Below are 57,671 nucleotides of genomic sequence, written 5' to 3'. Positions count from 1 at the left end.
TTAATTCTATCTGAATAAAATATTCCTTTTTTTTATCAAAAGTATAATAACTACCTGAAGCCTCCAGATCTTTTTTAAAAATTGAAATTTTCTTTGAGATAGTTTTTTCTTCATCAGAAGCCAAAACAAATTTTGATTTTGTAATTACCTTGTATTTCTTTACTCCCCAATAGTCAATCCGGGCGCCTTGAGCTAATAACTTTTTCAATAGTAAAGAATCTTTATGCTTATTGAATATAAACTGATCCATCTCTTTTCCTCTAGGTTGCTCCCTATCAATATATACTGTATTGATCTTTGGTTCTTTACCTTCTTTATTAACTATCACTATATTCCCTCCCAAGTACCCCCATTCACTATCTTGAACAAATGAAGGAGGATAAAAAATATATTTTACACCGGTATCATTATTGAGTACAAGACAGGAGTTTTTATTAGTATGATATACTGCATCACAAAAATTAAGTGTTACACCATTTTGGGTACAGCTTAAGCACATTATAAAAACTATTAGGAGCAGGATCTGTTTCATACTTTATTTTCTGAATTTTAATGGAAATCAACTGATCATCTTTTAAAGTAAATCCAGTCGCTACTTATATAGTCACAATTTTTACAAACTCTTGTTTTCAAGGAAACCTTAAAACGGTACCATTTATTTTTTTCCAGAGAATAAGTACTGTTTAGTATGCTGAATTTATATTGCTTTATCCTATTCTTTTTCAGTAAAATCCTGTAAGGAAAACATGGTTCTGTAAAACAGTCAAAATGATTCCTTGGAAAATCAGTATCATCATATACACCGGTTTCAGTATCACTTTTTTGAAACACAGTTACTACTAGAGCATTATTATCAATCTGCTCCGGAACTTTAATTGGTGTTTTATCAGTATTTCCGATTTCAAGAATAATCTCTCCCATATTGATATGATCAAGATTCAATTTATAAGTATATTCTGTTCTTTCCTGTCCTAGGCAGATCATAGGTAGTAAAATAAAAAAGGAGATAATAATTGGTTTCATAAGCTTATACAGTTTGAAAATAAATTAACCCAATATCTATTATAACACGTAAAAATAAAAGATTACGTCTATTCGACCTTAACTCAAAAGTAATTCTAAAATAGAAATAATTTTTAGATTAATCACCTTAGTTCAAATTCGTTAATAACAAATTCTACTGCCAGGCCATCCAATCTATTGGAATTATTACTTTTTATATTATTATCTACATATATCCAAACCAGAGATACTATCCTTTTATCCTGATTTTCAATTTACTATTCCACATAAAGCTATTTTACTTATTAAAAAAGCGGATACCAAAAGTATTAGTATCCGCATCATTTCTATTGACATACGTTCAATGCAAAAAATTAAGCATTCTATTTTTTTATTTCCTTTAAAAAGAAATCATTAATATTAATTAGAGTTTTGGGTATTTCAATTTCATCTAAAATTGTAAAGCCATTTTTTATAAGGTCAGCTTTAAATGCTTGTGGGAAATAATAAGTACTAAAAGATAATGTTCCCTTTAAATAATAAACTCCTTCTTCAATAACACCAGTAGGATTGGAACGCTTATGAAAAACTTTTAATACAATATCTTTTTTACTCTTAGGATCTATTAGAAAAGAAGTCTTTATATTTTGTAAAAAATAAACAGCATCATCATAAGATAAATTATATTTTTTCTGAGCTTTTTCAATTTGTTCCTTACTAAAATTGTGCTGATAATTACCCGCATCTAGATGAGCTCCGTTTGTATATCCTTCTAAAGCAATTGGACTATCATTATTAGATATCGAATATTGTGAGACCAAAAAACTATCATAAATAATGACTTTTTTATCAGTATTATTTGATATACGCACAGTTATATAAGATTCAGGACTTTGAATTTTCAAAATTTCTGTTTTTATCTGTGCGTTAAAAAAAGCAGATAGAAAAATACATACAAAATACTTCATGTTACTTTTTTATATTTTATTTTATTATAGTTAATCCTAACCAAAGAGAATATCCAGCAAAATACATTTTCAAAATAGATGGTGCTGTTGTGGTACCTGCCATAGTATTGGCTGTAGTATGAGCAATAACTTCAGAAACATCCAGAGCTAACCTATCAGCATTTTTGAATCCCAAATTAACAAAAAGTGCATAGTTTCTCGAAGTAAAACCAGAAACAGCATGAATTGAATGTATTCCTTCATGATACCAGGTATTTGTAAATTTCAAAATACCATCCCTCATACGAGAAGGGGATATTAATACTTTACCAGTAGTAAATCCATCTGTAACTCCATTAACAGTCCAACCATTTGGATCTGACATTTCACCATATTTATCCAACGTATACCCTGAAAAACCAATAATATTTGTAGCATCCGCAATGCTAAAGTCTTTGGCCGTTTGGGAATATAGTTCTGGAAAAATTTCCGCTAAATCCAGTAATGTACCTTCTGTAACCGCAAAACTTAAATAAACCTTGCCACATTTTTCTATAATTCGCTCCTTCATCTCATCCCTTACGGCTGCTATCTCAAGTGCTTCTCCTGCTAAATGTCCCAAATGATTAAGTCCACTAGTAATAATCCCTTGCCTAAAACCATCCCAAAAATTTCCCCCAGCAATAGTAGAAGAAATACCTCCACTTAATCCTCCGGAAGTAACCATAACCGCTTTCATATATTCTTTTCCAAAGTTATTATAAATAGGTTTGTTTGTTGTTTTACTTACAACAAAATTAGTACCTAAAGCCTGTATTCCACTAGACATTAGAGAAGAAATTGCTCCGCTCATAAAAGCAGCTCCCCCAAACTCACCCCCTATTGAAGCCATTACCCCACTGGTTAAAGCATGAGCACCTGCTTCAAAAAGAGCTTTACCTACACTCACAATGGTTCCAAAAGTAGAGGTAGCGGCCGATCCTATTCCAAAACTAATAGCTCCTGATATACCTCCCATCATCGCAGCTTTCCCCATTCCATACCAGAACGGTATTCCGTTGATCATGTTCATAATTGCTTTTGTCGTAATAGCAACTGCAATACCAATAATAACAGCTACACCTAAGGTTATCGCTTCATTTCCGTCTACATCCACATACAATAAAGGGTTATTATAAACATATCCAAACCTGTCATAACTCTGCGTATTGAACGGGTCCTGAACCAGATTATCTGGACTTAAAAACTTTCTGAGAACAGGATCATACAGACGAGCATTCATATTGATAAGCCCGATTTTCCACAGATGCTCATGTCCTGTATACCCTCTATCTAAAAATATATCTCCTGAAGCAAGCTGTACTGCATCTGTAATTTTTTGTCCGTTTATATCTACAAGCTCTTTAAGATTTCCCCAGGCATCAAAGAAACGTTTTTCAACAGTAGTTCCATCTGCTTTGGTGATAGCAAGAATACTTCCAAGATTATCTCTGTGTAAAAAGTAATTTTCTGATCTGTCAATTGATGCTCCTAACATGATATAATCCCTCTGTATATAATTGGCAGAATAAGGATCTCCAGTCAAATAAGTAGTTATTTCAAGTGTCCCAGTTCCTTTCTTTGAAATTTTTGTAAATTCTACTGCAAAATCAGAGGTATAAAACTTTTGTTTTCCTGAAGTAGAAAACATGGAGTAACGGGTTTTCAGAATATTATATTCAAAATTCAGATCTTCTTTACCCACAAGACTTATGGTAATTGGTGCTTTGAATGCATTATAAGCAATAGAAGCAAATCCTCTCTGAGCACTTACGTTCTGCCCTGCAGTATTAAAATCAATACTTTGTAATTTATAATCTGTTTCGTTATAATTATATTTTCCTAATTCTGTATTGGAAGTTATTCTTCCTCTTTTATCATAAGTGTACTCATTAGATAAAACTCCGTTTACCGCTTCCGTAAGAAGACGGTTAAGCTTATCATAGGTAAAGTCTTCTTTTTTTCCGAAAGTATTGTTTCTGCGCCAGTTGAGCACTCCTTTATTCACATCATAATTATAGTCTATATCCAGAACTGATGTTCCGTTGTTGGTATTCTGATGCTTTATCTGAGTAAGAGAAAAATCATTTGGATGATATTGGTTGGTAATTGTATACCCATTGCCATACTCCATCTGAGTAGTCTGTCCTTTTGCATTTACTGATGATATATGCCAGATCGCAGTATTTTTTACAGCATCATTCTGCTGGATCAGTATACCATTGCTGTCATATATATTTTTTACAGATGAAGAGGAATAATATCCTGAAAATTGAGTATTAATATCTACAGTATCCGCTCTCCCAAAGGTATCAAATGTAGTAGATGATGTATATGTAAAAGCAGGTGTTTCTTCTTTCTTCCCTTTTATTCTGAAATACTGATCATAATAAGTGGTATAGGTAAATGTATTACCATTGCTTGTTCCTGTAATGGTTTCAGGAAGTTTTGTCTGCCCATTATAGGTGTATTTTTTTTCTATATTGGTATTTTCAGCAGCTGTATTTCCGTACGTTTTTTCAGTAAGAGGTCTTCCTAAATCATCATAGGTATACAGTGTATAGCCTTTAGGGGTTGTCTCTTTGATAATACGGCTTAAATTATCATACTCATAGGTGAAAGTTCCTGCAGAAGGATCTTTAATTTTAGATTTATTTCCCCAGGCATCAATTTCAAAACTTGTTTTGATGCCTTCATAATTGGTTTCCTTTAAAGTACCGTTAGGATAGTATAAATAGGTTAAAACACCGCCATGATCCTGCTGTCTTACTACATGTCCCATTGCATCTACAGTTTTAGATGTTTTTTTGTAACCATCATCCACCGTAACCTTCAGTTTCTCATAGCATGTTGTAATTACCTTTCCAGTAAATGCAATATTTTTTACAGGGCGGTTGAGTTCATCATATTCTACCGTATTCCATTTTATTGTTTCCCCTTCAAAAAAAGGTTCAGATGATTTTATTTTTTTTCCGAAAATATCATATCCTGTTTTCTGAATAATCCACTTACCATTTACAGACTGTATCTTGGTCTGAATTTCTTTGTCAAACTTGTCAAAGGTTACAATGGTTTCAGTACCGCCTTCCTTTTTTTTATGAAGATTATATAAGCCCCCTGAAGAAGGATCTGCAACAGATTTCCATATGTTTGTTTTTTTACCCAGAAAATCTGTTATTTCCGTTATATTCCCCCAGCTGTCATATTGATAAGAAGTAGATAGGCCAAGTGGGGATAGCTCGGAAACCATTCTTCCAAGCAAATCTATCTCTGTTGTAGAAAATAGTCCATCATGAGATGTTTTTTTATTCACATAACGATTGGTTCCTTCATAGTCATACGACGTAGTTTGAGCTGCAATACCTGAGGTAGATAATGTCTGGGTTTTCAGATTACCTATACCATCATAAGTATATGAAGTAATAACAGGTGGTATATTAGCCTGGTTATTATATTTTCTGGACTCTGAAACATTTCCGTTTGGAAAATAATCAGATTCTTCTTTGGTAGAAAGTGATAACCCATCTTTAGAAACTATACTTTCAACAGATGCTATCTTTCCATAGAAATAATGATCTCCGTTAGAGAATTCCGGTTTATAGGTATATTTTGAAATAGAAAATCCAATTCCATTATAATCTGTACTTGCACTTTTTAATTTCAAATCATCAGCTTCATCATAATTATATTTTTTACTGATCATAACATCTTTAAGAATGTCTTTGGAGTTCTCTTCCACAGGCATAATAAGATACTGATGATTTCCTTTATCAAACTTTTTATTGAGTGTTGTATTTTCAATAAAAAATTTATTGATACCACCATAGGTAGATTTTACAACCGCGTTATCCATTTCCGGATCTCTTGTCTCAATATTCCAGAAAACCGCTTTTACCGGATTTTTATTAATATACTTTCCATTCTTCAGTTCAGATTCATAAGCATCACTGGCATAAGTTTTCTGAAACCCTCTGAATCCTTTTCCCTCAAGATGCTGTATTCCATTTTCATATCGGTATTCTTTTGTAAGGATTTTATCATCAAATACAGTATGAATTTTATTGACTAAGTAAAGCATTGGATTAGCTTTATGTACCAAATAAGGATATTTTAACTGTTCCTGTGGCTTATAATAATAGGCTATTTTACTCCTGTTAATATTAGCCTCAGCCCCCTCCAGATAATCCATACTTTCATAACCTATTTTTTGGAGAACATTTGAGCCATTATTTACCTCCTGAATCTGTTTTTCTAAAAAATTATCATTGCTGATTCCAATAAATTTATTCTCTCTTAAAATTGGATCAAAAATGTCAATACCTGCTCTGAATATATTCAGATAATTAAAACTGGAAGTTGATGTAATGAGTGATAAAGGAGAAATTTCATTACTTTCAATAGAAAAGGTAGATAATTGTTTAAACGTCCCTCCCTGTAAATTCTTATTTTCATAAAAATTCACTCTATTCGTAAGTGATGAATAAAATTCTTCAATTCTTAAACCAGAAGCTCTTCTTAATAAAGTATTAGATAGATTCTGTACAGGTGCTCCATATAATTTCCCATCAACATTATATTTTATTTTACCAATTTTATTAATGGTAATAATATCTGACCTTCCATCATTATTAAAATCTGTAATAATAATATTATTAGTTGCATATCGTGTAAATTCATATGAATCAGGCTGCCCGTTCCAGAACTTTTGCCAAAAAGTTGTTCTTTTTATATAGTTATTCTGAGAAGGTTTTAAATAAGCAATCTTTTGTTCTGTATAATCTTCCTGATTTTTTATAAATGTTGCTCCGTTTCCGGTATATTTCCACCATAGCAAGCCTTCTGTTTGCATTCTGAAATAAGTATCCCCCATTTTAATTCCAGAATTATCATCTTCGGGAATTTCATAAACAGTTTGTGGAGTAATAAAATCAGTTAAACCATCGCCATTGAAATCTCCAAAAAAAAGAGGCGTTTTACTTCCAAAATTAAAAAGTTGTTCGTTAGAAACTAATGTATCCAGATTATTTGTTCCAAAGTTTACTTTATAGACAGAATATTTTGCATTATATTTATCTACAACAAGCAATTCAGGAAGACCATCCCCGTCAAATTCTACCGGATAAATATCTTTACCATGTAATGCTAAAGTTTCACTTAAAATAATTGGGTTAAGATCAATTGCAGTACTGGAATTTTGTCTTCCAATTTCAACCAGATATATACGATTTCCTCTATTTAGATTTTGTGGTTCTATAATTAAAAAGTCTATGAGCCCGTCGTTATTAAAGTCAGCCTGAACATACTCTCTTCTTGTCTCATCACGTGTATAGGATGTTTCATAAGATCCCTGGCTATAAGGATCATAAGGATCTGGTGCTATATAGTTCTGTACTTCTACCAGTCCTCCTTTTACAGGAACTGTCACTTTTCTCAGATCGCCAGTCACCATATTCTTTATACCGAAGACAACCTGGTCCTTTAATTGCTGATTTACTGCAATATTTGGATTGTTATAATCTCCAGTACCTATCGGAGATTCATTCACAACAATTAATTGATCTTTTTCTGTTAATCTGTTATTAAGATCCAGAACTCTACCAGAAAATAAAGATGTACCTGAATTATTTGTTCCTACATCTATCGTTCCTGAAAAAACTCCACCATCACTGATAGAATATCCATTCGGTTCTCTAACCTGAAAAACAGGATAAGCATATTTTCCTTTTGAAAAATTACCTAAAGTAACACTTCCTAAACCAGTAGCCCAACCACTAATTCCACTCCATTTATTTGCTCCCCAAGCTATTACCCCTTGTGTGGTAGCGTTATAATTAAAGTTTAGAGGTTTAAGATTCTCCCCATTCTCATTACTTACAACCACATTTCTTAAACGTTCTACACTATTATCTTCAATATAATCATGAGAAAGAATATATTTTCTGTATAATGGCACACTGGAAGATCCTGTATTGATTTCATAAAGGACTTTATTGGTAACATAAGAAACTCCTTTTCTAAATATTTGAATATTTCTCTTTCGTGCTTTATAAAGGAAATTGACAAAGTATTTATCATCCGCAGCATTACTGCCTCCATATGATATTTTGGTTATGACCGGAACATTATTTTCTACCTGATAAGAATAATGTATTTCATTGTTAAAAGCATCAATAATTGTAGAAATATAAAATTGTTGAGAAACCAACTCCTTATATTTTGCAATTTTACCATCTGTATACTGAACAATAAATTTATATTCACCGGATGTAGGTTTTGTAATTTTAATTTTTGAAAATTTTTCTGTGGCAAAAGTAGTTTCATCAATTTTGATTAACCTTTGCCCATCCAGATAATATGGGTCCTTACCATCGTATTGTGGTCCAATAGTAATTCCATCAATCTCTTTACTTTTCCCTCCCATTGTAATGGCAGAAAGTCCTACGATGTTCCAACCCCATCCAGCCTGTCCATTACTATTCTGACTATTATAAGCCAAAGCTACATTGGGTTGAAAATTATTTAATCCTTTAAAAACTTCTATAGGTAACGTATAAGTAAGAGCACCTGTTTCGCTTGTACTCATTTCCGCCTGTACCGAAGGGGTAAGTATATTAGACCCTGTTGTTTTAGAAGCTATATCTTTCTGCATAGCATTATTCTCGGCATAACCAGCAGTGCTATATTTCAAAGGAATCTCAATAGTCTTATTCTCTTGAGCAAATATTGAGTGATATGATATAAAGAAGAATAGAAAAGAATATATCTTTAATTTTATTGTTTGTGAAATTACCATCTTAAAATGTTTTTAGATATTACCTGTCCATTAATTAAAACAAAATTGGCAACAAAAGTTCCTGGAAGCTGATTCTGCAGGCTAAAAGAAATTGTAGTGGCACCTTGAGTTGGTGTAAAATTAAAATTATGAATAAGCGAACCTGTTGAGTTAAAAATCTGTATGCTCTGGATCTTATCTAATGCCGGACCAGACCATGATATCGTCACGTTATACTGCTCCGAAGCTTTGGTAGGGTTAGGGAATATTTTAATATTATTCTTTATCTCATCCAAATCATGTGGAATTAACTCTATTGGAGGAATTAAAACATTCTTTCCACAATTTGTATTCACAAAATTTCCGGCAGCATCATATGAAAAACATTTTCTTACAGGATTATTAGGAGTTGTTGGGGCTTGAGAAACCTGTTCAATTGAAATAAGACAGGTCTTATTAACCAATTCATCAACATTATCCCCCCAATCCAAACTGGAAAAAGATTCCTGAAATATATTTTTAACCAGATCTTCATACTTTTGAATAGGAGGAACAAAATCAGCAGCCAAAGGATTAGGAGTTGCCTGATAATCAGTGATAGCATCTGGTTCAAGTTGTACATTTGGGTCCAACGTAGATGCGGGATCAGGATGATATTGTATTGATTTGACAGTATAAAACTGTGAGGGATTTCCTGCTAAATTAGCTATAAAATTAGGTTTAGGTTCACTTCTGAAATCCCATCCCGTTTTACTTACTATAGCACCAACTCCATCATTTGTAACATATCCTAAAGATAAAGTTTCTCTCTTATTTCTTAAAATAATCTTATCCTGAAGAATGATTTGATCCTCTTTTCCAGCAGTGGTAGTAAAATACTCTGAAAAAGGAGTTGTATTGTAAGGAAGAGTACTATAGGCAATTACCACAAACTGTCCGCTTTTAATAATCTTATCTGGCAACTGAAAGGAACTCTGATAATCATATAAAGTCCAATTTTTAAGATTAAGATCTCTATCGCTGTAATTATAGATCTCTACAAATTCTCCTCTATGGTGTTTTATAGCATCAATCAGCTCACCGTTAGGAACCCCATTGATTTTCTTAGTAAATTTCAGCTTTTCATTATAGGGCGTATTCCAATACACCTCTGTAATCATTATCTGAGAATAAAAAAGCTTTCCAACAAGGAGCAGAAAAAAAGAAGCAGTATATTTTATTTTCATGATTGGCTTATTAGTTTTTGTAAATTTTGATTGTAAACTCCCTTGGAGATCCTGTTCTGATTCATTAAAGCAATTGATTTAATAAGAGAATCCGAATGATCAGTATACTGTCTTGGATCAACCACAATATTCAATATTCTTTTTTTTCCCTCTGAATCTCCTTTTTTCGAATAGTACTTTGCAATCAGAACATTTATGCGGTCAATCATATGTGTATTGAAAGCCCCATACATATTTTTACATTGAAGAAGTATTTTGTCTTTAGCAGTATCAAGCTGATTTCCCATAATATCAAGCTTGATTTTACGGGTATTAACTTCAAATCGTTTATCTGGAGCATCTATGTTTTCTTCTAAAAACTTCATAAGTCCTATCGTTTCAGCAGATACAGCACTTTTTTGATGCTCTGCCTTTTTGATGTAGGCATCTAATAGCGATAAAGCAGACCAGAATGTTTTCTTTAGAGTATTATTTTGATTCTCAATCTGAATTAAAACATCATGTTTTTTTTGGAATCGCGCTAGGTCGCGAATATATTTTAAAAATAAAGGATCCTTTTTATCTACGGTATTGTAATACGTTAATGCCTTATTTAATGCTTCAGGATTTTTTTCTTTCCGCATTTTTTTAAAACTTAGATTATAAAGTTGACGGATATGTTGTGCTCTGTCTTTAGAAAAAGGCTTTGCCAATAATGTATTCAATTCATTATTTAATTCGTCTGTTGTAAGATGATCAAATCTATGTTTTTGCTTTTGATACTGCTCTTTTTTATAGGCTTTAAACTTTGTATTTTTATGAGGGCTTCCAATATCAGCGTCCCACTCTACCAGTCTGCATACTTTAGAGTATTGTTCCTGCATATTCACATTTCTGTACCCTCTTTGAGTTGGACTCTCATATTGCTTTTTAACATCAGTTAATAAACGTCCTTTGGAACCGATAAGTTTTACTATTTTTTTATTTCCAGTCGCAGCATTTACATACTCTTTGTTGAGACGCTGCTGAAGCTCAATATTATCCGGTGCTGTCAGTAAAGCTGCTTTAAACATCAGTATCACTTCCCATTCCTTATTTTTTTGCGATAATAAAGCTTTTCGCATACCATCATAGGCTCTTATTTCATTAGGAAATTGTACGATAATTTTTTGATAGATTTTTTTTGCTTCCTCAAATTTTTGCTGTTTTTTCAGGTCGGATGCAGACTTTAGTAATGCATTAACATCATCAGGCAAACAACTGTTAGAGGTAACTTTAGAATACAGATTGCTTGGAAATAGCAAATAGAATACACCTAGAGAGCCTAGTGCAAGGAAATCTTTTCTGGTCATTAGTTGTTTTTTTAATTAAAAGGGGAAGACAGGGTTTCAACGGCCTGTATCTTTATACCGCAAAGGTCATAAATATATTGTCTAACTTCCCCTTGATGCAAAAATAAAACATTTTATAAATTCTACAAACAATTATCCTTGTTTTTTCACCACTAAATGAAAAAACATACAAATCACTTATTTCCAGATAATAAATTTATCCAAAGCCATATAAAATAAATATTTTTTTAATTAATAAACCATCTTCCTACCAAGTAATTTAAAGTCAACAGTTAAATTACTTGGTAAAACATAATACTATCTTTTACATTGGTATGATTTTTAATATTACCTTTGTATAAATTTTCTATAATGAAAACAAACCAACAAACTATAAATCAAACGAATCATAAAATAAATTGGTTCCAGAAGTTCCTAATGGTATGCTCCGGTGGGAATATTCATATTTTAAGAAAGACTCCGAGTGAATGGAATAAATTTTCCGGTATTGGAGGCATTGTGCTTTTCACCGCCGTGTTTGCTACTTTATCGGCAGGTTATGCCATGTATACAGTATTTGATGATATCTGGGCAGCAATAGGATTTGGAATTTTATGGGGATTAATGATCTTTAATCTTGACCGATATATTGTGTCTTCCATTAAAAAAACCGGAACATGGTGGAATCAAATATTGATGTCTATCCCCCGTTTAATCCTTGCTACATTTTTAGGAATTATTATTTCAAAACCTTTAGAACTTAAAATATTTGAAAAGGAAGTGAATAAACAGCTGAACACCATTATTCAAAGAAATAAAAAACAACTTCAGGGTGAAATGAGTGGAAGAATTCTTCAACAAAGTGGTCCTTTTGAAACAGAGAAGAAACAAATCGCAGAAAAAGCTGCTCTATATCAACAATCATACGATTCTGCATCTGTAGAACTTGAAAAGGAAATTTTGGGGAAAGAGTCTGGCTTAACCAGTGGAAGAGAAGGATTCGGGCCGAATGCTAAGCGTAAACAACAATTGAAGGAGCAACGCAGACAGGATCTTGAAAACTATCAAAAACAGGTAGCCCCAAGACTGGAATATCTGGATCAGGAAATTTCAAAAGTATATACCAACCTCGAAACGGAAAGAAAATCTACAGAAACATTTGAAGATAAGTTTAACGGTTTTGCTGCCCGACTTCAGGCTTTGGACGAACTTGGTAAAAACTCAGCTATCATAGGACTGGCAGCCACTTTTATTATGGGTTTATTTATCTGTCTTGAAATATCACCAGTTTTGGTAAAACTGATTTCCCATGTAGGACCTTATGACTATCTTTTAGAAAAAACAGAAAACGACTTCAGATTATATTCTAAGGAGAAAATTGAAAAGGGAAATGCTCTCACTGATTTCAGGGTTGAGGATTTCAAGGATAATCTAAAAAAATAATGTATTTTTCATCCATGATTATTGATAAAGAAGAAATCCAGAAGAAAAAGAAAAAGCTGGACGATTGTAAGGCTTATCTTAAAAAAGAGTTTATTGGTATAGATAAGATCATCGATGATATCATGGAATATCTTCAGATCTGGTATCTGATGCCTGAGATCCTAACCCGCCCTGTGGTTATTAATCTATGGGGAATGACTGGAGTAGGAAAAACTGACCTGGTAAGAAAAATGGTTCGTTTTCTTGATTTTCAAAATCGTTTTGTAGAGATTGAATTAAGCAATACGGATGAAACGTCATGGAGTAAAAGTGTATCCGATATCTTACAAAGTAATGGACTAAGTGATGAGAAGCCAAGCATCGCCCTTTTCGACGAGATCCAACGTTTTAATACTATAGATCCGGATGGTATACCGGTTCCACAAACCAAGTTCACTGATTTTTGGGAGCTCTTAAGTGATGGCCGCCTAAGCAAAAGAGAACGGGAAGATCTCGAACACTATTTATTCTCTTACCTTTTCCGAAAAAAAGAAAATGACAGACGAAAGCTAAACGGAGAAACGGAACTGGATGAGAATCCATACCTGAACTTATGGGATGCCAAAGAATTAAAAAAATACCTTAGCATGGACGATGATGTGATGAGCATCATTGACATGAAAGAGGAAGATATGATTAAACTGATCCGAAAAAAGCAGAAAGAAAAGAAAATCTATGAACCGGTAGATTACAGCAAAATGCTTATCATCATCAGTGGAAACCTTGATGAAGCTTTTCAGATGTCAAAAGAAACCAGTGAAGCAGATGTGGATGCCAATATTTATCACGCATTTACTAAAAAAATAACAGTTGTTGACATTAAGAATGCTTTAGCCAGAAAATTTCGTCCTGAGCAGGTAGCCAGATTCGGGAATATTCATCTGATTTATTTTTCATTAAAAACGGAGGATTTTCATACGCTCATCCAAAGAGAGATCAATAATCTGAAGCATCAAACAAAAACCAAATTCGGAGTTTCCATAAAAATAAATAAAGCCATCAACGAACTGATCTACAGAAACGGAGTATTTCCTGTTCAAGGAGTTCGCCCTGTATTCAGCAGTGTTGTGGATATTTTGGATACCAACCTCAGCAAATTCCTATTTGAAGCCATTATCCATGATGATAAGAACATCGAGATCAATTATCTCCAGGAGAAAAAAATTATTACTGGAAAGATTGGTAACAGAATCATTGAAATTCCTTATCTGGGGAGAATTGACAGTATACGACAAGCCAATCAACAAGATGCAGTGGCTAACATCAGTGTTCATGAATGTGGACATGCAGTTTCTTACATGTTATATACAGGTTTTGCTCCGCTACAACTTAAAAGCAAAGTAGCAAGCAGCTATGCAGCCGGTTTTACTTTCCCACATCAGATTCATGATACCAAGGAAAGCCTTCTGAACAGAGTCAAAATCTATCTTGCCGGAGGAATTGCTGAAGAAATTATTTTCGGAGACCAGCATGCCAGCATTGGCAGAAGCCACGACAGGGAACAGGCAACAAGCCTGGCTATTGATTTCATCAGAAAATATGGTTTCGAAGAAGAATATCAGGCTGCTTATAATTTGGAAGCCTACCCTCACCGCATGCAGCAACACATCACAGATGAAAGAATAGAAAAACTGATGCAGGAACTTGTACAAAAAACAAGAGAAGACCTGATTCTGCATCTTGATCTGCTTAAAAATATGAGCAAAACTCTTAGTGAAAAAGGAAGTATGTCTCCCAAGGAAATCTATGATATTGCTGTTAAACACCAATTGGAAGTAAGCATTAAGGAGGAAGGCTATCTGCATATTACAAATTATCATGATTTACTGAATTCCTAGAGAAAATATCTATAGAAATCGTAAAAACCATTAATAAATTCAAACCTTTTAGTTCAATCTGAAAGGTTTTTTCTTTTTAAATTTATACTAGTAAAAATCAATTATCATGAAAAATTTACTTTTCACATGCACACTGCTTATCTGCAGTGCATTTTCCCCTACATTAAAAGCTCAGGCATCAGAACCTTTCTTAGGACAAATTGCATTTGTAGCTTTTACTTTTGTACCCCATGGCTGGGCCGAATGTAACGGACAAACTCTATCGATCTCTCAAAACCAAGCCCTATTTTCTCTTTTGGGAACTACTTATGGCGGAGATGGAGTTACGACATTCGCATTACCTGATATGAGAGCCAGAGTACTTGTTCATAACGGGCAGGCTCCCGGAGGAGGAACAACTTATACGATGGGACAAATAGGTGGTGCCGAAACGGTAACCTTAACAGTATCTCAAATGCCTACACATACTCATACAGTGAGTGCCGTAACAGCAGAAGGAAACCAAAACGTGCCAACAGGCAGCCTTCCTGCTAATACAAAAATTCTGGATAAAGAGTATTCAGACACAGCAGCAGATACTACTATGAAAAGCACAATGTTAAGTAATGCAGGAGGAAGTCAGCCTCATGAGAACAGGCCTCCATTCCTTACCTTAAAGTGTATTATTGCATTAAATGGGGTATTTCCATCACAAAATTAAGAGCTATGAAAATCCTTTACTTATTATGTCTGGCATTTGTAGGCTCTGCTTCAGCCCAGACGATTAACTTTAACGGATGTCATAACCTATTTGAAAATCAAAACTTTATTTTCAATAAAACAGGAATAGATGCTTTTAATAAAAACATTTATATGACAACTCCAATTAATGATCAGCAGCCTTGTGGTGGATTAGGAAACTGTGAATTTAAAATTCAGTGGAATAATGCGCTTACAAGATGGGAATTTCTCGGTGATGAAGGAAACGGGACTTTTACCGCTCCATATTTAATTTATTACAACTCAACAGGAAATAATTCACTTTCTATACCTCCAGGCAATACTTCTGGAACCTGGATTGAAAATACAACTGTAACAAACGGAGAATGTAATGGAAATCTTACAGTTGTCAATTCAACAATGACCGGTGATGTACAAGGTCCTGCACTTGGAATACAAGAAGTTTATAAAGGCAGAATTCAAATTTTCCCTAATCCTGTTTCGGATTATATTCAAATTTCAGGAATTAATGATGGGAAAATGATGCAGATTTACAATATTGACGGCCGTCTTATAAAATCTGAAATATTCGATTCTAAAGTTGATGTTTCACAGCTTATCCCAGGTGCTTATGTATTAAAAATTACAACCCGGGGATTCCAATCTCATGAATTCAAATTCATGAAAAAATAAAAGTTTTTTTACAACTGAATAGAAAATAGGCTGTCTTGCTTTAAGACAGCCTATTTAAATTATATATTACTCTTTTTATAAAGAATAGTTAGGAGCTTCCTGAGTGATAATCACATCATGTGGGTGTGATTCTTTCAATCCGCTTCCTGTAATCATTACCAATTTGGAATCTCTCTGTAAAGTTTCAATATCTTTAGCTCCACAATATCCCATTCCTGCTCTTAATCCTCCAACTAACTGGAAAATAACTTCTTCCAATTTACCTTTACTTGGAACTCTTCCTTCAATTCCTTCCGGAACGAATTTTTTAGCCTCACTCTGGAAATATCTTTCTTTTCCTCCTCTCTTCATAGCAGAAAGACTTCCCATTCCTTGGTATGTTTTGAATTTTCTACCTTGGAAAATGATTTCTTCACCTGGAGCTTCATCAGTTCCTGCTAGAAGTGATCCTAACATCACTGCTCCTGCTCCACTAGCAATTGCTTTTACGATATCTCCTGATAATTTAATACCTCCGTCAGCAATTACTGCGATATTTTTAGTCTGAGCATATTCGTAAACATTATAGATCGCAGATAATTGAGGTACCCCAACTCCAGCAACTACTCTAGTTGTACAAATAGAACCAGGGCCAACACCTACTTTCAGAACGTTTGCACCAGCTTCTATAAGATCTTTTGCAGCTTCAGCTGTTACGATATTACCACCAACGATATCCAAATCCGGATATACTTGTCTGATTTCTTTAATCTTATTTAAAACTCCAATAGAATGTCCGTGAGCAGAATCAATACCAATGATATCAACACCTGCTTTTACAAGAGCTTCGATTCTTTCCAATGTATCTTCACCAACTCCAACACCTGCACCAACAATTAACCTACCGTTTTGATCTTTGTTTGCATTTGGATATTCAAGCTGATTATCGATATCTTTAATGGTAATTAAACCAACCAATTTATTTTCAGCATCTACAATAGGAAGTTTTTCAACTCTGTTTTTAAGAAGAATTTCTTTTGCTTTTTCAAGATTGGTATTTTTATCAGAAGTGATCAGGTTATCTTTAGTCATGATCTCTTCAACCTTTGCACCAAGGTTTTCCTGATACTTTACGTCTCTGTTTGTGATAATTCCGATTAATACATTATTTGCATCAACCACGGGAAGGCCAGATATTTTATATTTAGCCATTAATTCTCTAGCTTCACCTAAAGTATGATCTTTTGAAAGCGTTACAGGATCAGAGATCATTCCGTTTTCAGAACGTTTTACTCTGTTTACTTGTGCAGCCTGTTCTGCGATCGTCATATTTTTATGAATGAAACCTAAACCACCAACTCTAGCCAATGCAATTGCCAAATCTGCCTCTGTAACAGTGTCCATTGCAGCGGAAACTATCGGAACATTCAGCGTGATTTTGTCGGTAAGTCTTGATTTTAATGAAACCTGGTTAGGTAAAACTTCTGAATAAGAAGGGACTAGAAGAACGTCATCGAAAGTGATGGCTGTCTCTACAATTTTGTTATGAATAGACATCTTTACTTTCTTTGCAAAATTAGGTTATTTTAATGACATATGAAAATCTATTTTAATAGTTTAAATAAAAATTAATAATCAATAAGTTAAATCGAAAAACCGCCCTTTTTAAGAACGGTTTTCCTTTACAAAATAAATTTAGTATGTCTGAAACTACTTGCGACAATTAATTTTTCTTGATGATTAAAGAATAATATGAAGTTTTAATCGTTTTTCTATTTATCTGAAACAGCATTAATCATTTTAGAAATATCATCAGGAGTAAAACTCCCTTTTACATCTACAAAGACCAATTCCTTATCTGAATTTACGGTGATCAGCATGTTTTTAATAGATTCACCCTTTTGCTTTACACGCAGATTCACATTTTCGCCGTTATGTTTAATGGTAGCCCAGTCTTCGTATTGATTATTGTTCAAAAACTTAGCATAATCATTAAGCATTTCTTTACTCCCATTTTCTACGGTAAGAACTTTTATTTTCGAAACCTTTTTAATAAGGTTAATAAGTTCTTCACTTTCTCCATCTTTCTTCAAAGCCTTTTTAATATATGGCTTAGCCAGCAATAACGGTACATTAAAACTTGTAAACTTAGCTTCCTTAAAATCATACTTAGAGTCTGAAAAGAAATCCATATTTGGTTTCTCTGAAACAATACAAGACTGAAAGGTACCTATTATCAAAAGTGATAAGAAAATAATTCTGAGCGTTTTCATGGTGATTATTTTAATCCATTGGTCTTAGTAGTCCTCCTGATGTTTTACTGATATTAGCATCTATTTCTGGTCTTCCTTTATATCTGACAGATCCACCCGAAGATGCTCTTACTTTTAATTTATCCGATACATTTACAGTAAGATTTCCTCCGGAAGTTGCTTCCGTTTCAAGGTAAGTAAATTTCAGATCGTCAGCTTTACATAATGCCCCACTGCTGATATCAATGGTTCCTGAATCTGCTTTTCCACTCAGACTGATATTGGAACCACTTGAACTTTTAATCCCAATATTTCCAGCAGTAATTCCTGCTCTGATATTTGATCCTGAGGATGCAGAAATAGCTGCAGCATTTGAGATTTTGAAATCTCCGTTAATATTGGATCCGGATGAAGCATCAATTTTCATATTTTTTTCCTGAATAGAATTTACGATGGTAAGGTTAGACCCTGATGAGGCATCAATACTTTCCATTCTTGGAGAAGATACATTAACACTTAAATTTTTAAATCTCAGATTTCTTACTCCTTTGTTATCAATATAAATTCTCAAAACTCCATTTTCCACCTTTGTAATGATATACTCTAACTTATCTGAATCGGCAATCACTTTTACACTGGTTGGTTTTTCCTGTTTAAAGATTACGTTTACACCTGTACTAACCTGAATTCCTGAAAACTCACCTACGTTTCTGGCTTCACCATTAAGGTAAGATGAATTACTATTTGAAGTCGCATTGCTTCTTGTGCTGGAAATTGAGTTCTTTTTAGTCTCACTGGAATTGATAATTTTACTTACATCATCCATAGACAGTTTTCCGTCCAGCATTACAAAAATACTTTCCCCGCTTCCACCGTCAATACTAAGTAACAAGTCATCCAGAATACCATTCTTTGCCTCTGCAGAAAGAAATTTCACTTTAGCTCCGGCATTATTTACGGACATGATTTCGTTGTAGTTCAGGTTCTTTAAATACGAAGAAATATCTTTACTCAACTGGGACATATTAGTTTGAACTTTACGCCCTTCCGCAGTATTTCCCTTTTCCGGATTTTCCGTAATCAGAATCTTAAGTCCGTTGATCTTTGACAATAACGGCTTAATCTGATCCAGCTGGGAATCATCAATATTAAGACTGCTGAGCATCCCGAACATAGGTTTTGCAATCTTAATGGAAGTTACTCCCTCTACTTCCTGATATTTATCAAAAAGCTGGTCAAATTTATCTTTTTGTCCATATACATTAAAGAAATGGGTAAAAGCAAGAGCGAATATTATGAATAGTTTTTTCATGAGTCAATTTTATTTTTTAAGTTAATGATGGCAACTGTTTTTCAGATTAATAATCGTCTTCTACCACCGTAGGCTGTGCCAATTTTTCACTAACATTATTTGCAAATATCTGGAATGAGTATTTTGTTACATTTATTGCTTCTTCTACGTTGTCAATTCTTTTACCGTTTACAATTACGTAAGAATTTTCATAGCCTGTAGAATCTTTAGCTTTATTATTTTTAAAAGAGGAGTTGTCTGCATATCTTGGCTTTCTTTCCTTTTTAAGTCTTCCTCTTTTAGGTAAGATTTCATCCATAACATCTTTTTCAGCGACATGATTATCCTGAAAGATAGAATCTTTTTTAGTTCCTGAAATAGAATCGGTATGATTCACTGCCACCTGGTCCTTGTGATTATTGTTTTCTTCAATAAAGCTGGACTTCTGCTTCAATACTTCATTTTTCACAATACTTTCCTTATCCTGAACTCCTGTTTCGGAATTATTTTTAAGGAAAAATCCGATTCCGAAAACCAGCGTTACACTGGCGGCCATCCAGAACCATTTGGGAAATGAGGGCTTTTTATTTTCTTCAAGAGGAATAATAGGCGTTGTGTTTTCTTCAGAGGTTGTGTTTTCTGCCTGCTGAAGGAAATCATCAAAGCTCCATTCCATTTTTTCTTCCTTTATATCCTGGAAGATTTCGTTGTATTTATCTTGTAATTGATCTTTTTTCATAGCTCATCAGTTGTGAGATTTGTTCTTTTACTTTTTGTCTTGCCCGCATAAGGTTTACCCTTACTGCATTTTCCTCCATTTCCAGCATTTCAGAAATTTCGGAAACATCGTACTCTTCTACATCTTTCAAGTGGATCACCAGCTTCTGTTTTTCGGGGAGTTGATTAATAAATCCTATAATATATTCTTTAAGGTTATCAACGTCCATACTGTAAAGTTCCGACCGGTGAAGCTGCATATCCGCAAAGCCTATCTTCACATCGTGATGCTTCAGGCGGTTCAGGCATTCGTTCCGGACAGACTTCAGTGCATAGGATTTTAAGTTCCCAAACTGCTCCAGTTCATCCCTCTTCTGCCAGAATTTCATCATGATATCCTGCACTACATCTTCTGCTTCATCACTACTCATGACGAATCGCTTCGCAAAACGATACATCTCGTCTTTGAGAATAAACACCGTATTCTTGAAAGTTTCTTGGGTCATGAGTTTTGTTTCTTATAGGTAAGACAACCAGTCTTTACAATCTATTACATCAAAAATAAAAAAACTTCAAATATTTTTGAAGTTTTTATTTTAACAGACTCATAATAGTTTTTATTTTTTTATAAAAGTATTAAATTTACTTAGTATTCACGGTTATTTATCTGTATTCATTTCTCACATTTGAGAAATAATATAAAAATTTTATATTTGCTCACTAAAAAGACAAAAGGAAGAAAAATTTAAAACCATACTTAATAAAACTGTTTACCTCAGTGCAATCTTTACACTTTAATAAAAACTGGTGGAGATTATCTGAAACAACGATAAAGAACGGTATCAATTGTTCTTCCAATATTTTACTGATACAAAAATCTGATTTCACAAATCAAAACATGAAAAACCAAATTAAAATCCACAACCCCTGCCCCGAGAACTGGGATGATATGCACGATTTTCCTTCAGGAAAATTCTGTGATAAATGTTCCAAATGTGTTGTAGATTTTACAAATAAAACAGATGAGCAGATCAAAGATATTTTAACAGCAGCCAACGGAAAAGAAATTTGCGGAAGGATATCAACAAGACCTTTAGCTTTGGCTGCTGCGGGAATTATCTTAGTAACCAATCTGACTTTCGCTCAGGCACAAAATAAAAATAGCTTCAATATTACTTCTGAACAAAAAGCAACAGATATTACAAAAGTGTCTGGAAGATTAATATTCAAAGAAACACAAAAAGCCATTCCAAATGCGGAAGTTTTCTTTATAACCCAGAAGAAATTTTTGAAATCTATAACTAATGAGAATGGTTATTTTCAGTTAGATATTCCCAACAATCTTATAAAAGAAGAAAACATTTTACACTTCAATTTTGATAAATTGAATGAAAAAAGAAGGATAGAGAAAAATATAAAAGACACTATAAGTGCTAGTAATTATGGAGATCAGACAATCATTTTTTCAAGCAAAGAAAAAGTTGAAAATAAAAAATTTCAAATTGATTATAAGGCATTTGAAATTGGAGCTGTTGTAGTTGTAGAGAACCCTCCACCAGATTATTACTATTTCGATGGGAAAAGCATTAGCAAGGAAAAATTTGAAAAATTAAAAAAGGAAAATCCTCAATATCAATATTTTTCTTTTGAAGGAAAAGAAGCTGATATCATTTCTCAGGATAACTTTATAGATACTTTATATCTATTATATTCAAACTAAAAAACCTCCAATCGGAGGTTTTATTTTTTATTAATATGTTTCAAAAACATGCTTCAAAATAGCTTTATCTTCTTCTGTTAAAGCTACTTTTCTTCTGGCCATTGCTCTTTCGGCCACTTCGTAGACTTTATCTAATCTGAATCTTTCATCATCTTTTAAGCCGCCCCACGAAAAGTTCTCCACAAGATTGGGTGGAAAACCTGGTTTGAAGATATTGGAGGCTACTCCAATTACAGTTCCGGTATTTAACTGTGTATTGATGGCTGTTTTAGAATGATCTCCCATAATCAGACCTGCAAACTGTAACCCTGTATCTTCAAAAGCTTTGGTTCTGTAGTTCCAGAATCTTACATTTCCGTAATTATTTTTCATATTGGAAGAATTGGTATCTGCTCCAAAGTTGCACCATTCTCCAATAACCGAGTTTCCTACAAAACCTTCATGCCCTTTACTGGAATATCCGAAAATAATAATGTTATTCACCTCTCCTCCTACTTTACAGTGTGGTCCTATGGTAGTAGCTCCATAGATTTTAGCTCCTAGATTAAATTTAGAATCATCACAAAGCGCAATAGGTCCACGAAGATGGCAACCTTCCATCACCTCTGTATTTTTACCAATATAGATTTTACCAGTCTTTGTATTGATCGTCGAAAATTCTATGGAAGCTCCTTCTTCAATAAAAAGATCTTTTTTATCTCCCAAGAAACCATTTGTGGAAGATAACTCCTGTGAAGTTCTTCCTTTTGTCAGTAAGTCAAAATCGAAATCAATCGCATGATGGTTATAGGTAAATAAGTCTTTCGGTTTTTTAAAGAAAATAAGTTCTTCTTTAATGTCTGTCATTTTTTCGATCTGATGAAGGGAAAATCCTTTCATATTGATCTTTGCAGCTACCAATTCGTCTTCATAGACCAAAGCTTCACCCTGCTTAAGGTCTTTGATCTGCTGAATAACAGATTCTGTAGGGATAAAGTTCGGAACTAAAAAAAGGCTTTCTTTTTCTTCGGGAGTTTTAAATTTATCCTGAAGATACATTTCTGTAAAATAAGAAACTTCTGTATTCTCCAGAACTCTCTGCCATCTTTCAGAGAAGGTAAGGATTCCGCATCGCATGGCTGCAATTGGTCGGGTAAAAGTAAGCGGAAGAAAGTCTTCCCAATATTGTGCGTCTGAAAATACTAATTGCATTTTTTAGAAGTTAGGGGTTAAAAGATAGAATACGGGGACCTAAAGCCAAACCTTCACTACCTAAAAACAAAAATACAAAAAGATGGGAGAGAAGACAAGAGATAATAGACGGATAGATAATAAACAAGGAATGGAAGACTAAATATTTGGCTGGAAATTTTATAAGAATAATAAATATTGAACACAAAAAAGCCTTCCAAAGATTGGAAGGCTTTTATATTGTGAGTATACAAAAATTACTTAGCGAATTTTTTGTATTTGTTCATGAACTTATCAACTCTACCTGCAGTGTCAACTAGTTTCACTTTACCAGTGTAGAAAGGGTGAGAAGTTGAAGAGATTTCCATTTTGATTAATGGGTACTCTTGTCCTTCGAACTCGATAGTATCTTTTGTTTCTGCAGTAGATTTGCAAAGAAACACCTCGTCGTTACTCATATCTTTGAAAACAACAAGTCTATAATTTTCTGGGTGGATTCCGTTTTTCATAATGCTATTTTTAAAAAATTAAAGTTTGCTTTCGAAATAGTAATGGATATTTCTCTGCTAATTTTAGGTTGCAAAAGTACAACTTTTTTTCTAATATCCAAATACTGAATTCAATATTTTTTTCTTGATAAGAAATTCAAAGTATTTTCGTTAAATTTGGAACTTACTTAAACTTTAATTTCGATGAAATTCAAATTATTACTGGCTTTTTCTTTCTGGATGCTCCTTGTAACAGTATCATGTAATAAGGATGATATTACCTTTGATACTCCTTCGCAACAACTAAGGTTTTCAAGAGACACCGTATTCTGCGATACAGTTTATCATCAGGTACGTTCAGAAACTTATGTAGTAAAAGTATATAATAATGAAGATAAAGATATTCTGATCCCAAGAGTGAATCTTGAGAAAGGAGCCACCTCATTATACAGAATTAATGTGGATGGAAAACCGGGATATGATTTTAAAGATGTTCCGCTAAGAAAAAAAGACAGCCTCTATATATATGTGGAAATTGCTCCTCAAGCAACAGGACCTGAAGCTATTGCTGAAGACAAAGTGATTTTCACCAGTCCTGCAGGACAACAGCATGTTACTTTGTTCTCGGTAGTTCAGGATGCAGAATTTTTTATTCAGACTCCAACCAATCCTAATGTGATTACAAGTTCTACGACATGGACCAATAATAAAGCGAAGATTATTTACGGAAATCTTACAGTGGATAAGAATGTAACGTTAGATATAGACCCTGGTACAAAGGTATACTTCCACAAAAACAGCGGAATGAAAGTTTCGTCAAATGCAGTTTTAAATATTAACGGAGCTCTGGACAAACAGGTTATCCTTCGTGGCGACCGAAATGACCTGGATCATGATACGCTTCCTAAAAACTGGAACTCTATCAAAATGGAGCCCAACTCTATTCTTAATATGAACCATGCAAGGTTATTCGGTGGAACAAGAGGACTTGAAATGAAGCAGACTACAGCCAACATCTCCAATTCATTTATTCATACTTTCTTTGAATATGGAATTTATGCCGTAAACTCTACTGTTACTGCCAGCAATTTAGTAATGAATAACTGTGGTTTATCATGTATCGGTATTTTCAAAGGTGGAAAACACAACTATACCCATGCTACGATTGCTAACTATTCTAAAGCGATGGGAAGTTTTGACAGAAAAGGGATTTTTGCAACCAATGAATGGAAAAACGATACAGGACAAACAGAACAAGGTGCCTTACAGCAATTTAATCTGAGAAACAGTATTGTGTATTCTGATAGGGATAATTCGGTTCAGTTTGAACAGACACCTGGGCAGCAATTTGAATACCTTATTCAAAACTGTTTATTAAAGTATTCCGGTACATCTGAAGCAGGTTTTACCTTTGATAGTAATATAAATGTGGTACAGAGCATCAAAAATGAAGATCCACAGTTTATGAACTATTTCATGGCTAAAATGAATTTAAGAGTAAAAACAACGTCTCCAGCCAAAGGAAAAGGAAATTCTACTGTAGCAGGAACTGTTCCGTTTGATATTGTGAATGAATCAAGAACTACTAATCCTACCATAGGAGCTTATCAATAATGGAAATTACTCAATTACAACAACAGGTTGATGAATGGATCAAAACCATCGGTGTAAGGTATTTTAATGAACTGACCAATATGGCTATGCTCACTGAGGAAGTGGGCGAGGTAGCCAGAATCATCGCCAGAAGATATGGTGAACAAAGCGAAAAGGAAAGTGATAAAAACAAAGACCTTGGTGAGGAACTTGCCGATGTACTTTTCGTAACATTATGTCTGGCTAACCAAACAGGAGTTAATTTACAGGATGCGTTTGACAGAAAAATGAAAATAAAAACTGACCGCGATAAGGAACGGCATCAGAATAATGAAAAATTAAAATAAAATTCCGAATGTCATATTTCAGATACCGATAAAAAGATCTGAAATATGACATTAGGTTTGAAATATGAAGAAATAATGAAGAAGCTAGAAAAATCAACATTAATCGGAAATAAAACAGTACAAATCAGCGGTTCGAAAAGTATTTCGAATCGTTTATTGATTCTGGAAAGTGTGTTTAGTAATATAAAAATCGGGAATTTATCCAATTCTCAGGATACCCAACTGCTTAAAAAAGCTTTATCTGAGGTTACAGATGTGGTGGATATTCACCATGCAGGAACGGCTATGCGCTTCCTTACTTCCTACTACTCTATTCAGGAAGGAAAAACAACCATTCTTACCGGATCTGGGAGAATGAAGGAAAGACCCATCAAAAATTTAGTAAGTGCTTTGAAGGATCTTGGTGCTGAGATCGAATATATGGAAAATGAAGGCTTTCCCCCATTAAAAATTACAGGAAAGAAGATTACACAGACTTCCGTAAATGTTCCGGCGAACATTTCCAGCCAGTTTATTACTTCCCTTCTTCTTATTGCAGGAAAACTTGAAAATGGTTTAGAGATTAACCTTGTGGGTGAAGTAACCTCAAGATCTTATATTGAAATGACGCTTGATATCCTGACAAGGTTCGGAATTAAAAATAGCTTTGAAGGCAATACCATTAAAGTAGAACCTTTCAAACCTAATCATGAGTCTTCCACGAAAAGCTATGAAGTGGAAAGTGACTGGAGCTCTGCTTCCTACTTCTACTCAATCTGTGCATTGGGAAGAGAAACCATTCATCTGAAAAGCTTCTACAAAGAGTCTACTCAGGGGGATTCTGCCATTGCAAAAATTTATGAAGATTTCTTTGGAATTAAAACCACCTACTCTGAAGCTGAACACCAACTGACTTTAGAACCTCAGCCTGATTTTTCTTTCCCGGAAAAAATTATTCTTGATATGAACAATTGTCCGGATATTGCACAAACCCTTTGTGTAACTGCCGCAGCATTAAAGATTCCTTTTGAAATATCAGGATTGGGAACGTTACGAGTAAAGGAAACGGACAGACTTCAGGCTTTATATAATGAACTGAAAAAACTGGGTACTGAAACAGAAATTACAGATTTAACCATTCACTCTGTGAGCTTCGGAAAACCGGAAGAACATATTTCAATCAAGACTTATCAGGATCATAGAATGGCAATGAGTTTTGCGCCTTACTGCCTGATCGGAGAACTTACTATTGAGGATGAAGATGTAGTGGAAAAGTCTTACCCCATGTTCTGGGAAGATCTTGCCAGCGTAATGACGAAATAATTTGAAAATGTAGTAATTTGAGAATGGATGAATGATCCTTGTTTCAGATTACTGCATTTATATACAAAACATAGCCATGAAATATCTATTCTTATTCCTATTCTCTATCCCAACAGTTCTTTGGTCACAATATCTGAGATCTAATGAAGAAGTTGTTTATTCCTTTGATACTAAAGCCGGAAAGAAAATGGTATTGGTAAAGGATAAAGGGAATGAATATATTCAGTACCGATTTGGAAGTAAAGACCGTATAGAAATGGAATTTCCTTCTGAGAGAACAAAGGACAGCTGGAAACAATTCAGGTATAAATCTTATCATAGAGGCGGTGGAAAACAAAATGCAGGAATGGATTTAGAATATCTTAGCTTTTTAAATAAGGGTTACACCTATACACTTTTCAAATCTTACTATGCCGAAGATGGCTCACGTTCTACAGGAGTTACAGTCATAGATAACAAAGGAAAATCCACTGATATTAATGGAATTTATAAAAGCATCAAAGGATGTATTTGTAATCTGGAAGATCTGGGATTGATTGAAAAGGAAGATACCGGGCTATAATTTCAAAGGTATGATGAAAAAACTTTTCCCTTGTATTGCCCTTTTGACGATCACTGGTTTTTATGCTCAGAATCTGAAAAATTTTTCTGTTCCAAAAGAATATAAAAAAGTGACTGAGGTAAAAGGAGATTTGGACAAAGACGGAAAAGATGAAACTGTTCTAGTATTTGATACCGATAAAACAGCATCCGATTACGAAAGAGCTCCCGGAAAAAAAGATTATAAAAGGGTTTTCTATATCCTGAAAAACGAACAGAATCAACTTAAAATCTGGAAAGAGAACTCTACTTTGCTTTATTCAAGTGGAATGGGCTTTTATCCTGATGATAATATTCTCAACATTCAGATAAAAAACAATTGTCTGACCGTGGAACAAAATTTCTTCAGTAATTCAAGACATACTCAAACAAGCAAACATACTTTCAGATTCCAGAACGGGGATTTTTATCTGATAGGTTCCTATGATAATTTTGCAGATACCTGTGAATTTGATATTACCCATGAAATCAATTTATCTACAGGAAAAGTAATTCTAGACAGAGAATACTCATCCTGTGATGATGATAGAAAAGTACCAGAAAATATGTATAAAGAATTTATTCATAAACTTAAAGCTCCTATCAAAATGGAGGGGTTCAAAATGGGGGAACATCGCTTTAAAATTCCAGGTTTGAAAGAGGATTTCGTGTTTTAAGAAGGAAGCGGGATGATGGTAACTGGAAGTTATATTCAATAGAAATTATAAAGGAAACATTTAATTTGGTATTAAATACAAATCCCTTTTCCGGATTAGAGTATTCTCTCTTCCATCATCCAGCTTCCTGCCTCGCCACACAACAACTTAATTATCTTTTAAAGTTAAATTAACTCCTATTTGCTTGACATATTCTTAATTTTAAGTACAATTAAAATATAAACTATGTTCAAGCACCAAATGAAATATGTAAAAAACTTTACGCTGAGTATTGCCACTGCAACGGTTTTCTTTTCCTGTTCTGAAGGAGTGGTAGAAAGGGATTCTGATGCAACAGGTCTTACTTCTGTAAATAAAGCAAGCTATAAAATGGCTTCTGCAGTTCCTGTTGAAATGAACAACTGGATGGCAGGATTACAGGATAATATTTCTATATCAAAAATTTCAATTCCTGGGACACACGATTCCGGAGCGCGTATAGATGCCCCAGTAGTAACAGGTACAGCAAAAACACAAAACCTCAGCATTGCTGAACAGCTGAATGCAGGAGTTCGATTTCTGGATATCCGTTGCAGACATATTGATAATTCATTTACAATCCATCATGGTGCTATTTATCAGAATTTAAATTTTGATGACGTCCTCAATGCCTGTTATGCTTTTCTTGAAAATCATCCGTCTGAGACCATCATCATGTCTGTAAAAGAAGAACATGACGCCTCCAATACAACAAGATCTTTCGAAAGTACTTTTGATTCTTATACTCAGAAAAATCCTTCAAAATGGGATCTGGGAACAAACATTCCTACGCTTGGAGAAGTAAGAGGAAAAATCAGACTGCTTAGAAGATTTTCAGCAGGAACTGCTAAAGGAATTAATGCTACTTCATGGGCAGATAATACAACTTTTGAGATCAATAATCCTGGAGCTCAGCTTAAAGTTCAGGATTATTACAAGGTAACCAACAATGATGATAAATGGAACGGAATTTCCAATCTGTTTAATGACGCTAAAAACAGTAATAGCAACAGACTTTTCATCAATTTCACTAGTGGTTATAAACCGGGAATCTTCGGAATCCCAAGCATTCCTACTGTTTCCAATGCTATTAATCCAAAACTTAAAACGTTCTTCCAAAGCAATACAAAAGGATCTTATGGGGTAATGCCTATTGATTTTGTAAATGCAGAACTGGCAGAACTGATTGTAAAAACTAATTTTTAGTGTAGTTAAATATAAATTGTCACCATGAAGCTGTCTCTCTTTTGAGGCAGCTTTTTATTTACTCTCGCTGATTGAGCCGATAACGCAGATTATTTGTTAGGACATAATCATCAAGTCTATAATTTTGTTATCCACAAACATCTGTGGAAAATAAAATTTTACAATTTACTAAGGATGATAATTAACCATAAAAGTAAATTTAAGAAGCAAGCTTTGAAAATAAGAAGTACACTGAAGTGTTGAAAATCTTTTGATTTTCATTTTTGTCATTTGAACTCAATAAAAATGTCGCCTTTATAAAGACGACATGTATTAGGAAGAATAGGTATTCAACTATTTTTCAATACCGTAAGCTGCCATAATTTTGTTGAAAATTTCTGTATTTTCAAACAGTCCTGTAAACTCTTTGGAATTTGGACCGTAGGCAAAAACACTTGACGGGATAGAGGTGTGATCATTGGTACTGAAATTCCCGAATACCCAGCCGTCTTTCAAACTTCCATCCAAAAGCGTTAAACCACCGGTTTCGTGATCTCCTACCACCACAACCAGTGTTTCTTTATTTTCATCGGCAAATTTCATTGCTTTTCCAACCACATGATCGAAGTCCAGTAATTCGGTAACCAATTGTTCTATATTGTTGCTGTGTCCGCCGCCATCGGTTTGGGAAGCTTCCACCATCATAAAGAATCCTTTTTTATTATTTTTCAGATCATTTAAAGTTAGATCGAAAGCATCAGCAAGCCAATTTCCTCTTCCGTTGGTTATTCTCTGTGAAGCCAGAGGATCAATAATCAGTGTTCTGTTATTCAGTTTCTCTGCAGATTTCAGGCTGTGATATATATCTACTTTTGCTTCTTTCAGTTTCTGTTCAGTTTCCTGTGTCAATCCACTGGTTGGGCCTCCAATGAGAATTTTAGCTTTAGAAGCAGCGAAATCTTTCAGAATAGGTTCAGAACTGTTCCTATTATCAGAATGAGCGTAAAAGTCTGCCGGAGTTGCATCTGTAACATCACCAGTAGAAATTAATCCTGAGACTAATCCTTTAGCAGCAATAATATCAGGAATCTGTGCAATAGCTTTACCGGCTCCATCCACACCTACAAATGTATTTTTAGTTTTCACCCCTGTTGCAAATGCAGTAGATCCCGGTGCTGAATCAGTAACATAAGCATTGGACGAATTGGTTTTGGATAATCCTGTAGACTTCATATTAAATACATTCAGCTTTCCTTTATTGGCTGTAAAAGCAGCATAATATTGTGGTAAAGAAGTGCCATCCGGAATCAAAAGGATTACATTTTTTACTTTTTTGCTGATACCATCCGTTTTATACGTGGGTGTATAGGTAGTATATTCTTTGGAATTTTTATAGAAATTCTTTGGAATGGTATTCATGAACTTTTTAAGATCCGGAATATGATCGGTATTAATATAATCTACACCCATGTCCATCAGATTTACCCAGGCATTAGGAAAATCAGGAGCACCATAGAAACGCATTGGCTTTTGTTGGGCATGCGCTTTATCTACCGCTTTTTTGATTTTCTCTGTTTCTTCATCTCTCGGAATTCCTTTCCCGTTCCATTTTACCAGTTCCGGTAAATCTGCACTGAACATTCCAATTCTTTTTAGCTGATCGGAAGAATAGTCTTTGCTCAGATCTCCATCGAAATAAAGATAATTGGGATAGTTTTTAAAATCAGCCGGCTGAGGTCTTCCACCTGTAATTACAATTTTCACTCCTGAGTTCCCTGTAATTTCAGGATATTTTTTCAAGGTATTGACTAATGCCGTCAGTGTTGTCTTATAATCCTGCTTAATATCGATTAGCAGTTGTAACTTTTTATTTGTATCCTTATAGATATTCCCTTTATTCAGTTTTATCTGCTTTGAAATATTGTCCAGATAAAGATTTTCCAGTGTTCGGTCTGCAGAAAGCTCCTTTTCCGTATGGGCTACCCAAAGTTTACCCTTCACCAGAAAAACATCTGCCTCAATGGACCCAAAATTGGCATAATAGGCCTGCCAAAAAGGAATTTCCTGCATATAATCATTATGTGAATGGGCATTCCCTACATTATACTTCAGATAATTCTGCGCTTGATTTTCAGAAAAAACGGCAAGGGCCAGCAAACCCAATATTTTTGATAATTTCATTCGTAAATTTTTATGGTTTTTGTAGGCTGATAGAGTCATCAACATTCCATCACCCTTTAAAAAAGACTATATCATCACAGAATTCCTGCAATGATATAGTAGATAATAGATAAGGTTACAATTTTACCAACCTTCGTTTTGTTTAATAACACCGTGGCTGTTCACAATCTCAGCCTGTGGAACTGCCCAAACATTATGAACAGCCGGATTGAAGTTTCTTGGTGCCCAAACCTCATTTCCTTCCATTCCATGAAGTGCTTTGGCATAAGTTGTCTGTGCATCTCCCCAACGAACAAGGTCTCTGTGTCTGTCTGCCCACTCACCTGCTAGTTCGCAACGTCTTTCATGTTTAAGATCGGCCAATGTACATCCTGTTTTGGGTGCTAATCCTGCACGTTTTCGGATCATATTGATTTCCGTATCTGCTGGTTTACCCTGCATCATTAAAGCCTCAGCCTTAATAAGGATTACCTCAGCATAACGCATAATCGGAACAGCAAGATCTGTACAAGGATAATCTCCATTTCCATTAACATGACCTGACTTCAATGGGTATTTAAAAGGATCCATATACTTATTAAACTGAGCTTTTGTAACAGAATTTGATGTACTATAAGTTCTTACCGTTCCATTAAAAGTAAACTGGTCTCCCTCTTTAAGAATCGTTACATTTCTCCTAAGATCTCCGGCTTCAAACTCATCATACAATTCTTTTGTTGGCTGGAAATACCCCCAACCGTTATAATCTCCCCAACCTTTATTTTCAAGCATAACCCCAGGAAGGATACTTCCAATCCCTGTAAATTTAGGAGTACTGGAAACGGACCAAATATATTCTGTACTGAAGTTATTTTCAGCCTTGAAAACATCTGCATAATTACTCAGAAGATTTCTGTTTCCTTTTGTCATCACTTCATTAGCCCAGTATTCTGCATTATTCCAATCTTTCATAAACAGATATACTTTAGCTAACAATGCCCATGCAGCGGCTTTATGTGGCCTTCCATATTCTTTTGCAGGAAGTTCTGCCTGGCTTGGCAATAATTCTGCTGCTTTTTTCAGATCGGCCACGATATAGTCGTAATTCATCTTAACATTCGCCGCTCTTGGAATTGGGTTTGGATCCGGTTCTTTCGTACGGTCTATAATTGGAATTCCAGCTTTTTCATTACCATAGTTAGAGGCTAACTCAAAATACATTCTACTGCTCATGAATAAAGCTTCTCCCAGATATTGGTTTTTAATAGCCGTAGAAGTCTGGATATTATCTATATTACGGATTACACGGTTAGCTACTCCGATTACGTTGTATCTTCTATTCCATTGGGTTTCAAGATCACCTGCTGCAATATAGTTGCTGCTGAAATTTTTAGCATTGTCTGCTTCACCTCTTATTCTTCCAGTAACCATATCATCACTCGCATTGATAAGCCAGAAAAGCCCTCTTCCATAAAACTCACTATCATATAAAGGTTTATACATTGCATTTGCTCCTGTAATAAGATCATTCTCCGATTTCCAGAAACTGGCTTCTGTAGGTGTTCCTTCTGGCTGAATATCCAATTCTCCTGTACATGACAAAAGCATTGCGGATATTCCTGAGACTAAAAATATTTTATTGAAAAATTTCATTTTTTTACTTTTTTTGATTTTAAATTATAATCCTAATTCCACTCCGAATATGAATGAACGGGCCTGAGGATATCTACCGGTATCTACTCCATAAGAATTCATTCCCACTTCAGGGTCAAAACCTGTATATTTTGTAATGGTGAATAAATTGTTCGTGGTTATATAAATTCTTACCTTATTCACATCCAGTTTTCTGTAAAGTTCCTTTGGTAATGAATACCCGATGGTAAGGTTTTTAAGTCTTAAATAAGACCCATCCTCTATATAGAAATCTGATACTTTAGAATAGTTACCGCTTGGATCTCCCTGTGCCAGTCTTGGAATATTGGTATTGGTGTTTTGTGGTGTCCATGCATTAAGAATATCTCTTTCCATATTGTAGTTCTGCCCTGTTCCTCCCGGGTTCATAGAAATGAACTTAAATCCGTTGAAAATTTTATTTCCATATACTCCCTGGAAGAATAGATTCAGGTCAAAATTTTTCCATGTCATATTATAAGAGAATCCGTAAGAAAACTTAGGATATGGACTTCCAAGATTTACAAAATCATTATTATTAAGAGTTCCTGTATTTCCTTCTTTTTTAAGGAATTTAATATCTCCTGGCTTAGCATTCGGCTGAATCATCTGGCCGTTTGCATCTTTATAATTTTTAATTTCCGCCTCTGACTGGAATATTCCGTCTGTTTTATAGCCATAGAAAGAATAGAGCGGATCTCCGATTTTCACACGAGTAGGCTTCAATACTCCTCTTACACCATTGTCATTCACAAATATTTCATCTACATCTGCCAACTGTTTCACCGTATTTTTTAGTTGACTAAAAGTTGCTCCGATAGAGTAGGTAAAATCTCCGGTTCTTTTACTGTTATAATTGATTCCTAATTCATATCCTTTATCCTGAAATAATCCTGCATTTACGTACTGATCGTTATAAGTGGATGTACTTGGTAAGCTTACTTTGAAGATCTGATCTTTGGAATTTTTCACAAAGTAATCGAACTGTACGGCAAGGCTGTTTTGAAGGAATGAAGCATCTACCCCAAAGTTGGTTTGCTCAGATTTCCCCCATTTCAGATTAGGATTAGGACGTGTAGTGGCATAATAAGCAATATTCTGAGAAGGATCCTGTCCGAAAATAATATTGTTATCTCTGGTCATTAATGGGTTTACAGCCTGCGGAGAAATTCCTCCAAGATTTCCCAGAATACCATAACTTCCTCTTAATTTCAAGCTTGAAAGCCATGAAATATCCTGCATAAAGTTTTCTTTAGAAACAACCCATGCTCCGGAAAGGGCATAGTAGTTCGCAAAACGATTCTGTTTGGCGACCAAAGAAGATCCGTCTCTTCTTCCCAATACGCTCACAATATATTTTCCGGCATAGTCATAGTTTACTCTTGCTAGGTAAGAGACCAAAGCCTGTTTGTATTTGTAGCTGGAAACTTCTCTGTTGGTATCTGCTGCATTCTGCAAATGTTGGAAAACCTCAGCCTCACTTCTGAAATCATAAGATTTTGCCAAGAATCCTTCTTCAATGGTTTTCTGAAAAGTAAAACCACCAAGGAAATCAAAATTATGCTTACCTGCAGCAATTTTATAGGTTAGGAGCTGTTCTGCCAAAGCAGTAGATGAATTATTGGATTGGTATTCCAGATTATTGGCATCAAAGATCTTTCCGATCTCAAGAACCCTGTATGTAAAGTTCTTTACATTTCCCAGTTTAAAGGTTTGTGAAAAGTTGGATCTGAATTTTAAATCTTTTGCTAAAGTAATTTCTGCATAAGGATTAATTAAGATCTCATGAGTAGGGTTTCTTATGTTAATTCTTTTAAGATAGGCTACAGGATTAATCATATCTCCATATCCGCCTGCCACATCAATCGGCAATCCTGAAAAAGCTCCTGATGGTGTATAAACGGGAACATTGGGTGGATAATACATTGCTGCCACTAAAGCTCCAGTGTAACCGCTTTTGGTCTCAGCTGTATTTCCATCAGAGTAATTATAGTACATATTTTCTCCAATAGTTAACCAATCTTTTACTTTATGTTCAGAATTAACTCTGAAGTTGTATCGCTTTGCCTGTGTATTTAAAAGAATACCTTCAAGGCTTCTGTGGTTCATCCCTACAAAGTATCGGGACTTCTCATTTCCACCACTAAGGTTCATATTGTATTCCTGAATGGATCCTGTTCTGAAGATTTCCTTCATCCAGTCTGTCTTGGTAATTCTCCCTTCGGGATATAAAGTAGGATTGAATGCCTTCGGTAAGTTTGAAAGTTTACCTGCATTGCTAAATGCCTGATACATCACATCCTGAAATTCGGCAGCATTTAAAGATTCTTTTAGCCTCCATGCTTGATTAATTCCGTATTTTACATCAAAATCTACTGTAAGATTTCCTTTTTTCCCTCTTTTAGTCGTAATCAGGATAACACCTCCAGAAGATCTTGCTCCGTAAATGGCTGCAGAAGCATCTTTAAGTACAGAAATATCCTGAATGTCATTAGGGTTAATAGATGGTGTTCCGTTAAAAACCACCCCATCCACAACATAAAGAGGAGTTTCCCCATTAATTCCTCCCAAACCACGGATATTTACTTTAGGTGAGCCATTAGGATCTCCACCTTCGTTCACCACAGTTACCCCGGGAGCTTTTCCCTGAAGAACTTCTCCTACTCCGGATAAAGATCTGGAAGTAAGTTTATCCAATGAAGCCTCCGCAACAGCACCGGAAACCTTGCTTTTTTTCTGTGTTCCGTATCCTACAACAACAATCTCGTCTATGGATTTTTCTTTTAAGCTGTCTTTTTTTTGAGAGAGGAACATCGGTGAAGCTGAAATTGCACCAATAAGTAATACCCTACCCGTTAAGTATGTTACCGAAACAGGGATTTTAAATACATTCATGACATCCTTTTTAATTAGACGCAAAATTAGAACAGCCCTGCCCGCTGTTACATTAAGATTTCCTTATGTATTTATTAAGAAATTTTAGTTTTTCCCCACTTCTGGATTCCTTACTCTGGAATTATTTCACTTATTTCCAACACTATAAATGAATAAAATAATTATTCTATTGCTATTCTATTCATAACTGATATTAACTTTGTTTTAAGTTTATAACCCAACTGAGACAATAGACTATAATGAAACAACAGATTTACATCTTTCCCACAGAAGTATTCCAGACTAATAAATAACATACTTCCCTTTTCTTTTTTTACATTTGCTGAAAATAGATTTTCCTTCTCACAGATTATTAACGGATAGGAAAAATAAAACTCATAAAATCGTACGAATTAAATGACCATTATCATTACAGGAACCTCATCAGGAATTGGATTTGCTTTGGCTGAATACTTCGGTAAAAAAGGGCACAAAGTTTATGGTTTAAGCCGAAAACATACAGAAAGTCAATATTTCAGATCTATTCCAACTGATGTTACCGACAACAACGCAGTTCAGAATGCTATTGCTGAGGTTCTGAAAACCGAAACCAGAATTGATGTTCTTATCAATAATGCAGGAATGGGAATGGTAGGTGCTGTAGAAGATTCTACTAAAGAAGATATCCTTAAACTTTTCAGTCTTAATCTGGCCGGCCCTGTTCAGATGATGAGTGCCGTTCTTCCAACAATGAGAGAGCATAAGTTTGGAAAGATCATCAATGTATCCAGTATCGGAAGTGAAATGGGACTGCCATTCCGTGGATTTTACTCTGCATCCAAATCTGCTCTGGATAAAGTAACGGAAGCGATGAGGTATGAAGTGTATCCCTGGAATATTGAGGTATGCTCGCTGCATTTAGGTGATATTAAAACCAATATTGCAGATAACAGGGTAATTGCTAAAGTTTCCCAACCTTATAAAAATGTTTTTGATAAAGTTTATGCTTTAATGAATTCCCATGTTGATGAGGGAACAGAGCCATTGGAAGTAGCAGAATACATTGAAAAACTTTTAGGAAAGAATAAATGGAAAGCTCATTATTATTTTGGTAAATTCGGGCAGAAAATCGGAGTGCCTTTGAAATGGATTCTTCCACAGGGAACTTATGAGAATTTAATGAAGAAATATAATAAACTGGATAAAAACTAGTTGATTGATAGAACGCATTGTTATTCTGAACAGAATAAAATGCAGTGAAGAATCTTTTGTATTTTTTCACAAACCTTCAACTTATATTCGGAATCATCAATTGAAGTTATTTTTAAAAATATTTTTTGTCCTGTTCTGCGTTTTTACACAAGCGCAGAAAAAACAGTATTGGCTTATTGATACAGAAACCAAGGTTAGGAAAAAGGTAAAAGATTCTACTTCTGCTGTAAAGTTTCTGGATTCTTTAGCGCAAAACAATTATTTCTTCACTCAATTGAAGGATGTAAAAGTAAAAGGTGACAGTACAGAGATTTTCTTTGACAAAGGAAAGAACCTTAATGAAACCTATGTAAACCTTTCTGATTCCATTGTGCAAAAGCTAAAGATTCAGAAGGATTTTTTTACAAAGAATCTAGATTCTACCAAGAAAAGTATCAATAAAAGTTATATTGATGACGGCTATTCTTTCAGCAGAATAAAATCCAAATACAAAGGTCAGAAAAATGGTTTTCCAATTGTAGAACTTGATATCAATAAAAATGATAAAAGAACGATCAATGGATTTGTTGTAAAAGGATACGAAAGAGTTCCCAAAAGATTCATCAAAAATCTTGAAAAAGAATTCAAAGGAAAAAATTACGATGAGAAAAACCTGCTGGCCATCAACAAAAATTTTCAAAGCCATCCTTTCGTGATGCTGGACCGGCAGCCACAGACCTTATTCACTAAAGATTCCACCAATATTTATCTGTTTTTACAGAAGAAAAAGACCAATACCTTTGATGGGGTCATTGGATTTGGAAATGATAAAACGGATAAGTTCACATTAAATGGTACCATGAATGTGAATTTTAGAAATATGTTCAACGGTTTCGAGACCATTAATTTATACTGGCAAAGAAACCCCGATAAAGGACAGAACTTTGACCTCCAGGTAGACATTCCTTATCTTTTTAAATCCAATGTCGGGATGAATACAAAGGTGAATATCTACAGACAGGATTCTACGTTTGCGAACGTAAAATTCCTTCCTGCATTTTATTACCATATCAATAACCGTAACAAAATTGGTCTCCGTGCCACATTAGAAACCTCAACCGTTATAGATTCTCTTTATGCAATCGGAAAAGACTATAACAAAAAAGGGATCGGGATCTGGTTTGAAATGACTGAACCTACCGATATTGATCTTTTTCTTTACAAAACAAGAATCAATGCCGGATACGATTATTTAACAACAACTTACACCAAAGGAAATATAAAAGCTGCCCAAAACCAATTCTATTTTTCCGGAGAGCATAATTACCATATTTCAGGAAACCATTTCCTCAATATCAAAGCAGAAGGGGCTATGATGGATTCTAAAATTGAGTTCTCTGCCAACGAACTTTACCGTTTTGGAGGCTGGAATTCTATGCGAGGCTTTAATGAAAATTCCCTCGCCGCCGACTTTTATTATTATGGAAGTCTGGAATACCGTTACCTCATCGGCAATCAGGCTTTCTTCGACCTCTTTGGACAATATGGACAGCTCAATAATAAATCATTGAATGTAAAACCTAAGCTCTACAGTGTGGGACTCGGTTTCAACTTCTTCATTCCGATCGGATTGATGAGTTTCCAGCTATCAAATGGTAATGAGTTTGGAAACCCTTTTAAATTTAATGACATCAAGATCCACTGGGGAATTCTGAGTAGATTTTAGAGAGGATGGAAGTTTGAGGCTTGAGGTTACTATTTTCAGTAACAGCCCTGCGATTAAAAGCTAATAGAACCTATTTCCGTTATTTTAAGACTTCAATAGCTCTCAGCTCAGCCATATTAATAAAACAAAAATCTCTATACAAGACATCTTCTTCACTTTACCATTTCATTAACTATTTCTATTAAAAAATACATAAATCGTATTTCTATTTTAATATGAACTTAAAATTCACGTAATAGTGCCCAGCTAAATTTGCATTCAAAAAAAATGAAGAAAGCTTTAGCTACGTTTGCAGTTTTTTTACTCCCCTTATATATTACAGCTCAGGAGATTGCCGTTTCCGGAAATGTAAAATCTGAAAATGGCACCAGTGTTTCAGGGGTAAATATTACCGATAAAAACACTGGTAAAACCGCTACAACAGATGAAAACGGGAATTTTACCATTTCAGCCAATCCCAAAGACATTCTGGAATTCTTTTCTCCTGATTTCTCTGTGTATACTGTGGAGGTTTCTTCAAAAAAGCAGTATTCCGTTGTGTTGAAAAAAACCAATGAGAAACAGATTGAAGGTGTTGTTATAACGGCCCTTGGAATTGCTAAGAAAAAGGAAAAGATTGGATATTCTACCCAGGAAGTAGGAACCAAACAGTTTGAAACCATTACCACGCCAAGTATTGGAAATTTATTCTCAGGACAGGTCGCAGGTCTGAATGTTTCTAACCCAACGGGAATGCAGCAGGCTCCACAATTTACGTTAAGAGGAAACTCTAATCTGGTATTTGTGATTGATGGGGTGATTGTAGAAAAAGAAGTTTTCCAGAATTTAGATCCTAACAATATAGAAAACATCAATGTCCTGAAAGGAGCAACCGCTTCTGCTCTTTATGGTTCAAGAGGACGATATGGAGCGATTCTGATTACCACAAAAAGTGCAAAGAAGAAAGGGTTCTCTGTAGAATTTTCTCAGAATACTATGATTACAGGTGGGTTTACCAATCTTCCAAAAACCCAGACTGAATATGGGAATGGTTCTCAGGGTAAATATGAATTCTGGGATGGAGCTGATGGTGGTGTGAATGACGGAGATATGATCTGGGGACCAAAGTTTGTTCCGGGTCTGAAGATTGCTCAATGGAACAGCCCGATCAGAGATAAAACAACCGGACAGGTTATTCCTTGGTATGGAGCCGTGACAGGTACTCAGTATAATGATAAAGCAAGATATGAAAGGGTTCCAATCGACTGGAAATACCATGACAACTTGGATACCTTCTTAAAGCCGGCCATTATCAACAATAATAATTTTGCGATCAGCTATCGAAATAACAAAGATATATACAGGTTTTCAGGGAATTTCATGAATTATGACGATAGAGTTCCCAACTCTTACCTACAGAAATATGGTATCAATTTCTCCTCTGAAAATCATTTGGGGGAAAAGTTCATCTTTGATACAAAATTTAATTTTAACCAGGCTTTTACTCCTAACGTTCCCAACTACGATTATAACCCTAGTGGGCACATGTATACTATTCTGATCTGGATGGGTGCTGATGTAGATGGGAAAGCTTTAAAAAATCATATGTGGATTCCCGGAAAAGAAGGGGTAGCACAGGCTAACTGGAATTATGCATGGTACAATAACCCATGGTTCGGAGCTGAATATTATAAAAATCAAAACAGAACCAACATCATTAATGCTCAAACAGGATTAGAGTATAAGGCAACAAAAGATTTATCTGTGAAAGGAAAGATTTCCCTTGTTGAAAATCACAGCAAAGTTCAAATATTCAGTCCTTATTCTTATTTCAATTACAATGCACCAAGAAGCGGTGGATATATCCTGAATGATACGAAAACCTGGAACCTGAATTATGATGTTCTGGCAACTTACAAGAAAAAGATATCTGAGAATTTTGATTTTACCATCAATGCCGGAGGTTCAGCTTTTTACTATAAGAATAACAAGAATGAAAGGTCTACAGATGGTTTAAGGATTCCGGAAGTCTACACATTTGAAAACTCTATAGGAGCGCTTAAAAACTTTACTTATCTGAAAGAAAAACTGATCTATAGTGCTTATTCAACTATTGATATTGGATTATACAATGCTTTCTTTATCAATATTTCCGGACGTAACGACTGGTCTTCTACTTTACCAAAAGCCAACAGATCTTACTTCTATCCTTCTGCATCCATCAGTGCTGTGATTTCCAACTTGGTAAAATTACCCGAGGCTATCAATATGCTAAAACTTTCTGCTTCTTGGGCGAAAGTAGCTTATGATTTCCAGCCTTACTCCATCAAAAACTATTATTCAACTAATAAAGGAATTAGCTTTAATGGTAACCCAACTTATCTATACCCTACTACTTTAAATATAGAAAACTCTTTAAAACCTGAGCAGACCAAGTCTTATGAATTAGGATTAAGTGCAGGCCTCTTCAATAACAGAATTACTTTAGATGCCACTTATTTCAGAACGCTTGATTATAACAACATTCTGGAGTTCCCAAGTGCTGAATCATCTGGTTTCATCTCTCAGTATGTGAATGGTAACGAATACACCACAAAAGGATTTGAAATTTCCCTTGGGCTCGTTCCGATAAAAACTACTGATTTCACCTGGAAAGCATTAATCAACTGGAGTACTTACGAACAAAAGCTAACTTCTATTTACGATAACATGCCTAACTACAAGAACATCAAGTTAGGGGAAAGAATGGACAGCTATTATGATTACACCTGGCAAAAATCTCCAGATGGGCATGTAATTCTGGATGCTAAATCAGGAATGCCTACAAGAGCTAATGCTCCAAGTAATCTGGGACATTTCAATCCGGACTGGACTTTTGGTTTCAATAACACCTTTAAGTATAAAAAAATATCCCTAAATATCGGAATTGACGGAAGCATCGGTGGAATCATGAGATCTCAGGTGGTTGAGAAAATGTGGTGGGGTGGAAAACATCCGAATTCCGTGGCTTACAGAGATCTTGAATATGCTAATCCAGGAAAGTATTACTTTGTACCGAACGGGGTAAACTATGATCCTGTAACAGGTAAGTATACCGAGCATACCAAGCCTATCAACTTCCAGGATTGGGCACAGAACTATCCTTACCAGGCCCGAGTAACGGAGGAGGAAAGTAAAGATTTTGCCAATGTTTTTGACAGAACTTTTATCAAGCTAAGATCTGTAGTCTTGGAATATGATTTCTCTTCATTACTGAATCCAAAAGGAATGATTAAAGGTTTCACTGCTAATATCTCAGCTTACAATCTGGCCATGTGGAAAAAGTCTAAAAACCTTTATTCGGATCCGGATTTCCAGATCAAAACCGGCAGAACAGAAGATATTACCAATGATATTCAGGACCCTTCAAGCAGATGGTTCGGAATCGGATTTAATCTTAAGTTTTAACTAAAAAGTACGTCAATACAATGAAAAATAATATCAATACAAATAGGTTTAAAGGCCAAACAGCTAAATGGCTGATAAAATCGGTAGTTGCGGCAGGTCTGCTTACTTTAGCTTCCTGTGAGTCTAATCTTGATAAAATCAATGAAAATCCTAATGACCAGGCCAGCATTGATCCGAAATACCTTTTAACTTATGTCTCTAGAGCTACATTTAAGGTGGATGGCGACAATATGTATGCTTCCCGAATGATGATTGGTACGGATGGGGAAAATAAATATCAGTACTTGAAATGGAACGAAGCTTCTTTTGAGGTATACTCTAAAGCGCTTTTGAACACCGTAAAAATGATGCAGGAGGCAGACAAGATTAAGAATAAAAACTATATAGCAATCGGTAAATTCTTAAGAGCTTACCACTTCTTTAATACCAGCTTACAAGTGGGAAGTATTCCATATACTGAAGCAGTAAAAGGTGAATTAGGGATTACACAGCCTAAATATGACAGTCAGGATGTAGTGATGGCCGGAATTTTATCAGAATTAAAAGAAGCTAATGATCTTATTAATACCAATGATAAAATTGAAGGAGATATTGTTTTCAATGGTGATGCTTCCAAATGGAAAAAACTGATTAACTCATTCCGCCTGAAAATTCTTATCACATTATCTAAAAAAACAACGGTTGGAAGCTATAATATTGCCACAGAATTTACATCCATTGCAGGAAGCCAACCTTTAATGACTTCTATTTCAGACAACGGTGAGCTTAAATTTGCTGATGCTGCAGACAGCCGATATTCTATGTTCAACAACAGTGGATATGGATCTAGTTTGTATATGGCAGACTATTTCATTAATTTGTTTAAAGCGAGACAAGATCCACGTTTATTCACATTTGCATCTCAGACTACCGGAGCTAAAGAGGCAGGAAAAGCGATTACAGATTTTACAGGTTACAACGGTGGAGACCCTATTTCAACTTATTCTGAAAATGCTAAATTGATTACAGCAAAAAACATCTCTAAGGTAAACGACCGTTTTTATAAAGATCCTACCAATGAGCCTTCTTCGGTATTGAGTTATTCTGAGCTGGAGTTTATTCTGGCTGAAGCTACTGCAAGAGGATGGATTTCCGGATCTGCAAAGACGCATTATGACAATGCAATCAAAGCAAGTTTCAGTTTTTATCAGACGTATGTAAAAAATCCGGGACAGTATTTTACAGGATTTGATGTGAATCAGTATCTGGCAACACCATTGGTAGTGTACAATACTTCTGCCCCATTACAGGAACAGGTTGAAAAAATCATCACTCAAAAGTACATGATTATGTTCCACCAATCACAGTGGACTTCTTATTATGATTATTTAAGAACGGGCTACCCTAATTATCCTTTACAACCTAGTGTATCGGCACCATTCAGATTCAGATATCCACAGTCTGAATACAATTACAACAGTGCTAACTTAAAGGCTGCTCTTACAACTCAGTATGGAGGAGATGATAATATTAACTCTAAACCTTGGTGGTTACAATAGAAATCTGACTTATTTTTATACCTAACAAAGAAATCGCAGGAAAATCCTATTAACTTGCGGTTTCTTTATTATTACGATAGATCATGAACAGAAGAGAATTTTTAGAAAAATCAAGTATTTTATTAGCTGGACTAGGAACTTCAAGTGTTTTACATCCGGCTATCCTAAAGGCTTTAGCTATAGATCCGGTTGCACAGTCTACTTTTTATGATGCAGAGCATGTTGTTATTCTGATGCAGGAAAACCGTTCTTTCGATCATGCTTTTGGAGCGCTTAAAGGGGTTCGTGGGTTTCTGGATAAAAGGACTTTTATTAAACAGGATGGTCATTCTGCTTTTTTTCAAAAGGAGAAAACCGGGAAATATGCAGCTCCAGCCCGTCTGGATCTGAGAAATACCAAATCAACCTGGATGAGTTCGCTTCCGCATTCGTGGGAAAACCAGCAGCAGGCTTTCAATAAAGGAAAGTATGACCAGTGGCTTCAGGCAAAAGCTTCAGGGAATGAAAATTATAAAAATATTCCGCTTACCTTGGGATATTACAACCGTGAAGATCTTCCGTTCTACTATCAGCTTGCAGACGCTTTTACCATATTTGATCAGTATTTTTGCTCTTCCATGACGGGAACTACCCCGAACCGACTTTTCCATTGGTCCGGAACTTTAAGAGAACAACAAAACGGTAAATCAAAAGCCAATGTAGTGAATGATGATATTGATTATGATAAAGCGAGACAGGCCAAATGGAAAAGTTTCCCGGAAATTTTAGAAGAGCAGAATGTTTCATGGCGTATTTATCAGAATGAAATCAGTCTTCCAAAAGGGTTATCGGGTGAACAGGAAGCGTGGTTAAGTAATTTTACAGATAACCCGATTGAATGGTTTTCAAAATTTAATGTAAAGTTTTCAAAAGGATATCATCAGCATATTCCCAATATCATTGCTTCGCTGAAGCAGGAAATTCTGAAAAAACCCAATCAGAAAGAAAGACTGGAAACTATTATTGCCGAACTTCAGGAAGATGAGGTGAAATATCATCCGGATAATTATTCCAAGCTTTCCCAACAGGAGAAAAACCTCCACGAAAAAGCCTTTACGACCAATTCTAATGATCCTGATTATCACAATGTAGAAGTTGGAAAAGATGAACATGGAGAAAGACTTGTTGTACCGAAAGGTGATGTCCTATTCCAGTTCCGTAAGGATGTGGAAGAGAAAAAACTACCATTAGTTTCCTGGCTGGTAGCTCCCGAGCATTTCTCAGACCACCCAGGATCGCCTTGGTATGGTGCATGGTATATTTCTGAAGTTCTAAATATCCTCACCAAGAACCCTGAGATGTGGAAAAAAACAATTTTCATTATCAATTATGATGAAAATGACGGGTATTTCGATCATGTAATTCCTTTTGCTCCACCTTTAAACCCAAGCCAACCAGTTGATATCAATGGAAAAAGCGGTGTGGAATATGTAAGCAAAGATCAGGAATATATGTCTGATCCTACTTTAAAAGACTACGAAAAAGCAGAAGGAACAGTAGGATTAGGCTATAGAGTTCCTATGATTATTGCTTCCCCATGGACGAAGGGAGGTTTTGTAAATTCTGAAGTTTCAGATCACACTTCTGTATTGCAGTTTCTGGAAAAGTTCATCATGAAGAAATTCAATAAAAATGTTCATGTAGACAATATCAGTGAATGGAGAAGAGCAATGTGTGGTGATCTTACTTCAGCTTTTAATTCTTCCAATATCAAGGCTCCTCAAATGGATTACCTGGATCAGAAAGATTATGCTAAAACCATCAATGCTGCAAAAAACAAACCTGTTCCTCAGCTGAAATGGTATGCAGAGAATGAACTGAAGAATGACTTGCTTGAAATTCAGGAGAAGGGAATGAAGCCATCCAATCCTCTTCCTTACAATTTCCATGTAAATATGGAAGGTGGTAAAATTACAATGACCAATTTAAAAGAAAATGGTGTTCCGCTTCATCTTTATGACAGAACCCAATTGAATGGCAATAATTATTATTTTTCTTATGCTTTATACTCTGGAAAGGAATTATCTCATCCGGCTTCGCAATCAGGAATATATGATTATGAAGTTTTTGGTCCTAATGGTTTTTTCCGAAAGTTTAAGGGAAACAGTACTCCAACATCGGAAGTTATTCTAATTAATAATACTTTAAAAAATCAGGTTGAGGTAACTATTAAAAATAGTAAAAAAGGAAATATTACCCTTGAAAATCTGTATACAAAAAATAAAAAAACAATCCATATTCAGAAACCGGAAGAGAAAATTGTGATGGATCTGGCTCCATACAAAGGCTGGTATGATGTAATAATAACCTCAGATGAGCATAGCTGGCACTTTGCAGGAAGAATAGAAACAGGAAAAGTATCTGTTTCAGATCCTCACTGGGCATAAGAGTTTTCTTCAACAAAGCATTATAAATCCTGCACAAACGTGCGGGATTTTTTGCGCATAAAAAGTGAAATACTTTTCAAGTATATTACATTACAACAGAAGAATAACCAATGATATAAAAATTATATTATATTTATTTCATAATTTATTGATTTTTCATTACTTTCACTCTACTAATATTAAGATCATGAATAAATTAAAATTAACGGTTGCAATGTCTTTATTTGCAGCTACCATCTCCGGAAGTTTAAGTGCTCAGGATAACAATACAGACAACCATACGATTACCATTTCGGTTCCGGATGTTGCCCTTGTAGATATTGAACCTTCTGCTACGAAAAATATCACGTTAGGATTTACTGCTCCTACTGAGGCTGGTAACCCTATTGTACCTAGTGCAGCCAACAATACTTTATGGCTTAATTATTCTACTATCAAGTCCGATACTAAACCTTCCCGTAGTGTAACTGTAAAACTTAATGCTATTATTCCCGGAATAGATGTGCATGTAACAGCCGCTTCTGCTACAGGAGCAGGAGGAGGAGGAGTAGGACTAACTGCTGGACTTTTAACTTTAAGTGCTGCTGACCAGACCCTTATTTCCGGTATTGGAAGTGCTTATACGGGAAATGGTGCTAGTAATGGACATAATCTTACGTATGCCCTTGTTGCAGGAAGTGCCTCTGGTGGTGTAGCCAATTATTCAGATTTAATGGCAAAAGCATCTACTATAGCTACTGTTACCTATACCTTAGTAGACAACTAGAACGCTAAATATTCAATTCTATATTTCATAAAACAAGAAGAAATTGTATTCCAGTTTCTTCCTGTTTTTATATTATTAAATAATAAACCTCAAAACTTTATATGATGATTAAGCGTATTCTTTTGTTAATCACTTTGATTTTGCAGTTCAGCTTTTTACATGCCGGCATTGTGGTTCTTAACGGGCTTACGCATTCCTACAAAATAGAAAACGGGAAAGTTTACAAAGGAAAAATTGCGATTGAAAATACAAGTAATAATCCACAGACTGTAAAATTATTTTTACAGGATTTTTCTTACCATGCCGATGGTACTATTAATTACACAGAATTACATACTCAAAAAAGGAGTAATGGAGATTGGATAAAACTGAATACCAACCTGGTAACATTAAAAGGTAAAGAAAAAACAGAAGTATTTTATGAAGTTACCGTTCCCGATCAGGCAATAGATCCCGGTAGCTACTGGAGTGTCATTATTGTAGAGCCTGTAGAGGATGTAAAACCCAGTGATAAACAACCTGGAGTAAGCATTACCTCTGTGGTACGATATGCCATTCAGGTGATTACAGATTACGATACGGAAAAGGCCAAACCGGACCTTAGATTTGAAAATATCAAAGTAGAAAAAGAAGAAGGAAAACAAACGGTAAAAATAGCCATCGCCAACAATGGAAATCTATATTGTAAACCGACAGCATCCATTGAAATCTATAATCGTAAAACAGGAGAAAAAATAGGGACTTTTTCAAGCTTAAAAATGAGTCTGCTGCCTTCTACTTCCAAAACTTTTTACATTGATATCAGTAAAGTGCCCCCAGCTCAGTACAAAGCTACTGTTATAGCTACGGATGAAGACGAGAACGCTTTTGCGCTCAATGTGGAACTAGAAGTAAAAAATGATTAAAACCTGGACATTATTTATTGTTATATTATTCCCGTTATTTGCTTTTTCTCAACAACAACCAACCCGATTGGTCAGTAAAAAAGATAGCTTAATACCGGGAATGTCTACTTCTATTCCCTTCACGCTAAAAAATAATTCAACTGAGAATAAAGTATATGATATTTCTGTTATCACCTCAAGTTCACTTATCACTCCTATTTTAGAAAAAGGAGAATTTGTGATCTCCTCTCAGGAAACTTCAGTATATCTTGTCCCTTTACGGATTTCAACAGAAACGGTACAAGGAGAATACTCTGTTACATTAAATATTACAGACCGTTCTAATGGATTATCTTCCACAAAAACGTCTAAGATTATAGTTTCCGCAAGCAGAAAACTCTCTCTTACAGCATTGGAATCACCGGAGTTTACAAGAGCCGGAGAAACCATCCGCGCTTCTTTTCTTCTCAAAAACAATGGTAACATCATAGAAAATCTTATTCTGGAAAGTAAAAATGCTATTGTTGACCACGATCCATCTATTATTCTGGGTCCCAACGAATCGAAAGTCATTACAATACACAAAGCTACTAATCCGGAACTGGGGCAGAATGAATTTCAAAACCTAAATCTTTCGGTACATTCAAAAGATAACCCTAAGGAAGATCAAACCATCTACATAAGTACTCAGGTTATATCCGTTCAGCCTGCCAACCAAGATATCTATCATCGGCTTCCGGTTGTAGCCTCATTATCTTTTATTGGAATGAAGAATATGGGCGTATACAATGATGGCTTTCAAGGTGAAATCTATGGTAAAGGATCATTGGATAAGGAAAATAAAAATCAGATTGAATTTCATGCAGCTACACACAATCCTATTGAGCTCAATACTTTTACTCAGTATGAAGAATATTTTGTAAACTATAAAAGAGGTAATCTATTTGTACATTTAGGAGATAAAACCTACTCTGCATCTTACTTAACTGAGTTTGCAAGATATGGCCGTGGTGCAGAAATCCGGTATCATTTCAATAGGTTAAGTATAGGAGGTTTTTATAACCGTCCAAGATTTTTCAGAGACATTAAGGATGAATTTAATGTGTATTCTGCATTTAAAATTCGTAAAGAATCTGAAATTTCGGTTGGGTATCTGTATAAAATGCCTATGAAAGAAGAATCTAATACCCGAAATATAAGCCAAAACGCTGAAGCTCATCTTCCTTATGCGAAAGGGCAGTTCAAAATTTCAAAACATATTAATCTCTCCGGAGAGTTTGCTTACAGTACGACCAAAAAAGCTGAAGGAACTGCTTATATGGTACAGGCAGAGGTAAATTTTCCAAAATTCAACGGGAATTTAACCTATATGAAGGCTAGCCCTCAATTTGCAGGATATTTTACCAATACCAATACTTTCAGTGGATATCTTCAATACAGACTGACTAAGAAACTGAATGTTATCGGCAATTATATGCAGGATGCTAAAAATTTTCAGAGAGATACCTTATTTCTGGCTGCTCCTTACAGAAAATACCTGCAGTATGGGATACAGTATAAATATCTCTCCAATGGTTCTATCATCATCAATCATGGTTTTCAAAAATATCAGGATCGTTTGGAGCCTAAGCAGTTTGATTACTACGAACGTTTCTTCAGAGTGAGCATAAATCAGCGTATCGGAATATTTCAGGTTAATATTGAAGGGCAGTTTGGTAATACAGACAATTATCTGATCGGATTTAATGGAAACTCAAGTTTGTATGCTGCCAATGTATCATTTGAAAAATTTAAAACCTCTTTCAATCTCTTTGGAAGCTATGCAATTACTTCCAGATATCAGCTGCAAAATCAAAAACAGCTTTATTACGGAGCGAGAATCTTCAGTAAATTTTCAGACAAAACCAGTGTAAGTTTGTTTTACCAAAACAACTACATCCCTGAGGAATATTTTAAGGACAGAAACTTATTTGAACTTCTATTTCATCAACAACTATTTCCCGGCAATGAGCTTGATCTTTCGGGAAGATATTCATTACAAAGAGGGCAAATTGGAGATAAAGATTTTATATTTTCAATGCGTTATACATGGCGGCCTAATATTCCGGTACAAAGAACTGCTGAATATGTTTCCTTATCCGGAAATGTTGGTAATCTGGGGATAAAAAAAACAGATGGGATAAGATTAATGCTGGGCAGTTATTTATCTATTACAGACAAAGAAGGGAATTACACATTTAAGAATGTAATTCCCGGTAATTATTTTCTTGAGATAGACCGCTCAACCACAGAGATCAATGACATTCCAACTGTAGTTTTTCCAGCTGCACTGCCTCTTACCGATAAAGAAAATGTTTTTAATTTCGGGATAACAACAGCAGCCAATATCCAGGGTCAGGTTCAACTTTTAGAAACGGAAAATAAAAGCCTGGCAGATATTGAAGCCCTACAGTCAAAAAAAGGAAAGAAAAAAAGAGAAAGTATAATTGTAGAAGCGGTTGGAGACAGCCATACTTATCGTAAAATCTGTTTTGTAGGAGAAGATTTTGATTTTACTTATCTGAAACCAGGTGACTGGACGGTAAAACTTTATAGGAATGGTCTTGATAAACGGTATAAGATTTCAACTGATCAGTTTCAATTTACTTTGAAACCCTCAGAAATAAAAAAATTAAATATCCAGATTGTCAAACAGCAGATAGAAATCAAGTATCAACAGGAATCCTTAAAAGTAGGATATAATGAAATAAAAAATAAGAAATGATTCTGAACCGCACCCTATTACTAGCCGCCTTTACGTTCTCCTGTTCATTGTATTCTCAGACGAATGTTACGTTGACTTTACCTGTTGTTACTTTAATGGACATAGAACCTACCGGAAACATTGCTTTAAACTTCACGCCCCCTACTGAAGCAGGAAACCCCATTGGCAATCCAACCCCCAATACATCGAAATGGATTAACTATACTTCTGCTATTATCAGTGGAGGACTTACCAGAAAAATCACCGCGGCTATTAGTGGAACTCTTATTGCGGGACTAGATATCAAATTACAGGCAGCTGCTGCTTCCGGCGCAGGAGGCGGAACATTAGGAACTCCTTCGGCACAAGTTACTTTAACCAACACTCCGGTTACCATCATCAGTGGAATTGGAGGAGCTTTTACTGGCAATGGAGCCAATAACGGGCATCGATTGACAATTTCTCTGGTTCCCAATACTTATGCCAACTTAGTTACCCGGCCCAATACCACCCTTACCATTGTCTATACCATCACCGAATAATAAATGAAGTATGAAAATGAATTGTCAATTTTTCCGAAAAATCTGTATAAAAAGGTTGATCTATATTATCCTTATACTCAGCAGCAGCAGTTTTATAAAGGCACAGGTTGTAAATGTCTCCGGAAACTGGAATGCCAGTATACCAGCTATTACCGAAGCCGGTAGTAATTATACAGGAACTTATGATAATTCCGGAAATACCGCCCCTAATCTAATAACATTATCTGGTACATTACCTGGTTCTTTCCTTAATCTACTTTCAAGTTCCGGTGCAAAGATGACCATGCGCTATACACCTAACCCCTGGAATAATTCTCTGACTCTTTCCGCGAAAAGAACCGGTGGGACAACAGCAATACATGGACTTTGTGTCCTTTGTACAGCCTCAATCAACGGAGGTGCAAATTATATCCCAATATCCCAAACCGGTGATACAACTTTTATAACTTTTACTTTTAGTGGTGTTTTAGGAGTGGGTAATAGTGTAACTTTTGCAGATATCAATTTAATAGTACAGCTAGCCGGTGTTTCTGTAACAGTTCCCTCAAACACCTATAGTGCTCGAATAGTTTTTACCATCGTTGCAAATTAATGTAACCAGTAATGAAGAATGCTTACTTTCAAGAAGTAAAGTTGCAGCTATCATTATATATAAAAAAAGAATCCTTTCCAATATTTGGAAAGGATTCTTTTTTTATATATAATAAGTATATTCAATTTAGTGTTTTGCCCACCAAAGAGGGGTAAGCACGGCATCTTGTCCACCTAATAACTGTACGGCTTTCGTATACCCATCCTGGTCCGTATTTCTGAAGATACTTGGATATCTCAACCTTTGAGGGAAATTCTGAATAGAATTGGTCATATAATTTCCTGAATTCAGATTAGGTAAATTAACCAATGGTGTTTCTATTGCAGGATTTTCAAAGAAAGGTAACCCCAGTCTTCTTTGATCACTCCAGGATTCCAACGGAAGCCATGGCATATTGGCAATATACTTTTGGGTGATGATTTTCGTAAGCTTGTCATTTCTCACAGAACCGTTTTTATAAATAGTATTTACAGGATATTTAATCTCAACAGAAACCATATTACCCGTAGAAGGGTCTTTGTAGTTCATGGTATGACTGGCTCCCGGCTCTGCTACATGGGTGTAGGCAACAGAAGTTCCATCACGATTATAATCTGTTGAGGCAATATACTGAGTATAGAATTGGGATACTTCATTATAAGCAAAGCTATCCTGAATTCCTTTATTATAAGCAGCTACATCACTCATAGGAACAGACCAGCCCTTTAGAGCAGCTTCCGCCATCAGGAAATACGTTTCCCAGCTTGCAAAGAAAATTCTAGAGTTTTTGCCTTCTCTATATTGTTTCCCTAAAGCAGGCATACACCCAATAACGCCTCTTAATCCGTTTCTCTGTCCTTTTACACCCCAATTTCCTATTGTTGTCGTATTCCAGGTATTTACTGTATTGATTGTAACTTTAGATCCGTTTGCAAAAGTAAGATCCCCTTTATTGGTAGTAGCCTGGCTGGTATAGGTAGGATAAAGTGAATAAATTGGGTTGGTAAGGTCTCCAGGAATATAAAATGTTTTATAAGCTCTTGGGTCTATTTTATTAGGAAGCCCATCCAGCCAGTATCCTGCGCTTGGATCATTGGTTAATGTGGAGAATTGTTCATCATATTTTACTCCAATATAATCGGAAGCTTTTACGGATGTATGCTGTGCAGCCGGCAATTGATCTGTAGAGTTAACGCCTCCTAAACCGATATACATATTATTTAAAGTAGCGGATAAAATCTGAGAGTTCCATTCTCTGGACATTACCCCTGATAAAGGATTCCAGCCTGTATCTTCTTTAACTTTAAAATTATCATCACTTGTACTGATAAACATATTAGAATTGGCCGCATTTTCAAACTCTGCTTTTGCTTTTGCAGGATCTACCTCTGAAATTCTCATGGCAATTCTCATTCTCATGGAGTTAGCATACTTTACCCATTGGCTCCATTTAAATCCATAGGCCATATCATAAGCACTGGGATTGGAAGGGGCAGGTTGGTTAACATCCATTTTAGCTGCTGCATCCTTTAGTTCGTCTAAAATAAAATAATAGACCTCTTTTTCAGAATTAAACCCAGGATTTACTTTTTTAAATGCCTGAATAGGTTGGGGCCCAAAATTATCAGAAAATTCACTCATTAAATAAGCTCTCCAGATTCTAGCTACCTGGGTAAGATTATCATAGTAAGGTTTACCTTGTCCTATTGCTTTCTTTTCGTTGACGATATCAATAGTTGCATTGGCATTATTCAGCCATTCTGAAATTCCTTTCCAATACTCCAGTGTCCAGGAGTCATCATATGAACCCCCTGCAATTCCTGTGGTCAGATGTTGTCTTGCTGCCGTTTTCCAATATAAAACAAAAGTACGTTCAGCAATATTGGGATCTTGTTGAGCACCCAAGATAGAATTATTCAAGAAATACTCCGGTTCAGCACTATTAATATCAACCGCATAAGGATCGTTATTCATGTCTTCAAAATCGCTACATGAAGCAAGAACCGTAGCAAGTGCTATGAAAGATAAAATATATTTTTTCATAATGGTATTATTGATATTAAAAGCCTAGTGTAATAGTGAATAAATAAGATCTGGTAGTTGGAAATGAAAGATTTTCAAATCCTACAGCATTGGAGTTGATAGCAAATACAGATTCGGGATCAATACCTTTTGCTTTACTATACAACATCCATACATTATTTGCTGTGAAAGCAACCTTAGCACTTTGAAGTGCAAATTTTTGAAATAAACTCTTAGGGAAACTGTATGATACCTGAATATTTCTTAATCTAATATTCGTAGCATCATAAATATTCTGTTCTGTAATTCCCAGGTTTCCTGTTGTTACCGCTGCCCAGTAATCTTGTTGTGTGATCTCTTTAGTATTAGATGCATAACCACCCCCTGGCTGCTGTACTACTGCATCAAGAACAAAATTATCTCTTCTTCCTCCCGGAGCTGTATCTTCTGCAAGTCCTACTTTTTGTAAAGCTGATTGTGTACCTGAATAAAATTTGCCACCAATACGACCATCAATCTGAAAAGAAAGCCCAATATTTTTATAACTAAAACTATTGGTAAGTCCAAATAACATGCGCGGATTTTGATCTCCTAAATAATACTGATCGGGAGTAGCCTGGGGTAATCCGTTTGCTCCTACAATCAATTTTCCAAAATTAGGATTATTAGGATCTTCTACCCTTAAAAATTTGGTTCCATAAATAGCTCCATAAGGCTGGCCTACTTCTGCAAAAAATGTAACATTATCATAGCCTCCACCTCTCAAAGGATATTTAGAAAGAGAGCCATAAATATCTTTTATCTCACTTTTTAGTTTTGAAAAATTGGCATTTACATTCCAGTTAAAGTTTTCATTTTTAAAAATATCAGTATTCAATACCACTTCAATTCCACTATTTTCAAGTTTCCCGCCATTAATTTTCATATCCTCATACCCTGAAAGAGGATTCATAGGTAGATTAATTAATTGTCTTGTTGCTGTGTTAAAAAAATAACTTACATCCAGAGAAACTCTATTAAAAAACTTAAGATCAGCTCCTACTTCAAAGCTCTTTAATTTTTCAGCTTGTACAGAGGCATCATATAGAGATTTTAATCTACCTAAAACAGCATGTCCTGTGGGGTCAGCCGCAAGTTTATAAATATTATATAGTTCGTAAGGATTTAAAGAATTTCCGGTTACGGCATAAGCTCCACGAAGCTTTGCAAACGTTAATACTTTTGAAGTTGTACCATTCAGTTTATGCAACATTTCTGTTAAAACCAAGGATGTACTTAAAGAAGGATAAGAATATGATCTGTTTTCTACATTTAAAGTTGAAGACCAGTCATTCCTGAACGTAGCATTAATAAACCAATATCCGTCATAATTAATTTCCAAAGCTGCAAAAACGGAATTAATCTTCTTCCAAAGATCAACCTCATTATTAGCGCTACTTGCAAGATCACTGGTATTGTTTACACTAAAAACATTGGGAACAATTAAATTTTGAGTACTGAAATAAAGAGCTTTAGTTCTTGTCTCCATTAGTTGTCCATACAATGCAAGAGAACCACCCCATTTCCCAAATAAGTTATCTTTTTTAGCAGTAAGGTTTGCGATATAATTGTTCTCATAAAACTTCTCTTCACTAGTGGAATAAGAGTTTCTTCGTGATGAACCTGTCCATACTCTGGCATCTGCATTCAAAGCGTAAAAATCAGTCCCAAGCCTTACATCTGCACTCAACCAATCATTAAACTGGTATTTAAGGTAACTATTTAACAATGCACGATCTTTTTTATCAGCATTAAGACTGTTGTATGCCGACCAGTAAGGGTTTATACCATTGGGGCTAATCCAATTCGATTTTATATTGTTTTGTGTTTGTCCTTCACGATAATCGCGAATATCAATATTCTGTGGCATCAGGAGAATGTTAGAATAATAATTTCCATCCCCTCTTCCGCCAGCAGGTCTATTCCTTGCCTTACTACTAATGTATTGTACCTTTACTTCTGATGTCCATCTTTTTTCTTTTCCAAAAACAGAATTCATTTTTGCCATGAAGTTGAATCTCTCAAATTTGGAATTAGGAATCTGGCTATTATCATTTAAATAATTCATAGATGTATATAAGCTAGTCCCTTCTCCCAGATTTTCCTGAAAATTCAAAGTATGCTGAGAATTGATTCCTGTTTTAAAAAAATTACTCAGGTTATCATATCGCTTCATATTAGTTCCGTCCAATGCGGGGCCCCATGAACTTGTATTCTCACTATTAGCAGGATTCACAACACCATTTTGGCCTAGTCCAAAACTTGTCTGCATATCTGGCTTCATAAAAATAGTTTCAAAACCTAAATTGGTAGAATAAGTAATTCCTATGCCGCCTTTCTTCTTTCCAGTTTTTGTTGTAATCAGAATAACACCATTTCCACCCCGGGCTCCATATAGTGCAGAAGCTGCACCTCCTTTAAGGACAGAGATACTTTCTATATCTTCTGCATTAATATCATTCAGCCCATTTCCCATATCCAAATCAGGGTTCCAAAAATCGTTATTATAATAACCATTATTCTGCTTGGCTTTTACCCCCATACCATTGCTCAATGGAACCCCGTCCACTACAATCAGAGGTTGGCTGTCTCCTGTAAGAGAGTTAAAACCTCTTAGATTGATCCTTGATGATGATGCAGGACCAAACCCACCTTTAATTACTTGCATTCCTGCTACTTTACCAACTAAGGCATTAGTAACATTCGTTTCTTTTGCATCAACGAGAGCTTGCCCTTTTACATCTTGGAAAGAATATCCCAAGGTTTTCTTTTCTTTTTTTACTCCATAGGCTGTTACAACAACTTCATCAATTTTTCCAACCTTAGCAGAATCTGTCTTCTGTGCAGACAATCCAGTAAAGCAAAGAAATAATGATGAAAGAATTCCCGCCTTAACGATAGTTCTATTCATAATTATATTTAATATTTTGAAATCAAATATAATATTTTAACAGTATTTAATAGTATACTAATAAAAAATAAGAACAAACACTAAAATATCATTGATATAAATGAAGTTATACTTTCATATTCAAAAAAATAACTTACAATTTAATAGAAATAGAAAATATTTAAATGCAAAAAAAGCTTGTAAGTAGTGAGATTAGAAAATAAAGAAAAGAATTCTATTATTATTTTGAAGGATAGTTATTTTTTGGACGAATACTGAAGGACGCTTCTATTCTAATGACTAATAAGCAATAAGTAATCTATAATGATGGTAAATATTTGTATGATACCTTAGTTTGTGCCCTAACCTCACTCTTTGTCATCCCGTAGGGATCTAGACAATGGTATTCATAATTTTATTCTACTCTGGTTATGGATAGCTTATTTCATAACCTTATAATTGCTAAGGATCCTTACAGAAGTCAAAGATTAGAAGTAGTCAGTGACAAAAGTGGCGATGGAAAAAAAATAGTAATGATACCAAGAATATCTGTCATAACACAATAGCTTAATATAAAAATAAGTCTATTGTTATTTTACATATTCAGGATTCAATAGAAGTGGGCTTTAGCCCGCTTTATCATGAAGAATAATTCCAATGGCTTTAGCCAAAACTTAAAGATAAGTGGCTATGAGCATGGTTTTGGTTTGCGTTGGATTGAGTTGTGGATTGAATATCCTTGAGCTGTGGATTAGCTCTGCTTTATTCGTTGGGTATAACGCAAAAAAAAATCCTTTATCGTAATGATAAAGGATTTTTAAAAATAAAATAAAAACTGGCGGCGGCCTACTCTCCCGCGTTAGCAGTACCATCGGC

General features: G+C 35.1%; 40 protein-coding genes (1 of these 40 running past the window's edge). 21 read left to right on the top strand and 19 right to left on the bottom strand.

The features are described from left to right. The 6 genes from BLS98_RS17565 to BLS98_RS17540 form a co-directional block, all read right to left on the bottom strand. Positions 1–532 carry the 5' portion of a hypothetical protein gene (locus BLS98_RS17565; protein ID WP_139166148.1) on the bottom strand. 125 nt of this gene lie to the left of the window's left edge, so the window shows 532 of its 657 coding nt (coding positions 1–532); the start codon lies at positions 530–532; its stop codon lies off the left edge, out of view. Between the two features lie 35 nt (positions 533–567). Beyond that, positions 568–1,023 (bottom strand): hypothetical protein, encoded by a 456-nt coding sequence (locus BLS98_RS17560; protein ID WP_139166147.1) that lies wholly within the window; start codon positions 1,021–1,023, stop codon positions 568–570. A gap of 362 nt (positions 1,024–1,385) precedes the next feature. Then, positions 1,386–1,970 (bottom strand): hypothetical protein, encoded by a 585-nt coding sequence (locus BLS98_RS17555; protein ID WP_089737915.1) that lies wholly within the window; start codon positions 1,968–1,970, stop codon positions 1,386–1,388. A 16-nt stretch (positions 1,971–1,986) separates the two neighbouring features. Continuing rightward, positions 1,987–8,637 (bottom strand): RHS repeat-associated core domain-containing protein, encoded by a 6,651-nt coding sequence (locus BLS98_RS17550; protein ID WP_167356250.1) that lies wholly within the window; start codon positions 8,635–8,637, stop codon positions 1,987–1,989. 137 nt (positions 8,638–8,774) lie between these two features. Beyond that, positions 8,775–9,986, bottom strand: coding sequence for a lamin tail domain-containing protein (locus tag BLS98_RS17545; RefSeq protein ID WP_089737912.1), 1,212 nt, complete (start codon positions 9,984–9,986; stop codon positions 8,775–8,777). Beyond that, positions 9,983–11,317 carry a tetratricopeptide repeat protein gene (locus BLS98_RS17540; protein WP_089737909.1) on the bottom strand — a complete coding sequence of 445 codons (1,335 nt, stop codon included), beginning with the start codon at positions 11,315–11,317 and terminating at the stop codon, positions 9,983–9,985. The genes BLS98_RS17545 and BLS98_RS17540 overlap by 4 nt, the downstream gene beginning before the upstream one ends. A gap of 351 nt (positions 11,318–11,668) precedes the next feature. Between BLS98_RS17540 and BLS98_RS17535 the strand changes: the two genes are divergently transcribed. From BLS98_RS17535 to BLS98_RS17520, 4 genes are all read left to right on the top strand, one after another. Continuing rightward, on the top strand, positions 11,669–12,739 hold the full coding sequence (locus BLS98_RS17535; RefSeq protein WP_089737908.1) for a DUF4407 domain-containing protein: 1,071 nt from the start codon (positions 11,669–11,671) through the stop codon (positions 12,737–12,739). Next, positions 12,739–14,616: an AAA family ATPase gene (locus BLS98_RS17530; RefSeq protein ID WP_228425340.1), complete on the top strand. Its 1,878-nt coding sequence runs from the start codon at positions 12,739–12,741 to the stop codon at positions 14,614–14,616. The genes BLS98_RS17535 and BLS98_RS17530 overlap by 1 nt, the downstream gene beginning before the upstream one ends. 106 nt (positions 14,617–14,722) lie before the next feature. Continuing rightward, positions 14,723–15,316 (top strand): phage tail protein, encoded by a 594-nt coding sequence (locus BLS98_RS17525; protein WP_089737905.1) that lies wholly within the window; start codon positions 14,723–14,725, stop codon positions 15,314–15,316. Between the two features lie 5 nt (positions 15,317–15,321). After that, positions 15,322–16,008 carry a T9SS type A sorting domain-containing protein gene (locus BLS98_RS17520; RefSeq protein WP_089737903.1) on the top strand — a complete coding sequence of 229 codons (687 nt, stop codon included), beginning with the start codon at positions 15,322–15,324 and terminating at the stop codon, positions 16,006–16,008. A gap of 75 nt (positions 16,009–16,083) precedes the next feature. Here the strand turns inward: BLS98_RS17520 and guaB are convergent, their stop codons facing one another. From guaB to BLS98_RS17495, 5 genes are all read right to left on the bottom strand, one after another. After that, positions 16,084–17,544, bottom strand: a complete 1,461-nt coding sequence (guaB, locus tag BLS98_RS17515) for an IMP dehydrogenase (RefSeq protein WP_045501235.1) — start codon at positions 17,542–17,544, stop codon at positions 16,084–16,086. A gap of 215 nt (positions 17,545–17,759) precedes the next feature. Next, positions 17,760–18,260 carry a DUF4252 domain-containing protein gene (locus tag BLS98_RS17510; protein WP_089737902.1) on the bottom strand — a complete coding sequence of 167 codons (501 nt, stop codon included), beginning with the start codon at positions 18,258–18,260 and terminating at the stop codon, positions 17,760–17,762. Positions 18,261–18,270: 10 nt separating this feature from the next. After that, positions 18,271–19,551 carry a DUF4252 domain-containing protein gene (locus BLS98_RS17505; protein WP_089737900.1) on the bottom strand — a complete coding sequence of 427 codons (1,281 nt, stop codon included), beginning with the start codon at positions 19,549–19,551 and terminating at the stop codon, positions 18,271–18,273. A 46-nt stretch (positions 19,552–19,597) separates the two neighbouring features. Continuing rightward, positions 19,598–20,269, bottom strand: coding sequence for a hypothetical protein (locus BLS98_RS17500; RefSeq protein WP_181575111.1), 672 nt, complete (start codon positions 20,267–20,269; stop codon positions 19,598–19,600). Next, positions 20,244–20,753, bottom strand: coding sequence for an RNA polymerase sigma factor (locus BLS98_RS17495; RefSeq protein WP_089737897.1), 510 nt, complete (start codon positions 20,751–20,753; stop codon positions 20,244–20,246). Before BLS98_RS17495 ends, BLS98_RS17500 begins: the two co-directional genes overlap by 26 nt. Before the next feature lie 392 nt (positions 20,754–21,145). Between BLS98_RS17495 and BLS98_RS17490 the strand changes: the two genes are divergently transcribed. Next, the gene (locus BLS98_RS17490) at positions 21,146–21,967 is read left to right on the top strand and encodes a peptidase associated/transthyretin-like domain-containing protein (protein WP_089737895.1); all 822 of its coding nucleotides are present in this window, start codon (positions 21,146–21,148) and stop codon (positions 21,965–21,967) included. A 30-nt stretch (positions 21,968–21,997) separates the two neighbouring features. Here the strand turns inward: BLS98_RS17490 and BLS98_RS17485 are convergent, their stop codons facing one another. Together BLS98_RS17485 and BLS98_RS17480 are read right to left on the bottom strand one after the other, a co-directional pair. Further along, the gene (locus tag BLS98_RS17485; protein ID WP_089737894.1) at positions 21,998–23,158 is read right to left on the bottom strand and encodes a putative sugar nucleotidyl transferase; all 1,161 of its coding nucleotides are present in this window, start codon (positions 23,156–23,158) and stop codon (positions 21,998–22,000) included. 236 nt (positions 23,159–23,394) lie between these two features. Further along, positions 23,395–23,646: a type B 50S ribosomal protein L31 gene (locus BLS98_RS17480; protein ID WP_027375398.1), complete on the bottom strand. Its 252-nt coding sequence runs from the start codon at positions 23,644–23,646 to the stop codon at positions 23,395–23,397. 183 nt (positions 23,647–23,829) lie between these two features. Between BLS98_RS17480 and BLS98_RS17475 the strand changes: the two genes are divergently transcribed. The 6 genes from BLS98_RS17475 to BLS98_RS17450 all read left to right on the top strand — a co-directional run bounded on the left by BLS98_RS17475 (position 23,830) and on the right by BLS98_RS17450 (position 29,347). Continuing rightward, complete coding sequence (locus BLS98_RS17475; RefSeq protein ID WP_089737892.1) at positions 23,830–25,239, top strand: hypothetical protein; 1,410 nt, start codon at positions 23,830–23,832, stop codon at positions 25,237–25,239. After that, on the top strand, positions 25,239–25,565 hold the full coding sequence (locus tag BLS98_RS17470; protein WP_045501245.1) for a nucleotide pyrophosphohydrolase: 327 nt from the start codon (positions 25,239–25,241) through the stop codon (positions 25,563–25,565). Before BLS98_RS17475 ends, BLS98_RS17470 begins: the two co-directional genes overlap by 1 nt. A 75-nt stretch (positions 25,566–25,640) precedes the next feature. Beyond that, a complete protein-coding gene (locus BLS98_RS17465) occupies positions 25,641–26,867 on the top strand; it encodes a 3-phosphoshikimate 1-carboxyvinyltransferase (RefSeq protein ID WP_089738502.1) in 1,227 nt (408 codons plus the stop codon). A 76-nt stretch (positions 26,868–26,943) separates the two neighbouring features. After that, entirely contained in the window at positions 26,944–27,429 is a 486-nt protein-coding gene (locus tag BLS98_RS17460) for a hypothetical protein (RefSeq protein ID WP_139166146.1), read from the top strand. Positions 27,430–27,439: 10 nt separating this feature from the next. Then, positions 27,440–28,123, top strand: coding sequence for a hypothetical protein (locus tag BLS98_RS17455; RefSeq protein WP_089738500.1), 684 nt, complete (start codon positions 27,440–27,442; stop codon positions 28,121–28,123). Between the two features lie 225 nt (positions 28,124–28,348). Next, on the top strand, positions 28,349–29,347 hold the full coding sequence (locus BLS98_RS17450; protein WP_228425338.1) for a phosphatidylinositol-specific phospholipase C: 999 nt from the start codon (positions 28,349–28,351) through the stop codon (positions 29,345–29,347). A 333-nt stretch (positions 29,348–29,680) separates the two neighbouring features. Here BLS98_RS17450 and BLS98_RS17445 read toward each other — a convergent pair whose 3' ends face one another. The 3 genes from BLS98_RS17445 to BLS98_RS17435 all read right to left on the bottom strand — a co-directional run bounded on the left by BLS98_RS17445 (position 29,681) and on the right by BLS98_RS17435 (position 36,052). Further along, positions 29,681–31,507 carry an alkaline phosphatase gene (locus BLS98_RS17445; RefSeq protein ID WP_089737888.1) on the bottom strand — a complete coding sequence of 609 codons (1,827 nt, stop codon included), beginning with the start codon at positions 31,505–31,507 and terminating at the stop codon, positions 29,681–29,683. Between the two features lie 123 nt (positions 31,508–31,630). After that, positions 31,631–33,139 carry a RagB/SusD family nutrient uptake outer membrane protein gene (locus BLS98_RS17440; RefSeq protein ID WP_089737886.1) on the bottom strand — a complete coding sequence of 503 codons (1,509 nt, stop codon included), beginning with the start codon at positions 33,137–33,139 and terminating at the stop codon, positions 31,631–31,633. Positions 33,140–33,163: 24 nt separating this feature from the next. Then, positions 33,164–36,052 carry a SusC/RagA family TonB-linked outer membrane protein gene (locus BLS98_RS17435; RefSeq protein ID WP_089737884.1) on the bottom strand — a complete coding sequence of 963 codons (2,889 nt, stop codon included), beginning with the start codon at positions 36,050–36,052 and terminating at the stop codon, positions 33,164–33,166. A gap of 396 nt (positions 36,053–36,448) precedes the next feature. Here BLS98_RS17435 and BLS98_RS17430 point away from each other — a divergent pair, with 396 nt between their 5' ends. The 10 genes from BLS98_RS17430 (at position 36,449) to BLS98_RS17385 (ending at position 51,865) form a co-directional block, all read left to right on the top strand. Further along, positions 36,449–37,243, top strand: coding sequence for an SDR family oxidoreductase (locus BLS98_RS17430; protein WP_089737882.1), 795 nt, complete (start codon positions 36,449–36,451; stop codon positions 37,241–37,243). 4 nt (positions 37,244–37,247) lie between these two features. Beyond that, positions 37,248–38,948 (top strand): autotransporter assembly complex protein TamA, encoded by a 1,701-nt coding sequence (locus tag BLS98_RS17425; protein ID WP_228425335.1) that lies wholly within the window; start codon positions 37,248–37,250, stop codon positions 38,946–38,948. A gap of 267 nt (positions 38,949–39,215) precedes the next feature. Beyond that, the gene (locus BLS98_RS17420; RefSeq protein ID WP_089737880.1) at positions 39,216–42,374 is read left to right on the top strand and encodes a SusC/RagA family TonB-linked outer membrane protein; all 3,159 of its coding nucleotides are present in this window, start codon (positions 39,216–39,218) and stop codon (positions 42,372–42,374) included. Positions 42,375–42,394: 20 nt separating this feature from the next. Continuing rightward, positions 42,395–43,912: a SusD/RagB family nutrient-binding outer membrane lipoprotein gene (locus tag BLS98_RS17415; RefSeq protein ID WP_089737878.1), complete on the top strand. Its 1,518-nt coding sequence runs from the start codon at positions 42,395–42,397 to the stop codon at positions 43,910–43,912. 83 nt (positions 43,913–43,995) lie between these two features. Then, positions 43,996–46,338, top strand: a complete 2,343-nt coding sequence (locus tag BLS98_RS17410; RefSeq protein ID WP_089737875.1) for a phosphocholine-specific phospholipase C — start codon at positions 43,996–43,998, stop codon at positions 46,336–46,338. Positions 46,339–46,525: 187 nt separating this feature from the next. After that, positions 46,526–47,104 carry a hypothetical protein gene (locus BLS98_RS17405; RefSeq protein ID WP_089737873.1) on the top strand — a complete coding sequence of 193 codons (579 nt, stop codon included), beginning with the start codon at positions 46,526–46,528 and terminating at the stop codon, positions 47,102–47,104. 101 nt (positions 47,105–47,205) lie between these two features. Next, positions 47,206–48,009 carry a WxL protein host-binding domain-containing protein gene (locus BLS98_RS17400; protein WP_228436035.1) on the top strand — a complete coding sequence of 268 codons (804 nt, stop codon included), beginning with the start codon at positions 47,206–47,208 and terminating at the stop codon, positions 48,007–48,009. Then, positions 48,002–50,752: a hypothetical protein gene (locus BLS98_RS17395; protein ID WP_089737870.1), complete on the top strand. Its 2,751-nt coding sequence runs from the start codon at positions 48,002–48,004 to the stop codon at positions 50,750–50,752. The genes BLS98_RS17400 and BLS98_RS17395 overlap by 8 nt, the downstream gene beginning before the upstream one ends. Then, positions 50,749–51,273 (top strand): hypothetical protein, encoded by a 525-nt coding sequence (locus BLS98_RS17390; RefSeq protein ID WP_089737867.1) that lies wholly within the window; start codon positions 50,749–50,751, stop codon positions 51,271–51,273. Before BLS98_RS17395 ends, BLS98_RS17390 begins: the two co-directional genes overlap by 4 nt. A 16-nt stretch (positions 51,274–51,289) precedes the next feature. Next, on the top strand, positions 51,290–51,865 hold the full coding sequence (locus BLS98_RS17385) for a hypothetical protein (RefSeq protein ID WP_139166145.1): 576 nt from the start codon (positions 51,290–51,292) through the stop codon (positions 51,863–51,865). 126 nt (positions 51,866–51,991) lie between these two features. Here BLS98_RS17385 and BLS98_RS17380 read toward each other — a convergent pair whose 3' ends face one another. The 3 genes from BLS98_RS17380 to BLS98_RS23615 form a co-directional block, all read right to left on the bottom strand. Then, the gene (locus tag BLS98_RS17380; protein WP_089737865.1) at positions 51,992–53,887 is read right to left on the bottom strand and encodes a SusD/RagB family nutrient-binding outer membrane lipoprotein; all 1,896 of its coding nucleotides are present in this window, start codon (positions 53,885–53,887) and stop codon (positions 51,992–51,994) included. A 16-nt stretch (positions 53,888–53,903) separates the two neighbouring features. Next, a complete protein-coding gene (locus BLS98_RS17375; protein WP_089737862.1) occupies positions 53,904–56,816 on the bottom strand; it encodes a SusC/RagA family TonB-linked outer membrane protein in 2,913 nt (970 codons plus the stop codon). A gap of 653 nt (positions 56,817–57,469) precedes the next feature. Beyond that, a partial coding sequence (locus BLS98_RS23615) for a hypothetical protein (RefSeq protein WP_228436033.1) occupies positions 57,470–57,671 on the bottom strand: 202 nt, incomplete at its 5' end.

Origin of the sequence: Chryseobacterium jejuense, from assembly GCF_900100075.1 — a bacterium.
GTDB lineage: Bacteria > Bacteroidota > Bacteroidia > Flavobacteriales > Weeksellaceae > Chryseobacterium > Chryseobacterium jejuense.
Note: the sequence above shows the minus strand (reverse complement) of the source record. Positions and strands in the feature narration are given on the sequence as shown.

Bases quoted from the DNA above. Each gene is read 5' to 3' on its own strand.
- BLS98_RS17395 (WP_089737870.1), top strand. From the start codon at position 48,002: ATGATTAAAACCTGGACATTATTTATTGTTATATTATTCCCGTTATTT.
- BLS98_RS17455 (WP_089738500.1), top strand. From the start codon at position 27,440: ATGATGAAAAAACTTTTCCCTTGTATTGCCCTTTTGACGATCACTGGT.
- BLS98_RS17400 (WP_228436035.1), top strand. From the start codon at position 47,206: ATGATGATTAAGCGTATTCTTTTGTTAATCACTTTGATTTTGCAGTTC.
- BLS98_RS17460 (WP_139166146.1), top strand. From the start codon at position 26,944: ATGAAATATCTATTCTTATTCCTATTCTCTATCCCAACAGTTCTTTGG.
- BLS98_RS17510 (WP_089737902.1), bottom strand. From the start codon at position 18,260: ATGAAAACGCTCAGAATTATTTTCTTATCACTTTTGATAATAGGTACC.
- BLS98_RS17420 (WP_089737880.1), top strand. From the start codon at position 39,216: ATGAAGAAAGCTTTAGCTACGTTTGCAGTTTTTTTACTCCCCTTATAT.
- BLS98_RS17385 (WP_139166145.1), top strand. From the start codon at position 51,290: ATGAATTGTCAATTTTTCCGAAAAATCTGTATAAAAAGGTTGATCTAT.
- BLS98_RS17490 (WP_089737895.1), top strand. From the start codon at position 21,146: ATGAAAAACCAAATTAAAATCCACAACCCCTGCCCCGAGAACTGGGAT.
- guaB (WP_045501235.1), bottom strand. From the start codon at position 17,544: ATGTCTATTCATAACAAAATTGTAGAGACAGCCATCACTTTCGATGAC.
- BLS98_RS17555 (WP_089737915.1), bottom strand. From the start codon at position 1,970: ATGAAGTATTTTGTATGTATTTTTCTATCTGCTTTTTTTAACGCACAG.
- BLS98_RS17495 (WP_089737897.1), bottom strand. From the start codon at position 20,753: ATGACCCAAGAAACTTTCAAGAATACGGTGTTTATTCTCAAAGACGAG.
- BLS98_RS17440 (WP_089737886.1), bottom strand. From the start codon at position 33,139: ATGAAATTTTTCAATAAAATATTTTTAGTCTCAGGAATATCCGCAATG.
- BLS98_RS17530 (WP_228425340.1), top strand. From the start codon at position 12,739: ATGTATTTTTCATCCATGATTATTGATAAAGAAGAAATCCAGAAGAAA.
- BLS98_RS17505 (WP_089737900.1), bottom strand. From the start codon at position 19,551: ATGAAAAAACTATTCATAATATTCGCTCTTGCTTTTACCCATTTCTTT.
- BLS98_RS17480 (WP_027375398.1), bottom strand. From the start codon at position 23,646: ATGAAAAACGGAATCCACCCAGAAAATTATAGACTTGTTGTTTTCAAA.
- BLS98_RS17450 (WP_228425338.1), top strand. From the start codon at position 28,349: ATGTTCAAGCACCAAATGAAATATGTAAAAAACTTTACGCTGAGTATT.
- BLS98_RS17520 (WP_089737903.1), top strand. From the start codon at position 15,322: ATGAAAATCCTTTACTTATTATGTCTGGCATTTGTAGGCTCTGCTTCA.
- BLS98_RS17410 (WP_089737875.1), top strand. From the start codon at position 43,996: ATGAACAGAAGAGAATTTTTAGAAAAATCAAGTATTTTATTAGCTGGA.
- BLS98_RS17415 (WP_089737878.1), top strand. From the start codon at position 42,395: ATGAAAAATAATATCAATACAAATAGGTTTAAAGGCCAAACAGCTAAA.
- BLS98_RS17560 (WP_139166147.1), bottom strand. From the start codon at position 1,023: ATGAAACCAATTATTATCTCCTTTTTTATTTTACTACCTATGATCTGC.
- BLS98_RS17470 (WP_045501245.1), top strand. From the start codon at position 25,239: ATGGAAATTACTCAATTACAACAACAGGTTGATGAATGGATCAAAACC.
- BLS98_RS17525 (WP_089737905.1), top strand. From the start codon at position 14,723: ATGAAAAATTTACTTTTCACATGCACACTGCTTATCTGCAGTGCATTT.
- BLS98_RS17375 (WP_089737862.1), bottom strand. From the start codon at position 56,816: ATGAATAGAACTATCGTTAAGGCGGGAATTCTTTCATCATTATTTCTT.
- BLS98_RS17550 (WP_167356250.1), bottom strand. From the start codon at position 8,637: ATGCAGAAAGATATAGCTTCTAAAACAACAGGGTCTAATATACTTACC.
- BLS98_RS17475 (WP_089737892.1), top strand. From the start codon at position 23,830: ATGAAATTCAAATTATTACTGGCTTTTTCTTTCTGGATGCTCCTTGTA.
- BLS98_RS17430 (WP_089737882.1), top strand. From the start codon at position 36,449: ATGACCATTATCATTACAGGAACCTCATCAGGAATTGGATTTGCTTTG.
- BLS98_RS17485 (WP_089737894.1), bottom strand. From the start codon at position 23,158: ATGCAATTAGTATTTTCAGACGCACAATATTGGGAAGACTTTCTTCCG.
- BLS98_RS17500 (WP_181575111.1), bottom strand. From the start codon at position 20,269: ATGAAAAAAGATCAATTACAAGATAAATACAACGAAATCTTCCAGGAT.
- BLS98_RS17380 (WP_089737865.1), bottom strand. From the start codon at position 53,887: ATGAAAAAATATATTTTATCTTTCATAGCACTTGCTACGGTTCTTGCT.
- BLS98_RS17405 (WP_089737873.1), top strand. From the start codon at position 46,526: ATGAATAAATTAAAATTAACGGTTGCAATGTCTTTATTTGCAGCTACC.
- BLS98_RS17540 (WP_089737909.1), bottom strand. From the start codon at position 11,317: ATGACCAGAAAAGATTTCCTTGCACTAGGCTCTCTAGGTGTATTCTAT.
- BLS98_RS17435 (WP_089737884.1), bottom strand. From the start codon at position 36,052: ATGAATGTATTTAAAATCCCTGTTTCGGTAACATACTTAACGGGTAGG.
- BLS98_RS17390 (WP_089737867.1), top strand. From the start codon at position 50,749: ATGATTCTGAACCGCACCCTATTACTAGCCGCCTTTACGTTCTCCTGT.
- BLS98_RS17465 (WP_089738502.1), top strand. From the start codon at position 25,641: ATGAAGAAGCTAGAAAAATCAACATTAATCGGAAATAAAACAGTACAA.
- BLS98_RS17545 (WP_089737912.1), bottom strand. From the start codon at position 9,986: ATGAAAATAAAATATACTGCTTCTTTTTTTCTGCTCCTTGTTGGAAAG.
- BLS98_RS17535 (WP_089737908.1), top strand. From the start codon at position 11,669: ATGAAAACAAACCAACAAACTATAAATCAAACGAATCATAAAATAAAT.
- BLS98_RS17445 (WP_089737888.1), bottom strand. From the start codon at position 31,507: ATGAAATTATCAAAAATATTGGGTTTGCTGGCCCTTGCCGTTTTTTCT.